The sequence below is a fragment of the Gracilibacillus lacisalsi DSM 19029 genome, assembly GCF_000377765.1.
In the GTDB taxonomy this organism is placed as follows: Bacteria; Bacillota; Bacilli; order Bacillales; family Amphibacillaceae; genus Gracilibacillus; species Gracilibacillus lacisalsi.
The window spans coordinates 1-57,671 of sequence record NZ_KB898676.1 but is presented as its reverse complement, the minus strand read 5'-3'; the positions used below and the strand labels follow the sequence as shown (position 1 = coordinate 57,671).

Below are 57,671 nucleotides of genomic sequence, written 5' to 3'. Positions count from 1 at the left end.
TATTCTTTGATTAGTGGTGTCGCCTGTTGTGCTACTTTTAAAACTTGTTGCACATTATTTAGCGTTCCCATTAAATTAGAACCGCTACCTGCTGCCATATTTGTTGCCTGAGTCATGTTAGAAGCTTGTGATGGTAAGAACCGTTGTAAGATTCCTTGCAGCCCAGTTGGATTTGTCATTTGATTTGGAACCGGACCACGAGGAAAGAGTCCCTGTGTTGGTATGTTTTGTTGTGGGAACATAGGTGGTTGGTTTGGTGGTCGAAACATATACATTCTCCTTCCGTATAGCATGTTGATATAGTATATGTTCATTTGTCCAGAATGGTATAGGCAAACAAAATATTTAAGAAAAACCGGGAAAGCCCACCCGGTCCTGTCCAAAGTAGTTATTTTGAGATGGATATTGGGCGTAACAACCGCTGCTTCGCTTTCCGTCTACATATCATTTCAAAATGACCACCTACGATACAAAACGATACAAAAACACTATCATTCCGCGGATTATATACTTTTCTATCTGATAAAAAAGGTATACAAGCGCTTTGTGAAGCACGTGTATACCACTGTTCTATAAATCTATTATTCTGATATAACATCTGCTGTAATAATTATTGCAAGGGAACCACTTATTACTAGACCAAAAAGTACTGCTGATAACATCAATATTCCTCCTCGGTGCCTTTATTGATAATTTTATCATATAGGATGAAAAGGATGATTTCTATAACGGGAAATGAACATTTGATGACAAATAATATTTCCTGGGTAAGCGCATGTTTTGACAGCATTTATATTGTTTTTGTTGAATTTTGTATCATTATGCGTGTTTTTAGCCTATTCTAAACTTCGCAGTAGAACCATTAGGAGATGACTCCACTACTAGTTTTGCTTTAATTTCCTCTTTTAATTGTGCAACATGGGAAATAACGCCGATGATTCGGTGATCTTGCTGCAAGTCTTTCAAACATTTAATAGCTTGTTCCAGTGATACTTCATCAAGCGTACCAAACCCTTCGTCAATAAATAGCGTATCTAATTGTACACCGCCTGCATGTGCTTGGACAATATCAGCCATTCCTAATGCCAAGCTAAGAGCCGCTTTGAAGCCTTCTCCACCAGAAAGGGTTTTTACTGATCTTTTCTTACCGGTATAGTGATCAAGCACCTCAAGATCAAGACCACTCTGTGCACCACGTTTTGCCAACTCTTCACTTCGAATTAATTGATAACGATGGTCTGTCATTTGATCCAAACGTATATTTGCCTGTAACAATATCTCATCCAGAAAAGTCGATAGTACAAATCGTTCAAATGAAAGTCTTGCCGTATTATCACCTCTCGCTAGATCAGCTAACTCTCCGATGTGATAATAATCATCGTTTATTTCCTTCATTTTTTCTTCTAACTCTTTTATATTGCGAACCGTATCAACTAACTGTTCGATTTCAAATACAATAGATTGGATCTGTTTATTCTTTTCATCTTTATCTTTTTCCACTTGTGCTATCTTTTCTTCTATTTTTGTTAAATCAGGTTTTTCTGTATCGTCTATCCATTCTTTTAGATTGCCTAATCGATTTATTACTAGATTTTTTTGCTCATTATGCTGTGATATCTCCTGTTCTATTTTTTGTTGCTTATCAAAAGGAAGCAGTGCATGTTGATAGTCCGTAATGGAGGCAAATTGATAATTGGCAAGAGCTTGATGAAATTTTTCTTCTTGTTGTACGTATTTTTCTTGTAACTGATTTGTAAACTGTTTTGCCTCCTGATATTGAGTGTCCACCTTGTTCTTATCTTCGATCGTTTTTTCATAATGAGCTTGGATGTTTTTCCACTGCTGTATTTTATCATTGAGTTTCTTTTCCAATTTCATAACTTGTTGCTTAAAAGCAGCAGGTGATTCCACATCTGCTGGCAGTTGTGCTTGAAGCTGTGTATATTTAGCATGTATTTGATGATATTGATTACTTAATTCCTGATACTTATCTTGGATTTGCGCTAATTCTTGTTTTAATCGATCATAATCCTTGATGGCCGTTTGTATTTGGTTGAACTGCTTTTTTAAATCTTGAAGGTTATTGTTATGCTTTTCTGATTCTTTATTCTTGTTTTGAATGCTTTCGCGTAGACATGTATCCATTTGTTGCAATTGTTCTTTTGTAACCTGTTCAGTATCGATATCTAATGCTTGCATTAACCGTGTAACAATTTGCCTTTTCCCTTCACCTTGCTCTTTAATTTGTAGAAGTGTCATTTGCATATTTTTAGTTTCTTCTTGTAACGTAGTAAGATATTGGGTCTCTTGTTCAATCATTTCATCCGAGATGGTGGAATCTTCTATATTGGCGAGCTCAGGATGATGAACAGATCCACAGACTGGACAAGCATCTCCATCTTCTATTGATGCTGCCAAATAACTTGCAAAATGTTTTTTTCTTTCCTGTTCAAGTTGTTCACATCTCTTTGCCTGTGCATCAGCTTTTGTTTGCAATTTATTAACTACGTTTTGGTATTGCTGATAATCTTTTCTTAATACGAGTAACTCTCGATATTCATTCTTTAAATCTCGCATATCCATCGCTTTTCGTTGTAGTTGTTCTTTGTCATGATGTAGTTGTTGCAAGATGCTTTTTAATTCATGGATCTTATCTCTGATCTCGTAACTCGTTTCTTTCATTTTTTCCAGTTCTTTCACTTTATTCTCTAATAAATTTTGTTTTTCTTTTATTCGCTTTCTTGTCTCGTCCAATTTATTTAATTCTATTCCGGCAGCTTCCAATTCGTCCATTTTCGCTAGTAATTGCTGTTGCTCTTTAAATTGAAATTGTAAAGCTTCACGTTCTTTCTCTTTCTTTTGCTCTCCTTCATATTTATCTTTAGTTTGTTCGAAATGAATGTGCATTTCCTGCTGTTGTTTGGTTAGAGCTTCAAGCTTCTGTTGTTGAGCTTGCCACTCTTGTTGCCTTGTCTGCATTAATTCTTCTAAAGGCTTTATTTTTTCAGCTGTTTTTGCCAGTTCAAGTTTTTCATGTAATAAATCTATTTCTTTTTGCTTTTGTTGTAACAATTTCTGCTTTTCTAGCAGTTGTTCATACTCATGAAAATGATCTACGAGTTTTTTTTGCTGGTAATATTGTTCATGTATATAAGTTAATTGGTTGTTTACTTGCTCTAGTTCCTTCGTTAGTGTTACTTTTCGTTCTTCTAGCCTGAGATAGTGACTTTCTAACTGTTCGTTTATCTTTTTATCGGAGTCAGGATCGATTATTTCATTATGGAGCTTATTTAACTCTTGCTGATATTGCCAATTTAGCCTTTCTAATTGTTCTTCCAAAGCTTTGGCTTGTTCCTTTAATTTATCAGTAATATTTTTATAGAAATAAGTCCGGAAGATTTTTTGTAGTACTTCTTCGCGTTCTTTACTATTTTCAGAGATTAATTTACGGAATTCGCCTTGGGGAATCATAATCATCTTCTTAAATTGCTCGTAATCAAGACCGATCATTTCTTCGATCGTTTCATTGACATCTTTTATTTTCGAAACGATTAGTTCCCATTGCTGCTCTTGATTATAAAGATAAAGACTTGCACTAGCCGCTTCTTCTGTATACCCTTCTCCTCTTGCTTTCGGTTTTTGTTGTTTGGGACTACGAATAACACGATACGTTTTATGATGTAATTCAAAGGTGAAACAAACGGATGTCAGTTCAGAAACATTGGCGAAGTGACTACGAAATCCATCCTGATCTCGGTCAGTTCCACTAGCTTTGCCATATAAACTATAGCAAATTGCATCAAAAATCGTTGTTTTCCCAGCACCAGTTGGACCGGTAATCAAAAATATCGGCTCTTCCCCTAAATCGGTAAAATCTATCTGTTGTTGTTTTCGATAGGGACCAAATGCGGTTAGTTCAAGATTTAAAGCGCGCATGTTATTTCTCCCTCTCTTCTACCATAACTTTTTGTATCACGTCTTGTACATATTTCGCCCGCTCTGCGGAAAGTTCCGATCCTTTGATCTCTTTGTAAAACGATGCAAATAGTTGTTCATGGGTCATTTTCTGTTTTTCCTTTATTGATTGAATTTCTTTAAGAGATTGATGAACTACATGTTGTTTTCGTTCTAACCGTAAAATATTAGGGAAAAGCTTACGAAGTTTTGTGACAGGATCTATGATTTGTCCATCATCTAGCAACCTTATTTGCAAGTAATCTTCGGTCGCTTTCGCTACTTTTTCCGCTAATAATTCTTCAAAGTAACCTTCGACAATTCGTAAGTCTTTGGGCGCGTTTAAAGGAATCGTGTATACTGTTTTCTCAGTACCATTTAATTCTAGGATGGCAACAGATTTTTTATGGTTTGCTTCTGAAAAGGAATATTTCATGATTGATCCACTATACCGGATAAAATCACTTTTTATTTTTTGAGGTTGATGAAGATGGCCTAAGGCAATGTAATCAAAAGATTTAAATATAGAAGCATCGATATAAGGAGTACCACCAATCATCGTGAGTCTTTCTTCAGACTCCGATTCCATTCCGCCTGCAACGAAGGCATGTCCAACTAAAATATGTTGAGCTTGATCCGTCATTTGTACTTCAATCTCTCTCACTATCCGCTCCATCGCTTCTTGATGTGTTGCGATGGAATCGTCTTGAAAATAGTGCTTCACTTGTTCTGGTTCGATATAAGGCACTAAATGAAAATAAACATCATGTTGGCCATCGTTAAAGTGTATGGGTTGAAACACATCCTCCATGGATGTTGCTAAATATAATTGTTTGGATCGAAACAAACTTGCTCCAAACCCGAGTCGATCAGGGCTGTCATGATTACCAGAAATAGCAACGATCGGGATCTCCATTTCAACGGATACTGTAGTAAAAAATGAGTTTAATAAATCAACAGCCTCTCTTGGTGGCACTGCTCGATCATAAAGGTCACCTGCAATGATGATTACATCCGGTTTTTCTGCTTCGATAATTTCAATCAAATGCTGGAGAACTTTACCTTGATCTTCTGTCATGTGTAATCCATGAACAATCTTTCCTAAATGCCAATCTGCAGTGTGTAAAATCTTCATAGTCGCCTTCACATCCCTTCCATATTTTCACTATTTATTATACACGAACAGGTGATCGAAGTCTATTGATCAAGAACGAATGTTCGTGTATAATCATACTGAGGTGATTTGTTTGGTACATGATCGAGGTAAAATAAAATGGGCTTCTTTAATGTTGCCTGAGCATGTTGAAATGCTTCAAGACTTCTTTGCTGACGAACCCCTTAAGGAAAAGCCTATTTTAGACGAAGATTACGTCAACGAAATGGAGTTAACGGTACAGCAAGCTATACATGCTCAACAAAAGATAACACTAAACTACTACCAAAATAGCTCTTTTAAGTCCGCTATTGGCCATATTATTAAAATAGACCCAATCGCAAGAAAGCTAACTATTCAAGAAGCAGCTTTACAACGAAAAGTCCCAATTGAAAATATTGTAGCAATAGAATTATTGCATGAGTAGGAAAAGCCATGAGTGATTAGCGACACTCATGGCTTTTCTTCATCTATATACGCCTCCCATAAATGATCATATGTTGCAATCGCTTCTGGAAAAGGAGTGTGCCATTCCAGATAACTGCTAATTTCATAATAATCGTGAGAATGCTTGGGAAAGTCATGATCATAAAACATCCAATCAGCTAACCTTCGAGCATCATCAAGTTGTTTATTTCCACGATAACGCATCATAAAGTGATAAAAAGACTTCATACGTTTCCTCAATCCCTCGTGTTAATTTTCCATAAATTCACGATGCTGTTCTTGCTTTTTGCGGTATACTATTCGTGATAACATGATACTGATTTCATACAGTATGATTAACGGAATCGCAACGACAATTTGCAAAATAAAATCTGGTGGTGAAATCATGGTTCCGATAATGACAAGGATAAAATAACCGTACTTTCTTGTTTTGCTTAAAAATTGTGGTGTAACAATCCCTAAACTCGTTAAAAACATCGTAATAACCGGAACTTCAAAGAATACAGCAAATGGCAATGTCACTTTAAATATAAAGCGGAAATAGTTTTCTACAGTAAACATCGTATCAAACATGCCATCATTTAAAGATAAAACAAATGGAAGAATGAGCTGTATAAAGATGAAATAACCAAAGGTAAGTCCAGATACGAATAAAATAAAAATAACTGGAATATAAACCAAGGAAATTCGTCGCTCTTTTTTTGTTAAACCGGGTTTAACGAATAACCATAATTGCATACATAGAAATGGTAATGTTGCAGCGAAGGCAACAATAAAAGCTATCATGAAAATGATCCATATAATTTCTTCAGGTGAAATGAGATTTAATGTGATGTCTATATCATTTAAAAAGAAATTTCTAATATCTTCGACAAAATAAAGTCCACCAATAAAAAACAATACAAATACTAGTGCGGTCCATAACAGCCGATTGCGTAATTCAGCGAAATGATCTAAATAACCCATTTCCTTCTCATTTGGTAATGATTTGTCTTGCTTCATTTTAAACGTCCCTTCATCATAAGCAAGTGATATATGTAACGAAAGTCGTGGCTTTTCACCAAGTACTGATAAAGCCATCGTTTTACTCGTAATTTATGCATTCAGATTTTTGCTGCGTTGTATTACTGTTTTTGCTACATTTTAAGCTTTACTAACGTGCAAGAAAAAGATGTAAAAGAATGTCTTTTACATCTTTTTATACCTTATTTGCCTGAATTATCTTTATCATCATTCATAATGTCATTAGTAGCTTTTTTAAACTCACGTAAAGAATGGCCAACAGCTTTACCGATCTCTGGTAATTTCGAAGGGCCAAAAATAATCAATGCAATAACTAATATTAAAAATAACCCCGGAAAGCCAATATTAGATAACATGACATCCACCTCATTTATTGGTCAAAAAATTACGAATTGTTTTCTTTTTTCTCTACTTCTTCATCTGTCAAATCACGTGCGGATTTTTTGAATTCACGCAATGTTTCCCCTGTAGCCTTACCGATTTCAGGCAATTTCTTCGGCCCAAAAACCACTAATGCTATAACTAATATTAAAATCAGCCCAGGAATACCAATAGAAGATAACATTTTTTATGCGCCCCTTTATGTATATCAAATTATTATCATCTTTTATCTTATCATGATTTATCGTGCTTGTCTTGGTTAACGATAAAAATAGGGTTACTTTTTCCGATCATATTGAATAAAGTAATAATCGTAGCGATTTTTCTCGTCTTTTTTACCTTTTTCTTTCTTTGTTAGATGCCACTCTTGTTCATCAAAGTCAGGGAAAAACGTGTCGCCTTCAAACTCTTCCTCAATATAGGTCATATAAATTCGATCTGCAAAATCAAGCACTTGCTTAAAAATCTCTTCGCCACCGATCACAAACCATTCTTTTTCTGGATTTGCCTTGTCCATTTCTTTAATTGTATCGACGGAATGAATGACTTGGCATTGTTCATGTTCAAACTCTTTATTAGTCGTTAATACAATATTATCACGATTTGGCAAAGGTCCATTCATCGACTCAAAGGTTTTTCTTCCCATAATAATCGCATTTGACGTTGTTAATTCTTTAAAAAACTTAAGATCGTTAGGTAAATGCCATGGTAATGTGTTATCTTTTCCGATCACGCGATTTTTGCCCATTGCAAATAATAGTGAGATCATTTTTGCTCCTCCTTTTATACTGCGACTGGTGCTTTTATAGCAGGATGTGGTTGATAATTTTCTAGCTTAATGTCTTCGAGTTCGATATCAAAGAGGGAAACACCTTCATTGATAGAAATCGTTGGTAATGCTCTTGGCTCGCGTTCTAATTGTGTTTTTACCTGTTCAAGATGATTGGCATAAATATGTGCATCACCGAATGTATGAATAAATTCCCCTGGCTCTAAGCCACATTCATTAGCAACTAATACGGTGAGCAACGCATAACTAGCAATATTAAACGGTACACCTAAAAAGATATCACCACTTCGTTGATACAACTGACAGCTTAATTTACCATCTGCTACATAAAATTGAAAAAGGGTGTGACATGGCGGTAGTGCCATACTTGGAACATCTTCTGGATTCCATGCCGAAACAATATGTCTCCTCGAGTATGGATTATGTTTAATGGCTTCGATCACATCTTTTAGTTGATCAATTGTTTCTGTTTGTGACGTTTTCCAAGCTCGCCATTGCTTTCCATATACCGAGCCTAAATCCCCAAATTTGCTTGCAAAAGTATCATCTTCTAAAATGTTAGCTTTAAATATGTCCATTTGCTGATCATATGTTTTTTTGAACTCGGAATCCTGTAGTGAACGATGACCAAAATCTGTCATATCAGGTCCATCGTACTCATCGCTTTCCACCCAATTTTTAAAAGCCCATTCGTTCCAAATATTGTTATTATGCTTTAAAAGGTAACGAATATTCGTATCCCCTTTAATAAACCACAATAACTCACTAACAATTAAACGAAAAGGCACTTTTTTAGTTGTTAGTAACGGAAATCCTTCTTGTAAGTCAAAGCGCATTTGATGCCCAAATATCGATAGCGTACCAGTGTTGGTGCGATCATCTTTCTTTGTCCCTTCCGCAAGTACTTTTCTGCATAAATCTAAATAGTTTTGCTCACTTATAGACATCTTTCATCTTCCTTCCTCGCCATCATTTACTACAGCGTTACCCATCATATTAGGGTCAATCCTACTGATGGAAGTCTCACTTTATTACAAATACGTAACAAAGTTAACTTAAGATCATATTTTCCCCATTTTAACATAAATTTTTCTGTAAGTAATTATTTCGTAAGGGGTGGTTTTATGTTGTTACAAGATCAAATATCACGAGTAGTAAAACACTCCGTCGCTTACAGCTTTGCATTTAGCCAGCCTTTTTCTTTTTATGTCGATGCCTATCCTATGATGCAGAACGAGATATTAGAGCAATCGAACGTGCTGAAATACGGGATGCAGCATGAATCGGTTCGGGTATTGCAACATAAATTACAAAGATTATCGTACTATGATTCTTCTATTGATGGAGAGTTTGGTGTTTTGACAGAATATGCATTAAAGAAATTCCAAGAAGATCATTTAATGGACCAGAGTGGTAAAGCGGATCAAGATACTATAAAAACCATCATAAACAAGGAAGAAGCTTATTATGAAGACATATTAGAAGAACATGAACTTATATTTTCTATTGGTGATCGTGGAGATGATGTTAAAGAGGTGCAGGAAGCTCTATTTTATTTTGGTTACTATCGCGAGGATATAGATGGTATATATGGTGAAAAATCAAACGAGGCAGTAAAAGCTTATAAACAGGATACAGGAATGGAAATCCACCATGTTGAAGCAGAGATACACGAAGAGAAAGCTGAAACGCCACAAATAGCATCAGTGGAAGTAGAACAAACCGAACAGGATTCCGCGGAATCAGCCAACACGACTAATCAAGGTTCGGAAGCAGCTGATCAAGAAGGTTCTGTACCGGAAGAAAATACGTCATCTTCTGCATCATCCGTAAGCGTCAGTCAAATCATTTCCAGTGCGAAAGATCATCTTGGCACACCATACCGGTGGGGCGGCACATCTACTTCAGGGTTTGACTGCAGTGGTTATTTACAGTACGTATTTAATCAACTAGGAGCAAGCCTCCCACGGACTGTGAGTGAAATATGGAATGCAACCAAGCAAGTTGAACAACCGTCCGTGGGAGATATTGTATTTTTTGAAACATATAAACCAGGTCCATCCCATGCTGGTATTTATTTGGGCGATGATAAATTTATTCATGCCAGTGAATCTAACGGTGTAGATATTAGTGAGTTAAGTATGAGTTATTGGTCAGAAAGATACTTAGGAGCGAAACGAGTCATACTAGATTAAATCAAAAAAGTCGATCTGTTTAGGATGTAATCCTTGATACGTTATATCGAGTAAATCCAATAATTGTTTAGCATTATCAGCGGCATCTCCACCTGAATTATTATTAAATAATATCGTTATTTCTTTTGCTTGTTTATTTAATTCATGTATGCGTTTCACCCACTCCTGTAATTCTGTTTGATTATAACGATATAAAAAGCGAACCTCCCTCCAATTTTCTTGACCGTGATTATTCCATCCATGAATATTTCTTCCATGGAATCGGATTAATACGCGGTCATTTGTTGTCTCTAAAACGGTCGGGACAGATCCTTCTCCTGCTTGAGGTTCATCACATATGACGTGTGTTACCCCTATGTCTTTTAAAAATGCCAATGTTTCTGGTTGATGATCATCAAACCAAGTTCGATTTCTGAATTCAATCGCTATTGGAATATCGCCCATCCATTGTTTAATCTTTCTAATTTTCTTTATGTTCCGTTGTTTTAGGTCAAACCATGGTGGAAATTGAAATAATACCGTATTTAATTTGTTAGCAGCTATTACTGGTTGAATAGAACTGATAAAAGCATCCACCAATTCCTTTGCTTCACGATTGGTTAAATGTTTGCGATCATGACCTGTTAAACCTTGATACGCTTTAATAACAAAAGAAAACGTTTCAGGTGTTTCACTCACCCATTTGTGATAATTTTCGGTAGATTGGATCGCATAAAAAGAGCTGTCAACTTCAACAACAGGAAAATGTGAACTGTAAGCAGTTAATTTATATTGCCTATCCTTTGCATGATCGTAAAGTGTGGGATGATCTCCCCATCCTGTTAAGCCAATTAGTATTGTCAATCGTAACACCTCTACACTAAAATTCTGTTATTACAATATCATGTTCATTTCAAAATGAAAAGGTTTTACTCCTTGTAAACAAAGGATTTATCTCATATGAATATCTTGACGTATTTGGTAAAATAAGCTATAGTAGTAACAAGCAAAGAAGATGTTTGGGTTCATTATTATCAGGTAGCTTCTATAGAAGTAAATGGAATGGTGATCCTATACTTCTATGGTTGCTACCTTTTTCATTATCCGCCATCTTGTTTGTATTAACACGTTTTTGCGTGAAAGGTTTTAGGAGGAAAGATAACATGGAAAACGGTGTAGTAAAATGGTTTAACGCAGAGAAAGGCTATGGATTTATTCAGTTGGAAGAAGGAAATGATGTATTTGTACATTACTCCGCTATTCAACAAGAAGGTTTCAAAACACTAGAAGAAGGTCAAGAAGTATCTTTTGAAATTGTTGAAGGTGAAAGAGGCCCACAAGCTGCTAATGTTGAAAAAAAATAAATGAAAATGAACAAGGCGATGATTGAATCATCGCCTTTTATATTTATTCGTAAATAAAGTAAACTCACCGTGATCCTATATCTCAGTTAATCCTTAAGTCCTACGTTTCTAAACGGTCGCTTTGCGCTTTTCTTACATAAATCCTGAAACTATGGTAATTTTATTTATTGACTGAAAAGAATTTAATGAAGAAAGGCAGGAATAAATATTGGCAAACGAATTATTATGGATTTTATTTGCTATTCTTAATTTTGCGTTATTATTATTGATGTATCGAATGTTTGGAAAAGCCGGTTTATTTGTGTGGATCGGAATGTCTACTGTAATCGCTAATATTCAAGTATTAAAAACAGTAGAGATGCTCGGTTTAGTAGCTACACTTGGTAATATCACGTATGGAACGGTATTTTTAGCTACAGATATATTAAATGAAAATCATGGTAAGAAAGAGGCGAAAAAAGCTGTATGGATGGGGTTCTCTTCCCTGCTGATTATGACAATTGTAATGCAATTTGTCTTGCGGTTTACCCCACATGCGGATGATTTTGCACAAGGTGCGCTGGAAACCATCTTTGAACTGATTCCGAACATTGCTATTGGAAGTATGCTGGCCTATGTTGTTAGTCAATATATTGATGTTTGGATTTATGGTAAGATTAAGCAATTATTACCGTCCAACAAGTATCTATGGATCCGCAATAACGGCAGCACGATGATCAGTCAGTTTATTGACACACTTATTTTCTGTTCGATCGCATTTTATGATGTCCATGAATGGAATACTTGGCTTAGTATTTTATTTACAACTTATATCATTAAATTTGTGGTATCTGCACTAGATACACCGTTCTTATATCTAGCCAAAAAAATAAAGCCTAAGATTGAACATAAATGAAATAAATGTTAGGGGTATGATAATGATCGAAGTCTATACAGATGCTGCCAGCCAAGGAAATCCAGGTCCAAGTGGTATTGGCATTTATATCAAAACTGGACAATTGCAATTGGAGGAATGTCTATTTATTGGAGAATTCTCCAACCATGAAGCAGAATTTATAGCAGTTATCAAAGCGTTGGAGTTATGTAAGGAGCGCTTTCCGGATGAGATCATTTCCTGTAGATCAGATGCAAAAGTAGTAGTTGATGCCATCGAAAGAAATTATGTAAAAAAAGATGTTTTTCAGTCATACTTAAATCAGATTAATCACTTATCAAGTTCTTTTCCCTATTTCTTTATGAAATGGATTCCTGAGAAACAGAATAAGCACGCAGATGAATTAGCCCGAAAAGCTCTAAAATTGAATAACTAACTATTTCATTAAGCCGTTTTGTGTTAAAAGCAAGATGGCTTCTTTTTTATTTTGAATGTTATGTCGGCTAAATAACTCAAGTAAACTGATATAAAAACTTCTGTCAAATGACATTTGTAGCTGTAATGTAAATGATAATGCTAGCTTGACATGCTCTACAGAAGTATTCGTGAATTTTTGCCCAAAATATATGAAGCTAACTTCTTCATCAGTTAACTTAAATCCTTTCGACCACAAATTTTCTAAGAAATATGCCAATATTTCACTGTCTTTCACTAGAAATCCCTCACTCATGTAAAAACTTTTTATCTTGAATACAAAATTGTTTATATCGCTAGTATAGATTTTTTTAGATGAGAAGTCTAGTGTTCTTTTCACTTCTAATAAGTAATGCATAGATAGATTGATATAAGTTAAAGAGTTTCGTTTACTAGTTCAGACACGCATTCACCCTTCCTTTATTTGGATAATCACCCTCTTCTCTATTCCTTTATTTTCTATTATCTTCACATAATCGACACATACTTTTTTAACATAAATGTTCATAAAACACAGCTGATTTGAGTTGCCACAACCCGTGACTATTTTGTGAAAACCTTGATACATCAACGTTTTTGCTGAATTTATTTAGTATTATAAATAGTATAGAAAGTCTCTTGGGAAGGAGGAACAAATATATGAAGCCAGAACAAGATAACACAGTAAGAGAAAAAATGGTGAATCCAAAACAAGATAACACGTTAAAAGGAGCATTGATTTCTGTTCTATTATTAGGGGCTTTTATTCTAATTAGCTGGTTTATTGTTTTTGGAATATTTATTAGTCGTTGAGGAGGTTTTGAAGATGCATATTCATAAGTATGAGAAAATATGGTTAATTTTTGGTGTTGGATCCCTGATTTTGTTTTTAGTCATTCTGGCAATAGGAGCTTTTTATAAAGGGGTACACCCGCCTAGTCATATGGATACAATTGATCCGAAAAATGTACAGGAAAATGAGAGCTTCAAAGAAGAAAATCTTGGATTACGTCAGGTTGGTGAAAATGAGTATATCGTAAATGTACTATCTTCTGGTTTTTACTATGATTTAGGGAAAGACGAAGACGGTAAAGCTGTTAACACGATTCGAATTCCAGTTGGTGCAAAAGTATTGTTTCAAACTACTTCAACTGATGTTGTTCATGGATTTCATATTGCTGGAACAAATGTCAACATGATGGTAGAACCGGGACATATAAGTACGCTGGAAACTATTATGCAAAAACCGGGAACTTATACATTGTTATGTAATGAATATTGCGGCAGTGGTCATCATTATATGGCTGCCACAGTGGAGGTGTACGAACCATGATGGAAAAACATTTACCAATTCCGCAAAAAGAAGCACGTTTAGTAATGGCCCATATGTATGTCGCTTTTATCTCTTTACTAGTAGGAGGATTAATGGGGCTGTTACAGACTTTTGTTAGGTCTGGATCGTTTGATTTACCTTTTGGTATTGGCTATTATCAGATTTTAACAGCACACGGTGTGATTCTTGCACTCGTTTTAACAACATTCTTTATCATTGGCTTTCAATTTGCTCTAATGAGTAAAACTGTCGGCCTATCGGATAAGCAACGATTAAGTGCATGGATTGGATTCTGGACCATGCTGATTGGTACACTGCTAACTGCTAGTACCATTCTTACTGGTAAAGCAAATGTACTTTATACCTTTTATGCACCACTAAAGGCATTTCCAACTTTTTATATCGGCTTGGCTTTAGTAGTAGTTGGGAGTTGGATTGCTTGTTTTACAAATTTCCGGCAATTAGCAGTCTGGAAAAAATCACATAAAGGTGAGAAATCACCACTCTTAGCCTTTATGGTTGTTATCAATATGTTGTTGTGGTTCATCGCAACATTGGGGGTTGCCGCAACAGTATTAATTCAGTTTATCCCATGGTCACTGGGAATGGTAGATACAATAAATGTTCTGGTCAGCCGTACCCTATTCTGGTATTTTGGACATCCATTAGTATATTTCTGGTTGTTACCAGCATATATGGCCTGGTATGCCATTATCCCAAAAATTATTGGTGGTAAAATTTTTAGTGATGCTTTAGCCAGACTTTCTTTCGTATTATTTTTAATGTTCTCCATTCCTGTTGGTTTTCACCATCAGTTAACAGAACCAGGAATTGATCCATTATGGAAATTCATTCAAGTCGTGTTAACGTTTATGGTTATTATACCATCTTTATTAACAGCATTTTCTATGTTCGCTACATTTGAAATGGCTGGGAGAAGTAAAGGTTATACAAGCTTATTTGGATGGATTAAAGCATTACCTTGGAAAGATGTTCGATTCTTTGCTCCAGTTGTTGGGATGCTTGCTTTTATTCCTGCAGGTACAGGTGGGATTATTAATGCTTCACACCAGATGAACCAAGTAATTCATAATACGATTTGGGTGACGGGCCATTTTCATCTTACTGTAGGAACAACAGTTATTCTCACCTTCTTCGGAATCTCTTACTGGTTAATTCCATCACTTACAGGACGAAAGTTAACGAAGAAAATCAATACACTGGGGATCATTCAAACGATTGTTTGGAGTGCGGGAATGTTTATCATGTCCGGATCTATGCATATTGCCGGTTTATTGGGGGCACCTAGGAGATCAGCATATTCAACCTATACAGGTGCTGAACAAGTAGATACATGGATCGGCTATCAACTAGCACAGGCGATTGGTGGAACAATACTATTTATCGGAATAGTATTAATGGTATATATTTTCTTCTATATGGTTTTCGGAGCACCTAAAGGAAAAGCAAGTTTTCCAATTGCGGAAGTTTCTGAAGATGCTGAGCCTACACCACAATACTTAGAAAATTGGAAATTGTGGATTGGTATCACTATTGCCTTAATTTTATTCGCTTATACTATACCATTTATCGATATCATCCAGCATTCCCCACCAGGTTCAGAAGGTTTTGAGAATTTGATAAGATAATGTGAGTTTATTTTCAGTAGGGCTTTTGCCCTCACTTAGCTGCCTTGTGCTATTTGAAACTTGAAGAGCACCGTGATAAATGAATGAATAACCAAAAACCCGTTTCAATTATTCCATGAAACGGGTTTAGTATTATTAGGTATATCAGCAGACTCTTCCGATTAAGAGAATAATGTTGACATTGATAGTATACTTTTTTATTTCTTTATTTTCTTTCCAAAATACTGAAAATAATCCGTTTTGATAAACGCATTAAACAGTTTTCGTTTCTTAGAAGCTTTTTGGCCGAATAGTGCTTCGAAATTTTCGTTTGCTGTGAGAATGTAAATACTCCATGTCGGATAATTTCTCAATACTTCACCAAGCTTCTGATACATTTCCTCTACTTCTTTTTTATCACCAATTCGCTCACCATATGGCGGGTTACTGACAATATACCCCCCGATTTCATTGGAGTGAAAATCCGTCGCCTGCATTTGCTTCCATTGCACTAAATCAGCAAGTCCAGCTTCCATTGCATTATCTCGTGCAATTTCAACCATTTTCGGATTAAGATCAGATCCATATATTGCGAGTGGTTGATCATAATTCGCTAAATCTTCCGCTTCTTCTAAAGCTCTGTCCCAAACAACTGAATGGATAAACTCCCATTCTTCCGCTGCGAAAGATCGGTTAAAACCAGGTGCAATATTTTGCCCGATTAATGCTGCTTCAATTGGAATAGTTCCCGAACCGCAAAACAAATCATAAAATGGTTCATCTACACGCCAGTTGGTTAGTTGTACTAATGCTGCAGCAAGCGTTTCCTTTAATGGTGCGTCTCCCTGTCCTATGCGGTAGCCTCTTTTATGTAAACCAGCACCTGAAGTATCTAATGTTACGGTTACTTTGTCTTTTAAGAGAGCCGCTTCAATTTTATATTCTGCACCAGATTCTTCTAACCAGTTTGCAACTCCATGTTTCTGTTTTAATTTTTCAACAATTGCTTTTTTAACAATCGCTTGACAATCTGGAACACTATACAATGTTGATTTATGTGATTTTCCTGTCACAGGGAACTTCCCATCTTCCGGAATATATTGTTCCCAGGGTAACGCTTTAATCCCTTCAAACAATTCATCATAGGTTTTTGCTTCAAATTCCCCTATCAGTAATTTCACACGATCTGCTGTTCTTAACCAAAGATTACAACGAGCGATCGCTTGGTGATCTGCATCAAAGATAACTTTACCATTCTCAACCGTCACGTCCTCATACCCTAATTGACGAACTTCATTTGCCACGACCGCCTCTAATCCCATCGCTGCTGTGGCAATTAAAGTAACTGTTTTTGTCATTTATTAAAACCCTTCCTTTTGATCATCTTGTGGACCGTTCTTTTATAATAGGACAAGAAAGTATAAAATTTAGGTACTTGTCTAGCTCCCGAGCGCCCAAAAACTAGGCGACTTCACGAATCGCCCTCCGATAAGTGATCATCGGTTCGCTTTTCTCAGTGATTCCTTTATCTCAGTGTTGACTAGCTCCAGCCGCTACGTTTCTATGCGGGCGCTCTGCACTTTTCTTATTATGTACAACAAAACCCCTTTTAATAAGAAAGGGGTTTGAAATCCTATTTAAGACCGGAATGAATGTACGTAAGCCATGTTCTGTCCTTGTCGTACTGCAAACGGTGGTCAGCCTCGTACCAAAGGAGTAATCATCTGTCTACAAGCTCTCGAAGCTTGTCCTTCGTTCGGTTGAGTTCCCTAATAGAAGATGCCCCTACCAATATTTGGGTTGCTCACTCGAGGGGTTTACCTCGTTCCACCTAAATAGTTTCCTATTTAGCTACGTCACTGTGGCACTTTCAAGGTATTCACACCATATCTAAAGACGTAGGTGTTTTCCCTGCCGTTAACCTCTAAAAGGTTACCTTGACTTATGATTTCGTCAAGCACGAACACTACAAGCATCTCAGCTTGTGTGAGCATGGACTTTCCTCTACACATGAAAATGTGCAGCGATTACTTCAACATTCATTCCTCTTTATTTAAGCCTCCATTATTGTAACACGAATGTAGGAATAGTCAATGGAAATCTGAAGATAGAATGGTAGTTTATTCCTCATATTTCTTTCCAAAGACTGCTTTCTCCAAATTGGATAGTCGTTTCAAAATGTCATAATTAACTTGATGATTAGACGTACTCGGACGAATCCGTGTGTGATCAGATTGTTTTCTTAATCGTTCATTTTCATGCTGTAATCGATTAATTTCCTCCTGGAAATATTCGTAATCTTGAATAATCACATCTAAATACTCGTCCACTTCTTCCTGATTATAGCCTCTCATTGCCGTTTTAAAATTCTTCTCTAAAATGTCTTTTCCATTTAGTTGATTTGCCATTATTTCCACCTCATTTAATCGTTAATTATCATTTTTTCAAAAAAGATATAAGTTGTCAATTTTTAATCTAAATGACTCGCATCATACTCCTGCTGGTCCCTGACAATGTCTTCTAAATCATTCGGTGTAATATACCAAATCGAATAGTTAGAAGTTTCTGCAGCCTTTTTCATTTTGTCCAAGATATACCCTGCACTACCTGGGTATTCTTCATCGACCAGTGCTAAACATCCATCTGTTTTTTCGATAAACCATACATCTTTGTTAATAAATTGATAGGGTGCTTTATATGGTTCATTATACAATGGTTGATAAAAATCAGCTTGCTCGATAATTTGCAGAAATGCTTCCTGATAAACATCCGGCCATCTTGATTCATATTCTAAAAATGGCGGGAATATGCCTAATTTTATCGGATATTCTTCTTTTAATTCTGCTATCACTTGTGCTGCCCATAGTTCAATTCCCATTTGGCCGGACATAATTACCCATTCTAATCCTTCGTCAATGAACGAAATCAATCTTTGCTTCAGCGCGATCTTTATAAAAGGGATTCGATGATCATTTTCATTTCGAATGTTTAATTCCATTGGTTTGTTTCCAACAACTGTGATAACTTTCAATTGAACACTACCTTTTCATATAGATACTGTAAGTCATAGTATAAAGGAAATGACCATTATATTCTAGTGAAGCTAATATTTCATTATGTATAAAAAAACTCCAGTATGTCGATTAAACATACTAGAGTATATCTGTTTCGAAACTATTTTCAGTGAAATTCACTCTGGAACATTATTATTTGCGATTGATAGTCGGTTCCAGCAGTTAATTGTTATAATAAGTGCTACTAAGTCGATATATTGCTTTTCATCGAAATACTTACGGACATCCTGATATATTTGATCAGGTACACCTTGCTCTGCAATGTTAGTAACTGCCTCAGTCAATTCCAGAGCTGCTTTTTCTTCTGCTGTATAGAATTCTGTCTCTCTCCATGCACTGAGGCAATAAATTCTTTGTTCTGTTTCTCCTAATGCTCTAGCGTCCATTGTGTGCATATTAATGCAATACGCACAATGATTAAGCTGAGATGCACGAATTTTAACTAATTCAATCAGTTTCTTATCAAATCCTGTTCGGTTTTTGTACAACTCCAATTGACTAATAAGCTTGATTAAATCAGGTGCAACCTCCACATAGTTAATTCTTTGTTCCATGTCTTCTCCTCCCTTTTTGCTTTCACTTATAAGACAAATTAAGAGGAGAAATTGTGACCTATTTTTTGTAATTTGTCCGGATTCATTACAATATAAATATGTTGAAGATCGGTTTCTGTATAATCGAAGGTAATCAATTTGACTGGCTCACCTTGATTTTGCTGCAGAATCCCAATACCGTCATTGACATTCACCACTCTATATTGCCCTTGAAAACTCCCTCTTTTATGAATTCCTTGTAAAAAGGCAACAACACGATCTTTATTATAAATTGGATACAAAGCAGACAGCACTTTGCCTCCTCCATCTGATATGAGTATGACATCTCTGGCAAGGTGGTTAATAAAAGGATCAAATTCACCACTTTCCACAGCACGTAAAAATAGTTTAGCTAGTTCGTCTGCTTCCTCTCTAACTGCTTTTTTTAATGGTTTTATTTTTTGTAATTTTTGCTTTGCTCTACTATATACTTTTCTACAGTTTTGTTCTGACCTATTTAATATCGCTGAAATAAATTTGTAATCGAATATAAGTACTTCTCTCAGTATATAAATGCACCTTTCAAGATCAGTTAGTTGATGAAGAAGTACTACAAATGCATATGAAATAGATTCTTCTTTTAGAAGATTGTCTAAAGGTGTATTTTCATCTAGGTTAACAATAGGTTCTGGTAGCCATGGACCTGGATATATCTCACGTTTCTTGATAGACGATTTCAAATAATTCAAGCTTTTATTGGTGGTCATTTTTGTTAAATATGCTTTCAAATTATCAATATTATCTAGATCAACATTCTCTAACAGCACGAAAACATCATGCACTATATCTTCTGCTTCTTTAATTGTACCTATCATTTGATAAGCTACTGTAAAAAGCAATGGTTTATACGTATCATATAAATTGCCATAGTCCATATTTATTACCAGCTTTCTTATTTAATCTATAATGAACAGAAATGGGCAATTCTTGTTGTTCACTACAAATTATAGCAAATGATGGAGAGATACTGGTAACAAAATTACAGAATTTGTTTAATAAGTTCGGGTATTCTTTTCTCTGCAAGTTGTTTGTGATAATCTTCCAAGTTTCTGTTTATTTTTTCAAGGTGTTCTTTACTTTCAAAAAAAGTGAATAATTGACTTTCGATATCGTCCCAATTGTTAAGGTAATAAACTACACCTAGTTGCTGTAATTGATCAAGGTTAATCACCTCTTGCCCTGGTAATGCGTGATAGATAAACATGGGTATTCTTTTAGTTAAACACTCACTGATCGTCACACCACCTGGCTTGGTTAAAATACCGTCTATTGAATCGTATAATTCATTCATTTCCTTTCTGGATGTAATATATGCTAAAGGGATAATGTTTTTATTATTTAATCTTTTCAGTTTTTGATACAGTACATTGTTTTTTCCACACAAGACATAAAACTTAATTTTACCACTCGTTTGTATATAGTGTAACAGATCTTCCATCGCACCCACTCCTAGGTTTCCTCCCGTTACCATGATTGACAATGTGGGAGTGTGATCTTTCCTAACTTGAAAGCTGTTAGGCTTAATCTCATGGTGGGTAGGAATACCTGTAAACCATATACGCTGTTCTGGAATTCCTTTTTTTATTAAAAGTTCTTGCATATTAGGAGAGGAGACAAAATGAAAATCAATCTGATCTGTTCCCCAAAAGCGATGTATAAAAAAATCAGTGTACACATTAATTACGGGTATGTTCAGTATCCCCTTTTCTTTCATCACGTTTAACATATAAGATGGCAGTGCATGTGTGCAAACCACACAATCTGGTTGTTTTTCTTTAATGAGTCGTTTCATTTGAGTTAAAAAAAGCAGTTCATATAACTTGAAGTTTTTCGGCTGTTCGATATTTTTATAAACACTTTGCTGATAAATCCAATTATATACATGGGGAAATATATGAATCCATTTTAGATAAATACCTGAGACTAAAGTTTCTATTTTTCCGTAGCTATAGGAAAGTATTTCTGCTTTTTCACACTTTATACTTGGTTCATTTAATTCCAATTCATGAATAAGGGAATCTGCAACTTGATGATGACCTGAAGGTATATTTAAAAAAGGGAGAAATAAGATCTTTTTGGAATCTAGTGTCATGATGTGCACCTCATACATGTCTGATTGGATTGGAAATCTATCCATGAATTACCGTAACAATTAAAGATAAAACCCTGTATAATTAGGACTAGAGGAGTGATGAATATGTTCTTGTTCTTATTAATTAGTTTTATAATCCTAGTTAGTCTAGTTATGTTTAAAGCATATAAAAACACCCAAAATATTATCGTAAGAAACGTTAAGATAGATCACAATGAAACAGAATCCGTTACGAGCTTGAATATTTTGCATCTTTCAGATTTACATTTGGAAAACATCTCAATTTCCGCTGAGTTGCTTTATGAAAAACTAAAGCATGAAGACATTGATTTAATTGCTCTCACTGGTGATTTTCTTGATCGTAAACGAACAATCCCAAAGCTTATTCCTTATTTAAAGGTATTTAATAAATTGAATCCTAAGCATGGCATTTACACGGTTTTAGGTAATCACGATTATGTTTTAAAAGGCGTTCATTTACAATCATTAATCGACACATTAAATGAATACAATTGTCAGGTCATGCAAAATAGTAGTGAAACCATATATATTGAAGATCAACCAGTAAATATTATAGGGATTGATGATTACAGCACGAATCGCAGTGATTTGCTCAGCTCTTATCAATCGATCCAAAAAGGGACGAATTTAGTACTGACACATGATCCTAATATTGTACTTGATATGAAAAAGTACCATTTTGATTATTTGTTAGCAGGTCATTTCCATGGTGGGCAAATCTGTTACCCTAAAGCGTACCATCTTGCTAAAATGGGGAAACTTGCCAAAATGAACGTAATCAAAGGACTTCATTCACATGATGGTCGTCCTTTTTATATTAGTGAAGGACTGGGCCAAACTGGTGTAAACATCAGAATTGGTAGTCTACCTGAAATAACACTTCACCAATTATCGATTGGTAAGGAAAATACTGATTTAAATCCAGCAATTTAATTGGTGTTGGTGTGTTATTATTATTTATTAGATAGACACAAGCTATGCATTCCTATATTTGGATTTATAAACTTTAAAAGATAGAATCGAGGATATTTAAGTCAAATAAAGACCCGAACTATTTGATAACACATCGAATAGTTCGGGTCTTTTTAAATCCAAGGTTATGATTTTTATAACGGCTTATCCATAAACTGCGCAGTAACGAGGATAAGGAATTGCTCTTGACTTAGAGAGTGCATGCAAACCGCTCCGGCAGAATACTGCGCTTTCCGTGGGCTCGGCTTCAGCTAACTTTGCAAAGAAACCCACTTTGCAAAGTTAGCTGAAGCTCTCGTTAGTCCCACAGGAGTCTCCGTATTCTGCCTCCGCTATTTTTGTTCTCTAGTTATAGGAAGGATAGAACTCATGGAACTAAACTCTTTGAATTTCTTGTCACTTGATCAGAATTGTATACTAAGCTGTAGAAAATGCGACTTCCGAAACTACATATGGTGAAGAAATCGACTGGCTGATTTCGGATTAGTGTTGTGGAGCATATTTAACGAAGGCCGCCCACTTTCACTCCTGAGGGAACTGTTTGACCTGAAGATCCACTTTTTCGAGCGGTTTTGGCTCGAAAAAGTTAGCTGAAGGGCAAACCCCACGGAAAGGGAAGTGGGCAGCCTTATCATCACGATATATGTCAAAATTATCGCTTAGGTGACCGCACATCTCATTACCACATTACTTCGCAGTTTGTATCTACTATGAACAAATAAGCAACATTTGAATAAGTTAGATCTCTTGTCAACGTTCGTCTTTAGCTAGGAATGGTTTAGTTATGTTCTAGCTTCTCTTTATTTTTATAAAGTGTTACATTTGCTGGAAGTATTTGTTGAGCAATTTTTCTTTCGACATGAATAAATAACATGGATGATGTTTTTTTAAACTGTTAGAGGAAAGTGAATTAACCGATAGCCAGTAAATCGGGAGTAAAGCAATACATTTGAAGTATTTATAAAAAGAATTACTAATCTCTACCGTTTCAAACCCTAATTTAGAACTGCCACGATTAAGCATTGTTATACCTATTATTCCTTTTATATCAGAGGCGTTAGAATGATTATTCACATACTCTGCCAGCTGTGGTAACGATTTCTGTACATTCTGGTGTATGACCATTGCTTTTCTGACATCGCTTTTTATATTTCTGACGCTTTTCATCAAATGTACATTATGCAGATGAATTTTTATTAATAGATCATTTTTTTGGATGACAGTACCATCAGATAAAATGGATTCTTTTCCTTTATAACGAGTTAAACGAACTCTAAAAATATTTCGATTGCTTCCCTTTAAGTCATCAATATAAGTAAGCCGAGTAAACATAAAGTAAATAGGGTCAATGATTTGCCATAATGTTAGTACATATAACTTGATATTCATGATCTCTTTTTCCTCTCGTAAAGTAATACCAATACTATTTTGGCATATGTGCCTACGATTATTCTGTTAGATGTTACCTTTATTAGGATTTGTAGAGAGGAAAGTGTGTTAAATGGATAAAGTAGATACAAAAGGCAAATGATCGGAAGCGATGGGGATCGAGTCGTTAACTTGTACATCCAAAATAGTAAAGTCCTTACTAACAAAAATATAATCCAGTCTTTTCCGCGGATTTTTCGATGGAAAAGTCAGTCCATCTTGATTAGCTATGGAATCCCACACATCTTTATACACCTTTACTACCCTTTTCCATCTCTTGGAATGTACTTTCATATTCCAATCTCCAATAATAACTGCTGGTCTCTTCGCTTTGGTTATGAGGAAATCACTTTGTTGCCTATGTAGAGAAGGATTTAAGCTTAAATGCGTAACATAAAAATGCACCCATTTATTATCTAATGAAATGGTTGCTTCAAGAATAGACCTGTCTTCCGTCATACAAAGGCGATTGTTAAACAGATAACTCTTAGGTGCATAAATGGGGAAACGAGACAGAATTCCATTACCATATTGTCGAGTTAAATATTTATTTCTTGGTTGTAAGGATAGCGCAGGACTGAAAGCACCATAGTATTTTAATTCCTTTGTTAGATACTCCATTTGGTCTTGAAAATGACTGCGTTCTGAAAAATATCTGTCTACTTCATTTAAACCGATAATATCTGCTTTACTGTCAGCTATAACTTTACAAATACGATCAAGATTTACTTTCTTATCTAAGCCTTTACCGTGATGGATATTATAAGTCATGACTTTAATGTGCATGCAATATTCCTCCGTCTACTTCCTTTCATTAATGGTCAGCTGGGGCAAAAACTCTGACAAGTGTTTTCCCTTTTATTGACGAGTTTCATTTAGTATTTTTAAAATCCATTCTTTTAGATCAACCATTCGCTTATGTTCTGGTTTGAGGTCTGTTCCCGTTACAATCATCGGGAAATAGCTATCATGCTTATAAAGTGATCCATGACTAGCACCATTTACATGTGTTGGTGAGCCTTCGCCAACAAACTCAAAACCAGGTTTTGCGTCTACAATCAAATACCTGCCTGAATGCGAATAAAAAGAACTATATAACCGTGCGAGTCCATCAGGGAAATCTTGATATGTTACCCTTTGATCCTTTGATAGAGAGAGATCTAGAATTTTTTCATTGCCTTCTATCTCCCATTTTTGTCCATATGAATCAGTGAATTTACCATCTGGTTTAAATGAAAGCAACCCTTGTTTGTCACCAGAAATAACGTTTACCATATCTTCTTGTTTCCATGCTATGAAATTAATCCTTTCATCGGTTTTTAATTGAGTGGCTATATCCTCTTGCTCTAGATTACTATCTAACAGGTAAACAAACGACATGCGTTCATTTAACCCAAGAACGATTTGATCTTGTTCTTGAATCGGACCACTTATTTGATGTATGTGATAATCTTTTAGAATTTCCCTTAAATCAATTAATACTTGTTCTTTATCTTTTCCAATGTCACTTTGACCGCTATCCCCCATTACAACCCATATATTATCCTGTATTGCCTCTTCCCATGATGGATAACTATTAAGGATTTCTTGCAATTGCTTATCAGCATCTTCTATCCCCTTCGTTTCTTTTACTCCATTTTTATGTACTTTCTTATCATTATCAGAGAAATAGACAAGAGAATAAGAAGGCAAATAATTTTTCTCAATCAAATATTTAAGTTCTTTAGTTGAAAACTCATCATTAAAGCCAAATCCCTGCCAAAAATGTGTCTGATGATTATTGGGGTTTAGCTTTGATAAAATTCCGTAAGAAAAATACTGAGGACCATTGATCGAATCCCCTTTTTCTAAAAAACCGGACAGCTTTAAAATTCTCGGTACATTTAACAGTTGTTTATGATTTGCCCGATACATAAGCGTATTTATCGATGCAGACTGTCCATTTAATTCTTCGTGAATAGTTTGTACTTCACTACTCAAGTGATGGTGATTTAGTTCAAATAAACTGTTATGGAAAACCTGTTTTACCCCAACTTTCATTATTTCTTTTCTAGCACTACCGTAACTAATAAACTTTTTATTTTGTGCATCATACCAGACTAGTGCAGGAACCTTATGTTCATTTGGATAGGTACCCGTTAACAAGGTGCTGTCAATGGTTACCGACATAGTTGGATAACTACTCACCATATCTGGATAATAGTTGCCATTATGAATTAAAAATTCTAATGCAGGCGCTTTTCCTTTCCTAATAGCATCTTGTAAAGGTTCATCCATAATGGAATCTATAATAATCATGACAACACGTTTAGATGCATAATCGGAAACTTGATCTGCTTTATTTATTTTCACGATTGGTTGGATTAAATATAAATAAATAAGAACAAGTGTCATCAAAATAATGAGAATAACTAAAGATAGTTTTAACACGTTTAATCTCCTTTCCTTCATAAAAGAATCCCTCTTCCATCAGTAATAAATCATCTTCAAAAATTAGCATTAACTAGTCCTCCACCAACGATAAAAAGGTATTATCAGAATTAAGAAGACTAAATAGATACCGACTCCTATTAGCAAATGTTGAATCGATTCGAATAATTGATTCCCTATGAAGGCATAAACAATCATGCCAGGAATTTGGCCAATAGCGGTTGCTAGAATGTATGTATGAAATGACATAGCGCTTAAACCGGAATAAATATTAATGACAGGTGGTGGGATAATTGGAACCATGCGACTAACTAATACGGCGATAAACGCATTACGCCTTATCAAATCATCAAACTTTTTAATCTTATTAAACTTTGCAATCAGCTTTTGGAACTCTTTTACAAAAACAAAACGAGCAAAAAGGAACAAGAGAGCAGATGCTCCGACTGAACCTATCCAATTAATCATTGCACCCATTATAATTCCATATTTAGCTCCCATTAACGCACCGAAAACCGAAAAAGGAACCACTGGAATAATTCCGAATAGAACGGCAAGAAAACACATCAATGGCAGCTGAGACCGGTCACTTTGGTTTAACCAATTTAACAGCGGTTCATGAAATAAGTATGCTATCGACAAAATAATTCCATATGAAATGACTACAATTATCCCTTTCTTCATGCGCGAACTCCTTAAAGCTTGCTATCTAGAACTACAACCATCAGAATTTACTAATACCTGAACTGAAAACGCATGAAACAAGTAAAAACAGCATTGATTACGGCACTAACCACCGTACTACAATTGATCATGTCAAAGAACGCATAGTGGATCAGCTTAGCTAATTTCCTGATAGGTATCGTTGAATTTAGCAAAGGAAAATTCTCACTGATGAGTCTCCCTTTATTGATCACTAAACCATTTCGTAATCTTTGTCCCTACTCCTACAAAGGTTTCAATGATCGCTTGTGCACCAGCTATCGATAAAATAAAAATAATGGGCCATGCAATAGAGGGAATAAACATATAAGAGATTGCAATAATAATCGCACTCCACACTCCTGCACACCAATAACAGTTCAGGAGATAACCAAATTTCGAAGTAGGAACGTTTTTAATATGCTCGTTTCCTTTGTCATCAACTACTTTTTCCTTTTTTAAAAATGGTTTTCTAATAAACTCTGTAATTTTATCAAATACAATTAAATGAGTTAAGCGGTAGCTTGCCAAAATAATAATGAAATACGTTAGCCAATTTAAATTATTCACGCTTTCCTCCCTGTTGATCATAATATGTTTATTTAGTCAACATAATATTATTATTGTAACTTAAACATTTTTCAACCAAAAAATTCACGAAATGATTGAAAAGTTGCTTCTCGATTAATTTTTGCAATGGACGTAGTTAATGGGACCCCTTTCGGACAGACTTGTACACAATTTTGAGAATTACCACAAGATTCCAGTCCACCATCCCCCATGAATGCTTCAAGCCTATCTTGTTTATGCATAGATCCTGTTGGGTGTATATTTTTTAAATCAATTTGAGCAAAAACAAAAGGCCCTAAAAAATCGGCACTACTGTTTACATTAGGACAAGCTTCCAAGCAAACCCCACAAGTAAAACACTTCGACAACTCATATCCCCATTGACGTGTTGATTCATCCATCCGTGGCCCTGAGCCGATATCATAGGTACCATCTATTGGAATCCATGCTTGTACCCTTTTTAATGCTTGAAACATTCTTTCCCTCTCAATGACCAAATCCCGTACAACTGGAAAGGTCTCCATCGGCTTTAATCTAATTGGTTGTTCTAGCCGATCTACCAAGGTTGAACAAGCCTGTCGTGGTGTACCATTGATTATCATAGAGCAAGCTCCGCAAACTTCTTCTAAACAGTTCATATCCCATTGTACAGGTGAGGTATGCTTGCCTTGTTTATTAACCGGATTACTTCTAATCGACATTAAAACAGAGATGATATTCATATTGGCACGATAGGGAATTAGAAATTCTTCTTCATATGGCTTGGAGTCCGGTTCGTCTTGTCTTTGAACAATTACTTGAATATTTTCCATCGTATCTCTCCCCTATTAATTGGGTACATATAGTAATCTTACCGAATAATTTAATCCTATTTGTCAGGAGTAAAATCTACGTGCATTTATGATTATTCTTTTCGAAGATGAAGTGTAGTTCTATTGCTATATGCATTTCGCCATTCTTTTTGATAGTATGGAACAATCAAATAAGGAATATGCATTCATTTGTTATGTAGCTTGCCTATTTCCCTTTCCATGGGGGTTTTCAACAAAAAAACTGCCATGAATTAAATCATGACAGTTCATTCGGAAAAAACGTTGGATTAAATAATAGTTCGTTCCATTATCGCGGTACGAATCGATCGTAAAACTTATCTAGGCATCATATTTGGTTGATTACCTTGGCCAGGTCCAAGTTGGTTTCCTGGTGTATTCCATGGTCCTTGCATAGGTCCAGGTCCGCCATATACATTGACTTGATCAACTGTGTTTTGATAAGAGGTTGTGTGTGGATAGTAATGCGTGTTTTTCACTAAATGATGATTAACACAAGTAGTATGGGACGGATGGATATGCTTTACTTCACTTTCACTACAAGTGTGCACTTCGTTAGTCTTAGTCGGATATACAACCGTCGGTGCTGGTGGCATTCCACATCCAAAAGGTCTTCGATGTCTCATTTCTAGTCACCTCACTATTTATTATTCTATACTAGCGTATGTCACGATTGGGAGGATTGTCTAAGACACCAACCTATACTATTGATCTTTTTTTAATGATTATCGATATCGTTTTTTAATAAATCGAAAACATATATGACAGACTGATGTAATTCCATATATCTTTTTCTTTTTACATCTACATAATAACTGTGAAGTAACAATAATTTTATATTTTCTTCTGTCGACTCAATCTGTTGAGGATGGACATGAACATCCCTATCTTTCACAAAGTTTAAAGCTTCACCGTACCATTGATCTACTGTTTCAAAAACTGGTTCTGTATTTTCCTTTACAAAAGCAAAAAAATCCGGATCCCTTTTATTTTCTGGGCGTTCATGTGTAAGATAATATTCTTTTAACCTGACTAACTCTTTTTCTAATTCTTCTATATATGTTAACAGTAACAAACTATTGAACCGCCTTTCTGTACCTTTAATAGCCACCATTACTGTAACATGATTCGTAAAATAATTCTATTATGCCCCCTCTTTCTTGTAGATTTCATTAACTGGCCAATACTGACTTTGTGTCTCCTTATTCGTTTTAAATTCCCATTGTTGCTCGATTTGTTCAACAAGTGCCATTAATTCAGTTAACTTCTTTTCGCACGCTTCTTTTGAAAAAATAGTTTGATTATTATGCATACATATCCCTCCTCATTATATTATTAACTGTATTCGATTAGAAGGTCTGAAATTCCTTTTCCTTGACAAAACTAGAAATAAGCTGACATTAACTTTCCAATATACGTATGATTTATACAAAAAGAGTCAAACTATAACCAAAGGAGGGATTGTGATGCGTGTGAACAAAAAACGAAAGATGAATAATGTGCGGGAAAAGCAGCAAAACAAAGATATACCGACGCAAAATGACAAAAAATTAAATGGACCAAATCGTCCATCAACTTAGAACAAAAGTCGACATTGCTTCTCGTAATGTCGACTTTTTACGAGCTAATCATATAATTTATACATTTAGCCCCCACATAAATGTTACGATTTTCGAAACTTTAAGTTAGGGATTTGCTGTTCCAGCAAGCTTTTCATGTACATTTTGATTGAAGATTTTAGTTGCTTAGCGTATGATGTATCTATCCATGATATGATGGATGTGCCTGATGATATAGGAGGGAGTCTATGCAGTATCCAAATGGAAAAAAGTCATCAGCTTATACTAAACTTAAATCTAATCAAACTGTATACAGTAACCGTGGCATGTCATTGGAAGATGATATAAATGATACGAATCAATATTATTTAGCTCACGATATTGCGATTATTCATAAGAAACCAACACCAGTTCAAATTGTACATGTGGATTATCCAAAGAGAAGTGCAGCAGTTATTAAAGAAGCTTACTTTAAACAGGCGTCGACAACGGATTATAATGGTATATATAAAGGAAAGCATATAGACTTTGAAGCAAAGGAAACAAAGAATAAACATTCCTTACCACTTCATAACATTCATCAGCATCAGATAGATCATATGAAACAAATAGTGGATCATGGAGGAATCTGCTTTCTATTAATTCGTTTTAGTTTAAGTCAAGAAACATTCCTATTCCCTGCTGAGCAGTTATTTCCCTATTGGGATCAGCAGTTCAAAGGTGGTAGGAAATCTATTCGTTATGAAACTGTGAAAAAGCTAGGTTATATAATACCAATTCGATTTCAAGCAAAAGTAGATTACTTGGCTGTGATTGACAAGTATTATATGGAGAACGGAGGAACTACAAATGGCAGATAAAAGCCAATCAAGAGTTGAAAGAAGAAAACAATTAAAACAAAAAAATACAAAAAGCAAACCAATGTGGAAAAAAATAATGAAATATGCACTAATCGCCGTTCTAGTTATCGGTTTAGGTATTGGCGCATTATTTACGTATTATATTGCTACGGCGCCAGACTTAGACGCTGATTTATTGGCGGATCCTGCATCTACTAACCTTTATGACATTAATGGTGAGGTGTTTGCAAAACTAGGAGCAGAGAAAAGAACAAAAATAGAATATGATGACATGCCTCCTGTACTATTGAACGCGATTTTAGCTACAGAAGATGTTCGATTCCATGATCATATCGGGATTGACTTCAGGAGAATCGGCGGAGCTGTTATTGCAAACTTCCGAGAGGGATTTGGGGCTCAAGGTGCAAGTACCATTACCCAGCAGGTTGTGAAGGGCTCATTCCTAACAAATGATAAAAAATTGAAACGGAAAGTACAAGAACAGTGGCTTGCATTACAATTAGATCGAGTGTATTCCAAAGAAGAGATTATGGAAATGTATGTGAACAAGATCTATTATGGTTCTGGTGCTTATGGTGTAGCTATGGCAGCAGAAATATACTTTGGTAAAACAGACCTTAATGATTTAACGCTTGCAGAAGCGGCAATCTTAGCTGGTTTACCACAACGACCAACAGCCTATGATCCATTTGTTAACCCTGATTTAACGAAAGAAAGAATGAATACTGTACTTAACTATATGGTGCAGCATAATAAAATTAGTGAAGAAGAAGCAGATGAAGCAAGGGAAGTCAATATTGAAGAATTGCTAACATCGAAGAAGCCTGATTTTGTCAAATATGAAGGATTTATTCAACAAGTACGCAAAGAAGTCAACGAAAAGACAGGTGCGGATATTTATAAAGATAGTTTAGATGTCTACACCACACTAGACCCAGATGCACAAGAACATGTCGAATTTTTATTAAGTGATGCAGACGATAACCCGATAGACTATAGTGATGATGAAGATATGCAAGTTGGTTTAACAGTTCTTGATACAAAAACAGGGGCTATCAGAGCAATTGGCCCAGGTAGAAACCGTGAAAATGATGGTTGGAACTACGCTATAGATGGTGATGGACGACAAGGCGGATCAACCATGAAACCAATTGTTGCCTATGGCCCAGCTATCGAGGAATTAAAATGGTCTACTTATCACCAAATAAATGATGATAAACCATATCCAATTGCAGGTACAGATTCTTCTGTTCGAAATTGGACTCGTAATTATCAAGGGTGGATGTCCATACGCTATGCTCTAGAACAGTCCTTAAATGTTCCTGCTGTTAAGACATTAGACGAAGTCGGTTATGACAATGCTAAGAAATTTGCAGAAGGTATTGGCATGGACTTTGAATCAGATTTTACACTGACTGATGCAATCGGAGGGTCTGGTTCAAGTGTTACACCAATAGAAATGGCTGGTGCATATACAGCTTTCGGAAATGAAGGTGTGTATCATGAACCTTTCTCCGTTATCAAAGTAGATTATTCAGACAGAAGATCAGATGAATTAGAATCCAAATCAACTGTCGCGATGTCCGATTATACTGCTTATATGATAACCGATATGTTAAAATCTGTTGTCAGAGAAGGTACTGGTACAAGAGCTAATGTTTCAGGCTTACCTATGGCTGGTAAAACTGGGACTACTAACCTTCCTGATGAGGAAGGTGGCGGAAGCCCTGATTCATGGTTTGCAGGATATACAACCAATTACACAGTTGCTGTATGGACCGGCTATGATGAGCGGAAAGCACTTAATAATACGAAGATTGCACATGACTTGTTTAGAGAGACGATGAGTTTTATTTCTCAGGATGTGGAGACAGAAGACTTTGTGAAACCAGATTCTGTAGTGGAAGTACAAGTTGAAAAAGGATCAAACCCAGCTAAACGACCAAGTGAATATACACCAGATTCTGAAATTGTGACAGAGTTATTCGTAAAAGGAACAGAACCTGATGCCGTCTCTGAAAAATTTGATGAACTAGAACCAGTAACTAATCTAAGTGCTTCCTATGATGAGGAAAGTGAAAGCATTACAGCAAAATGGGATCATGAAGAAGACGATGTAGAATTCAAAGTTTCAGCTGGAACAGATGGATCCTTAAATGATTTAACAACAACTGGCAACAAAGAAGTAGAAATTTCTAATGTGGATAAAGGAAAAACATACACCATTGAAGTTATTGCAGTAAATGATGATATGGAAAGTGATCCTAAAACAGTTACCGTTGAGGTTCCTGAAGATGAAGCGGATGAGCTTCCACAAGTCAGCCAGCTAAATCAAACTTTTGATCCTGCAAACCGATCAGCATTAATAAGCTGGGAATACGATCAGAATGGTCCGATTGAATTTGAAATTGTCGTACAAGATGGTGGTCAGACGATTGATGAATTTAACACGAATAAAAAATCTGTCAATATAACTCAGCTTGAACCTAATAAGAACTATACCATTCATGTTACTCCATTCCTAAAGAATAACGGTGTACGAGGACCTTCTGCAAGTGTTCAAGTTTCTACACAGGGAATGGGTAATGAGGAAGAACCCGAGAATGGCCAAGAAAACGAAGGGCAAGAGGAACAACCAAATGAAGGTGATGAACAATCTGATGATGATGAGCAAAATCAAGATGAGCAGTCAGATCAAAATGAGCAACAACAAGATGAGCCCGAAGAAGATTAAAAAAAGCAAGCAGCAAGGTTTTCTTAAACCTTGCTGCTTTTTCTCATTCTCTTTTGCCCTTCTCGACAAAGGTCAAGAAGCGGGCAAATTTCACACTGAGGACTTTTCGCCTTACAATGGTAACGACCAAAGAAGATTAATCGGTGATGTGTGTTACTCCACTCTTCTTTAGGAATTTTCCTCATTAGTGTTTTCTCTACTTCTAAAACACTATCTTTCCACCGGCAAATACCCAGTCGTTTTGCAACTCTTTCAACATGTGTATCAACAGCAATGGCTGGCTCTCCAAATGCAACAGAAGCGACCACATTTGCCGTTTTACGACCGACACCAGCAAGTTTTTCTAATTCTTGCTTCGTATTTGGAACAACTCCACCATATTCTTCGATTAAAGTTGTACACAGTTTTCGGATATTTTTTGACTTATTACGATATAGTCCTATAGAGCGAATATCGCGTTGCAGTTCTTCTAAAGGAACATTTACATAATCTTCAGGTGTCTTATATTTTTTGAAAAGGTCTTCTGTCACCTTATTAACTAAAGCATCTGTACATTGTGCAGATAAAACAACAGCTATTAATAACTCAAAAGGATTATCATGAACTAATTCACATTCTGCATCGGGAAACATGTCCTCGATTTTTTCCAGAACGATATTTATGTCTTTTTTCGTTAACATTACTCTCCCCTATTCTTCTAACCAATTGTAATATAAAGATTTATCATAAGGATGTTCTTTCTTGACGGAAGTGTTTTGCTGATGACTGTGAAACGATTTACTTGATTGCTGCGCTTGTTGGGAAGATTTAATTCCTTTCTTTTGCCACTCAATTAAAATACGGTCAATATATTTAAAATTAATTTTTCCCATCAATACCGCTTCTCTTAAGGCAGTGTATATAAGTGAAATATCATGATTATCTTCATCTAACCAATTGTTGATCATTTCGATTTCAAAAGGTGATAATGGTCTGCCAAATTCACGTTCGAATTTTTGAAATACTTCTCCAACCTTATTATCTACTTTTTCTACTTTTTGATCAACCGTATATAGCTTTTGCCATAATGGGTCTAATGAGTAAGATTCTTTGATGATGTTGTAATCAGCTTGATCCTCTTCAATGGCCAGTAAATCTTTTTGTATTAATTGTCGTAGTAAATTAGTGCAGACTTCATTTGAAATTGTTAGATGTTCGGCGATTTCTTCTGGCGTTGGAAAATTATTGCCCTTCCTTTGTGCCGTATAAATTTGCAAAATAATAGCTAATTGCGTCTCATCCAAACCCAAAGAAGCGAATTTTTCAATTAATAAAGCCGGAACATTTATTTGATCATGTAAAATGTATTGCATGTTTTGTTTCATCGTTTATAACCACCTTCAACCAATATGATAACACTATCTTTAAAAAAATACCCGTTCCTGCATCGACCAATTACTTTATAGTAGATACACTTCGAAGTAATGAAAATTCCCAAATTGGGGCTCTCTCCCATTCTGATTATTAAGTGCTCACATACGCTCCAGCAGAATACTGCGCTTTCCGCGGGCACGTCTTCAGCTAACTTGGTGAAGAAAGGCACTTCACCAAGTGGATCTTCAGCTCTCGCTGTCCCACAGGAGTCTCCGTATTCTGCCTACGCTAAGCATGGTGTTCTGATTATCGAAATAAGAGAACTTTTGGTGTATATTTTCCTTAAATTTCTTCTTGCTTGATAAGAAATTCACACGAAGCTGCGGAAAAATGCGACACTCCTGAGGAGAACAGCACGAGCCGAAGATCCACTTTGCAAAGTGTTTTTCTTTGCGAAGTTAGCTCAAGATCTCCCCCTGAAAGGGAGTATTTTTCCGCAACGCCGGGAATTCACTTTCAAAATACAGAATAGAAGAAAACAAATTCTCTTGAGAGTTACTTCGTAGTTTATCTATTTTGTGGAGTTTTTTTAGTTTTCTTTATAAAATAGATAATCCTTTGCACGTTTAGCAAAGGATTATCTATACTTATGGGTATAAACGGTTTAATAGTCTTGGGAACGGTATTGTTTCTCTAACGTGTTCAACACCACTGATCCATGCAACAGTTCGTTCTAATCCTAATCCGAAGCCAGCATGTGGTACACTACCGTATTTTCGTAAATCTAGGTACCATTGATAAGCATCTCCTGAAAGGCTATGCTCTTCATAGCGTTGTTTCATTAACGACAGGTCATCAATTCTCGCAGATCCACCAATGATTTCACCATAACCCTCTGGTGCAATTAAGTCAGCACATAACACAACATCTTCACGGTCAGGATCAGGTTTCATATAAAAAGCTTTAATATCTTTCGGATAGTGGGTAATAAACACTGGTTGATCAAAGCTTTCAGCAATAGCAGTTTCATGTGGAGCACCAAAGTCTTCTCCCCATTCGATATCAGTAAATCCTTTTTCCTTTAACATTTCGATTGCTTTATCATAGGTGATTCGTGGAAATGGTGCTTTGACTTTTTGTAGAGCGTCCAGATTTCTCTCCAATGTTTTAAGCTCCAATGTACAATTTTTCAACACGGATTCAATAATGAATTGAACATAATTTTCCTGTATTTCTAAGCTTTCTTCATGTGTTACAAAAGCCATTTCTGGTTCAATCATCCAAAATTCAATTAAGTGTCTTCTTGTTTTTGATTTCTCTGCTCTGAATGTTGGACCAAATGAGAATACTCGTCCTAGTGCCATAGCTGCTGCTTCCATATATAATTGACCACTTTGAGACAAATAAGCCTCTTCATCAAAATATTGAGTATGGAATAACTCAGTCGTTCCTTCAGCAGCTGAACCAGTTAAAATTGGTGGATCAACTTTAACAAATCCTTCCTTTTGGAAAAATTGATAAGTTGCCTGGATAATTTGGTCCCTAATTTTCATAATGGCATGCTGCTTTTTAGAACGCAACCATAAATGACGGTGATCCATTAAGAATTCTGTACCGTGTTCTTTCGGTGTAATTGGATAATCTGTTGCTTCTTGGATAATCTCTATTTCTTTTACTTGCATTTCATAACCAAATGGTGATCGAGTATCCTCTACAATCGTTCCCGTTACATACAATGATGATTCCTGGGTGATCGACTTTGCCAATTGAAAAGTTTCTTCTGATACTTCTGCTTTTACGACAACTCCTTGAATGAAGCCAGTACCATCACGCAATTGTAGAAAAGCGATTTTACCACTGGAACGTTTATTGGCAAGCCAAACACCGATCGTCACCTCTTGATTAAGATAATTTGCTACCTGATTAATTGTTGTTTTCATAAAATTCCTCCACTATCGTTCGTACTTATTGGTGATTTTCAACAAATCGTTTAATCCGATTTGCTGCTTCTTCTAGTTGTTCTAATGAAATAGCATAGGAAAGACGAACATTATTTGGTGCACCGAATCCAGAGCCTGGAACTAATGCTACTTTTTCTTCTTCTAATAAAGCTGTAACCCATTCGTCCACCGTATCGAAGCCGTTCATTTCCACTGCTTTCTTCACATTTGGGAACAGATAGAAAGCGCCTTTAGGTTTGACACATTCGATTCCTGGTATAGCCACTAACCATTCATATAATTTTTCTAGTCGTTCACTAAATGCTTCACGCATATCGGTTACCGGTGTTTGTGAGCCACTGTAAGCTGCTTCTGCTGCTACTTGTGCAATCGACGTCGGATTTGATGTAGAATGTGATGCTAAATTGGACATTGCTTTAATAAGTTGTTTGTTCCCTACAGCATAACCAATTCTCCATCCTGTCATTGAATGTGATTTGGAAACGCCGTTAATGATAACAGTCTGTTCTTTTAATTTTGGTGAAAGCTCTGCCACAGATACATGTTTTGTTGCTGTATAGGTTAATTTTTCATAAATTTCATCTGAAACGATTAAAATATTATGCTTGAGGCATACTTCACCTAATGCTTCTAATTCTTCTTTCTCATACATAACACCTGTTGGGTTACTAGGAGAATTGATGATAACTGCTTTTGTTTTTTCTGTTATAGCATTTTCTAATTGTTCCGGTGTTAATTTAAATTCATTTTCTTCTTGTGCATCTACAAATACCGGCTTTCCTTCTGCTAATTTAATTTGTTCAGGATAACTTACCCAGTATGGTGCGGGAACAATCACTTCATCTTCTTTATTGAGCAACACTTGAAATAAAGTGTAAAGTGCATGTTTTGCACCAATTGTTACAATAATTTGGTCAAGATCATAGTCTAAGCCTTGATCTTGCTGCATTTTTTTCTGAATAGCTTGCTTTAATTCAATCGTTCCTCCAGCTGGAGTATATTTAGTAAAACCTTCATACATGGCTTTAGATGCTGCCTCTAAAATATGTTCTGGAGTATTAAAATCTGGTTCTCCAGCACCTAAACCAATCACATCATGTCCTGCTTGTCTTAACTCTTTAGCTTTTGCTGTAATAGCAAGCGTTGATGATGGGGTTAATGTTTGTACTCTGTTTGCTAATTCCATACTCTTTAATCACCTTTCTATTATTGAAATGATGGCTTTAAAGTTAATCGATAGTGCGTTTTGTCCTCTAGTAATACATGTTCATACACCAGTCTATCTGATGTATCAAGGTATTTAATCTCGAGAACGGGGTAGCCACTATCTAATCCAATTGTTGAACCTAACAACTCACAAGATGTACATCGATCACGCCATTCGGATAAGAGGATATCTTCACCATAAAGGGATTCTTTATTATAAGTATCATATTCCCATTCCTCTTCCGACAGATACATATATACTAACGAGGCTTGATTATCATTTGTTTCACCATCTACCACATAGTATAATTGATCGCCATGAAATCGTTCAATGCTATGTATCACATCTAGTGAAGTATTATCCAAGGCTAAAGTTCTCACCTCATCAAAATGTTCTGTTTTACTATTTATTACGTCTTGGTACAGCGAAATAAAATAGTACGAGACGATCAATAAAAAGATAAAAATTAATGATACGATAATCCATAATTTACTGCGTTCGATAAATGGTAAAGATTGCTTTTTCATCATTATCCTCACTTAGTGTTAATCCAAACATAAGATTTTCTTCTTTCAACGTTCGATTTAAACTATCGACAATTTTATACAAATCGTCTGCATATGTCAGCTGAACAGTAGACAGTGTTGTAATTTTTGAATGGCTTATTTAAGACACCTCCAACAGATATAAGATAGGGAAAGCGATGACCTCTTTCCCTATTGTGTAAAAAGATATTCCTCTATTTATTTTGATAGACTTTGATCAATTTTTCAACTGAAAACATGGTAGATTTTTAAATATCTATGGTTATTTAAGAAGGTAACAGACTGACTGAACTATTTTCCGTAAGAATTTCGTAGTCATCCTTATTTAAACGGACAAATACGGTACCAGACTGTTTTAAAAAGTAAACATCAATCCAAGTTGCGTTTAACCGCTCAATTAATGATTCATTAATCTTATGTGTTTGACTTGGAAAAATGATACTCATATATGGATCAATATGTTCCAGAAAATTTTGCGATGGTGAATGTCCACTACCGAAAGCAGCTACCTTTAATATATCTACATCAACAGTCTGCTCAATTAATTTTTGTTCAATGGTCGTTTCTTTGTCATTCAAAAACAAAATGGACTCTTTACCATATCGCATTAAAAAAGAAATATCTCCATCCTTGGTTTCATCCAACGGTCGGATATTTACATCTTCCCAGAGAGAAAACTCTTCATTCAGCTTCCAAGTTTCCACCTCGACTGCTTCTAAAAATTCCACATTCATGTTCGAAGGAATGATTAGTTTTTCGACTTGATAATGTTCCAAAAAATATAATAAGTTTCCTGTATATTCTTCTGATTGATTCGTTACAACAATCGTGTCAATTTTGTCGACATGTAGTTTACTTAATTGCTGATATAATGTTTTTTGACTGCGTTTTGAAGCAGTATTCACTAAAATGTGCTCACCCTTATGATTCGTTAATAAACTTGCTTCTCCGTGTGGTACATTAAAAAATATAATGTCTAATTCATCGGTATTTAATTTTGGTATATCAGGTATCGCTAGCAACGGCGGACTAATCAGCAACGATAATAATAGACAGCAGAACAAACGTTTTATCATTAGGAAACCTACCTCTTTGATTTTTGATTATATATGTAGGTTTTCACAAATACGGAAGTTTATCATAGCCATTTTTTACTTACACGATTTAGTAAGTCTTGCATGGTTTCATAATGAATAGGAATGTCAGGTATTGATTGAATAAATGTCTTACCATACCGTTTGGTCATGATTCTTTCATCAAAGACAAAAATCATACCCTGATCTGTATCTTTCCGTATTAATCTGCCAAATCCTTGTTTGAATTGCAATACCGCTTGTGGTAAAGCTAATTCCATAAACGGATTCATTCCTTTTGATTTAAAATAATCAGCTTTTTTTATATATACAGGATCTTGTGGTGACTGAAAAGGTAGCTTCACAATGATTAAGCACGACAAATCATTACCTGGAATGTCAATGCCCTGCCAATAAGCATTTGTACCTAAAAGAATCGATTTTTCAAATGCTTGAAATTGTTTAATTAATCGATTCCTGCTGCCTGTCGAAACACCTTGTCCAATAATCATATAGTCCATTAACAGATCTGTTTCTTTTAAAATAAAGTAGCTTTTTCGCAACATGTCATACGAAGTAAACAGTACTAACATTCTCCCCTTCGTCTTCTCGGCAATCGAAATAATCGCTTCATTAATCGCAAAGATAAAGTCGTCATTATTAGGATATTGTATAGCCGGAAGATCGTTAGGTATCATAAGCTCAACATGGTTCTGATAGTCAAAATGATGTTCAACCATATACTCTTTCGTATGCTCCGTATTAAGCCCTAGTCTTTCTTTTATATATCGGAATGATTGGTTCATGGTTAGAGTAGCACTAATTAATATAATCGATTGCTTTTCCCGAAATAAATAAGACTGTAATGTATTCTTAACTGAAAATGGTTCGTGCTGAATAAATACAGCATTCTCTGCACCTTGTTGATCAATTTCCAGCCATGTAACAGCTTCCTGTTTTTCTTCAATCAATAGCTGACGAAGCAGTTCTTCTACATGTAAGATTTGTTCCTTCTCATCCGTTATATCTTCTGGGAACAATTGTGCTAAATCTTTGATTACCATGATTGTTCGATAAACGCTGTCAACAAGTTCTATTGGTTTATCATGGTTCCAAACAGTTTTTAAACGCCCTACATCTGTAACATTTTTCTGTTTTTTATTCTGTTCTTTGACATATTGATATAACTGACGGAATAATATATCTGTTTCATATTTAACCGTATCTATAGATTGTTGAAGACTTGTACTTTTAACATCACTTTTTTCCAACTGTTGATAAAAGTGAGTTAATTCAAAATAGCTTAAAGAATCTCCAAGATAATTGGTTGCCATTTGTTCCAGTTGATGTGCTTCATCAATAATTAATCTTTGATACGCAGGCAGAATCGGCTTATCTGCTAACATGTCAATTGCTAACAGAGAATGGTTGGTGACTATGATCGAAGCTTCTGTTGCTGTTTTTATCATTCTTTGATAGAAACAATAATCCTTCCACATCTCATTCGCTTTTTCGTTATTGACAACAATTTGATTAAAAACAGGGTGTTTTTCAACCGGAAATTGTATTTCATCTAAATCACCTGTCGTTGTTTCCGTAAGCCAGACGATAATCATCGCTTTTAGCAATATATCCTGATAAGATCGATAATTAGAATCATGAAAGAATTGTTCGAAATTTTGTAAGCTTAAATAATGGCTTTTTCCTTTCATAATAGCTGTTCGAATGGGTAAATCTAATTTTGCTAAATCTTGATCGATTAATTGAGACTGTAAGTTTGTATTAGTTGTACTAATCACTACTTTATTATGGTGATTTAGTGCTTCATAAACAGCCGGAATTAAATATCCAATAGTTTTGCCAACACCTGTTTCCGCTTCAATAAGTGCATGTTCATTCATCCGAAAATGATCATATATCTTCTCACTAATGAAGACTTGTGCGTTTCGTTTCTCATATCGGGCATAGACTTGTGCAAGTTTGCCATGATCACCATATATTTCATCTAAATATGTAGAAAAGTCTTGCGAAATATACGCTTCTTCTTCCTTTATTTCTTCTTGTTTCTTTAAAGAAAAACCTCTAATTTCTTCTAAATCTGTGCGAATCGCTTGTTGATCTAATGACTCACACAATTTAGCAAAATCTGTACGCAAAGGATGAGATATTGATAACATTTGCTGGATGACATTCTCCGGTAAGCTTTGCAATTTGTTTATTAGTAAAATTAGCAAATCAGCTGTTACCAGTGCATCTGATATCGCCCGATGTGGATTAGCATGACTGATCATTAAATATTCAGCTAATTCATTTAGTTTATAGCTAGGTGCTTTTGGTAATAAAATTCTCGCTAATTCGACCGTATCGACAACATAAGGGTGAATTTTGAATTCACCTACTCGTTCAAGCTCTTCATTTAAAAAAGTTAAGTCAAACGGTACATTGTGTGCCACTAAAATAGCATTATCCAGTAAACCTTTAAACTCGGGAACAATTTCAGCGAATACAGGTTGTGTTTCCACATCTTCATCCGTTATAGAAGTTAATTGTGAAATAAAGGTTGGAATAGGTTGTTCTGGATTAACTAGTTGATTATACTGTTGTGTAATTTGGTTGTTTTCGATTACTACTAAAGCTATTTCAATTATTCGGTCACCTTTTGATGCGGATTGTCCAGTAGTTTCGACATCTATTACAACAAATTTTTGCAAAGGATCATCCCCGATACTTGATATTACATTTCCATTTATTATTAGCAACTTCTGACAAATAAATATATAAACATTCGCTTGACCATAGTTCACACTAGATAAAAACTGCGAAGTAATGTGGTAATTAGATGTGCGGTCACCTAAGCGATAATTTTGAAATATATTGTGATGATAACTACCACTTCGGCTGCCCACTTCCCTTTCCGTGGGGTTTGCCCTTCAGCTAAATTTTCAAGCAAAAACCGCTCGAAAAAGTGGATCTTCAGGCCAAACAGGTCCCACAGGAGTGGAAGTGGGCGGCCTTCGTTAAGCTATTCTCCACAACACTAATCCGAAATCAACCAATCGATTTCTCCACCATATGTAGTTCCGGAAGTGTCGCATTTTCCACATCTTAGTATACAATTCTGATCAAGTGACAAGAAATTCAAAGGATTTAGTTCCATGTGTTCTATCCTTTCTATAATCAGAGCACAACAATAGCGGAGTATTCTGCCGGAGCGGTTTGCATGCACTCTCTAATTGAAGAATACCAGAGAGCAATTCCTTTTCCTCGTTACTGCGCAGTATATGGATACTGTTCATCGTTAGTTGCTATTTTCAAAAAACAAACTCTTATCTTGGTGGATAAGAGTTTGTTGTCATGAAAGGCTTGATAATGGTGGTTCTTGCTCTAAGATTTCTTTTATATTGTTGTGCTCATCCATTACAGCCACTTTTGGTTTGAATTCTTTTAGCTCTTCGTCTGATATGATGCCGTATGAAACGACTATTATAATATCATCAGGCTGAACAAGACGAGCAGCTGCACCATTTAAACAAAATACCTTACTGCCTCTTTCTCCAGCAATCACATATGTTTCCAAGCGTGCTCCATTATTGTTGTTTACAATTTGTACTTTTTCATGCGGTAAAATACCCACATTATCTAAAATTTCTTCATCAATCGTAATACTACCTACATAATTTAAGTTTGCCTCTGTTACACGTGCGCGATGAATTTTCGATTTCATCATAGTACGTAACATAATCGTTCCCCCTAAACAATTGCTTTAGGTACAGTTCCATTCTCACTTATGATAAGATTATCAATTAATCGTGCTTTCGTAAATTGAACAGCTACAGCAATGATGACTTGTTGATCAATACTACTTATTGGCTTTAAGGATGGAAATGTTAACAAATCTACATACTCAATTTCACCGTTTGTTTCTCTATCTAAATATTTTTTTACTTCCTCTATAATCATAACAGGATTTTTTTCACCGTCAATAATTAATTGCTGTCCTGTACGTAATGCTTTATATAAGTGAGCGGCTTCTTTCCTTTCCTCTTCAGACAGGTAAACATTCCGACTGCTCTTTGCCAAACCATCTGACTCTCTTACTGTTGGTACTGCAATTAGTTTGGTAGGGAAATTGAAATCATCTATAAGTCCTTTTACAACAGCAACTTGTTGAGCATCTTTGAGGCCAAAAAAAGTAAAATCTGCTTTTGTTAAATGAAAAAGCTTAGTCAATACGGTGGCAACACCATCGAAATGGCCTGATCGACTTTTACCACATAAAACATCCGTTCGTTTCTGTACATGAAGTTTTATCGTTGCTTCTTGAGGATACATTTCGTCCACCGTAGGCAAAAATAAAATATCGACGTTATGTTGTTCAGCAATCTTTTGATCCCGTTCTTCATCTCTTGGATAACGTGCAAAATCTTCATTTGGTCCGAACTGCAGGGGATTTACAAATATACTTGCAATTAACACATCTGCATATTTTTTGCTCTCATCCATCAGTGTTGTATGTCCTTCATGTAAATAACCCATGGTAGGGACGAAACCGATCGTTTTATTATCCTGTTTCAATCTGGCTGTAATAGCTATCAATTCGTTAACAGTACGTACAATTTCCACTTCTATTCCTCCAAATTCAAATCAGTAGCTAGCTGTTCACTCATAACGAATGTATGTTCCTCATCTGGGAATTCACCGGATTTCACTTGCTTATGATACTGTTGAATCGCTAATTTAATATCTAAACCAACTTCATGATATACTTTTACGAATGAAGGCTGAAAATCTACTCCGTAATGTAAAATATCATGATAAACAAGCACTTGACCATCACAATCCTTGCCTGCTCCAATACCGATAGTTGGAATCGATAATTGTTGACTTATATGTTTGGCTAATCGATCTGGTACACATTCTAATACTACACTGAATGCTCCACTATTCTCTAACTTTTTCGCATCTGCTATTAACTGTTTAGCTGTTTCTTTATCTTTTCCTTGGATTCGATAACCACCTAACACATGTACTGATTGTGGCGTTAAACCTAAATGGCCAACTACTGGTACACCTGCTTCTGTTAGTTTCTCGATCAGCTTTAAAGTATCTGTAGAGGCTCCTTCGACTTTTAACGCATGTGCATTTGTCTGCTGCATCATTTGCTGTGCATTCTCCATTGCTTTTTCTATTGATAAGTGATAAGACATAAAAGGCATATCAATAACAGTAAAGGTATTCGGGGCACCTCGTGTAACAGCTTTTCCATGATGGATCATATCTTCTACCGTAACCTCGATGGTTGATTGATAGCCCAATACGACCATTCCGAGAGAATCACCAACTAATAGCATATCAACTTCCGCTTCTTCTGCTAATTTTGCAGATGGATAATCATATGCTGTAATCATAGTGATTTTTTCACCGTTCTTTTTCATCTTTTGAAATTGGATTGTATTTTTCACCTTCATCACCCCTTACCATGTAATTTCTGCACTATAAATAACCCTTTCATCCTGATTGTCCTTTAATACAACTAATGCCCCATCATCCGTTATCCCATTGACAGTAGCATTATACTCTTCTTGGTTTGTTTTTACATGGATTTTTTCCTTTAATTTATAAGCGTGCTTTAACCATTTTGCTTTGATTGGTTCAAAACCGGTTTGCAAATAGGACTGATAAGCTAATTCGAAATCCTGTAAAATATCCTGAATCATTTCTCGCAGATTCCATTCCTGTCCAGAAGCAATCCGAAGAGAAGTAGATTTTTCTTTTAGTTCTTCGGGAAAATCTGTAGACAACTGATTGACATTAATTCCGAAACCGATGATTAAATACTGAATGGCTTCCAATTCTGCCTGCATTTCGGTTAAGATTCCAGAGATTTTTCTTCCATCGATAAAAAGGTCATTCGGCCATTTTATTTGGATCTTTTGTCCTGTGATTCGTTCAAGTGTTTCTACTAGGGTAACAGCTACAAATAACGTCATTTGGGATGCCTGATGTGGAGGAATGCTAGGTCTTAGAATGATACTCATCCATATTCCGCCATCATGATCTGAAACCCAGCGCCGATCCATTCGTCCACGGCCAGATAATTGTTTGCTTGTCGTAACAACCGTACCATGTTCTGCACCTTTTCTTGCTAAAGCATGCGCTAAATCCTGTGTAGACGCTAATTCTTGTCTGAAATCAATACGTTTACCCAACCAGTCTGTTTCTAACCCCCATTTAATTGTACTTTCATTGAGTTGTTCTGGCTTAGATACAAGACGATAGCCTTTTTTAGGCACTGAATCAAATTGATAGCCATCTTTTTTCAATTCATTTATATGTTTCCAAATAGCAGTACGGGATACGTCTAATTTCTCAGACAAAGCCTGCCCAGATATATATCGATCTTCTTGTTCCGCCAATATGGAAATTAATTCGTGGCGTTTATTGTTTGTCATATTGTAACCACTCTCTTATACCATTTTTATCATTTTTTATTAATTCTGAAACAACTGCCTTCTCCGTTTCAAGAAGCATGTTCTGAATCCAAGAGCCTTTAGCTCGATTAGGGAAAAAGGAAATAATATCTTGTCCATTAATCGCTAACTCACTTCTATCTTTGATTACTAAGTTCTTTTGTAACATTTTAATTTCTTCTTGCGTAAATGTATCCTTGTAAAACAACTCACACAATATGGTGAATTCTTCAATTAAATCTTCGGGTAATCGATACAGCACCCAATTGAATGGCTCTTTTGGGTAATCTTGAACAAGTTGAACTAATAAACGACTAGATTTTTTGATTTGATTGGATAGTTTCCACTTATTTGTCCAATCAGAAATAGCTATGTCTGATACGTTTAAATTCATATAAGCGATAAATGACGCAAAGCTTGGCAGTGGACCATGCAACGTTTGAAATGACTCTTGTATGTCACTATTTTCAGATAGAATGGGTATGTGGTTGACTAAACCTGTCCGTAATAGTGATTGTATTGCATCATGGAAATAGGTGCCTTTTAACGTTTTTTCCCATTCGACTGCAATTCTTTCCAACGCAATTTTTTCTAGCCATTTTCTATTATCATCAATAGCTTGTAAAACTTCAGTGGCCAATTCAAATCCTAATTGACTCTGAAAACGGATTGCTCGCATCATTCTTAAAGGATCTTCTAGAAAACGCTCCTGCGCTCTTCCGACAGTACGAATCAATTTCTTGTTGATGTCGTTTTGGCCATGATATGGATCAATCAGCTGTAATGATTGATCCATCGCTATGGCGTTCATAGTAAAATCTCTTCTTGCAAGGTCTTCCTTTAAATCCGTAACAAAACTTACTGCATCTGGTCTTCGAAAATCACTATAACTTGTTTCGGTTCGAAATGTCGTCACTTCAAACGATGTGCTTTGATAACGTACTAGTACAGTACCGTGCTCAATCCCAGTAGGTATTACCTTTGGGAATATTTTCTGTATTTGATCGGGATAAGCTGATGTTGCGATATCAATATCATCAACAGTTCTATCAAGTAGCAAATCTCTAACAGCACCACCAACTATATATGCTTGAAAACCGTAGTTTCGAATTTCTTGTACTACTTGTTGGGCTAATTTAAATAGTTCAGCTTTCATTGTTTTCACCTAACACCTCAGCATACAACGCTTCATATTGCTGTTTAATCTTATCCGATGAAAAATGTTGTACAACTCTTTCTTTTGCCTTGGCTGAAAATGAATGCCATTTATCCATATCACTAACTAACTCTAGCGTTCTTGCAGCAAAAGCATCAATATCTCCCAGTTCTTCTATATAACCTGTCACCCCGTCTTCAATAACTTCAGGAATTCCTCCAATATTTGAACCAATACAGGGAACACCGCAAGCCATTGCTTCTAATAAGACAAGTCCAAAGCTCTCTTTCTCAGATAATAGTAACTTAATATCTGCAATGGAAAGCAAACAAGGAATATTTTTCTGTTTACCAAGGAAATGGACTACATGATCCAATTGTAATTCTCGAACTAGATCATATATTCTACCGTATTCAGGACCATCGCCAATTAACAGAAGCCGAGAAGGAGTCTCTTTATACACGGTTTCAAAGGTGTGAATAACATCTTCTAACCTTTTTACTTTTCGAAAATTAGAAATATGAATCAATACTTTCTCATTTTTTTGAATCCCAAATTCTTGTTTCAATTCTTCCTTGCTCTGTGCTTGATATTCCTGTTCATTCACAAAGTTATAGATGACATGAATGGGACGCTTAATCCCTAACATCTCTTTCGTTTGGTTCACTAGGCTATGAGATACAGCGGTAACCGCATCTGACTGTTCGATACCAAATTGAATCATCTTTTTCAAACTTAGATCAATTCCCAGTACGGTAATATCTGTACCATGCAATGTCGTAACAATTTTTACTGGGTGCTTCGCCATTTGCTTTGCTAAAATAGCACAAATTGCATGTGGCACTGCATAGTGAGCATGAATAATATCTAATTTTTCCGTATCTATGACTTCTGCTACTTTCGTTGCCAAAGCTAAATCGTAAGGTGGATATTGAAAAACAGGATAATGATTTAACTCTACTTCGTGAAAATATATATTAGGATTAAATGAATTCAAACGAAATGGAACACTAGATGTAATAAAATGAATTTCATGACCTTGTTTTGCTAGCATCTTACCTAACTCGGTCGCAATAATTCCAGATCCACCTACAGATGGATAACAGATAATTCCTATTTTTAGCATGTGGCAACCCACCTATTATTTTGTATTTAGGACTTTATATTACGCCATTCAAAAAAGCCTGCATCAAGCGCTCTTATCATGACTTCTGCTCCTCCTAAATTAGTTACAAGAGGAATTTGATAAACATCGCATAAACGCATCAATGCACTTATATCTGGCTCATGAGGTTGAGCTGTTAATGGATCACGGAAAAATATAACAAGATCCATTTCGTTCGTGGCAATTTTTGCTCCAATTTGTTGATCGCCACCTAATGGTCCAGACTCAAAGCGTTGAATGGCTAGACCTGTTGCCTCGTTAATTCTTTTACCCGTTGTACCTGTTGCATATAATGTATGATTTTTCAAAATGGCTGAATAAGCTACCGTAAAATTAACCATATCCGTTTTCTTCTTATCATGTGCAATTAAAGCTATATTCATTTGGCTCTCTCCCTATTCAAGTATATTCTCTAATCCATAAACTAAAATATCGAGTTTCATAACATTATCAATCGCCAGCTTGACTCCTGTCATAAAGGAGCTGCGGTGAAACGAATCATGTTTGATTGTTAGGTTTTCTCCTGTAGAACCGAATACCACTTCTTGATGTGCAACTAAACCTGGTAAACGCATACTATGAATCCTCATACCATCGACATCAGCACCTCTTGCACCTGCGATCGTTTCTTTTTCATCAGGATGACCTTGATTTTTCGTTTCTCGTACTTCTTTAATTAATGAAGCTGTTTTAACAGCAGTTCCGGATGGGGCATCCAGTTTATTATCATGATGTTTTTCAATGATTTCAACATCTGGAAAATATTTAGCTGCCCATTTCGCAAATTGCATCATCAGTACCGCACCTAAAGCAAAGTTCGGTGCAATGATAACCCCAACTTCTCTCTCTTCCGCCAAATCAGTCAGCTCTTGTAATTGATCATCTGTAAAGCCAGTAGTACCGACTACTGGTCTAATGCCATAGTTTATAGCGGTCTTTGTATGTATATATCCAAATTCAGGTGTAGTTAGATCGACTAATACATCTGCCTCCACGGATTGAAAACACGTTTCAATATCGGTATAGATTGCAGCATCTAATTTTGGTAACTCTTCAAACTCTTTTATTTGTTTACCTTCAAATTTATGATCTAAACAAGCGACTAATTCCAAGTCTTCTTGTTTTTCAATCATTCTTAAAGCTTCGCTACCCATCTTTCCTCTAGGTCCTGCAACAATTACTTTTACTTTATTCATTGTTATCCTCCTGATTCGCTATTCTTGTCCAACGATCTTTGTCTCTTGTTTCGATTTTATTCATTGTTTCTGCAAATGCGTCACTTAAGCTAATATGTTGCGAATTAGCAAAACAAATCATCACAAAGAGAAGATCTCCCAATTCTGCTTCAATTGTATTATTGTCTTCAGAATTTTTCTTTGGCTTTTCACCATAATGATGATTTACTTCTCGTGCTAGCTCACCAATTTCCTCTGTGAAACGTGCAAGCATACTTAATGGCGAAAAATAACCTTCTTCAAATTGCGAAATATACTGATCTACTCTCTTTTGCATATCTTGCATACTTTCTTTATTATACATTTAACACCCTCCAGAGATAAAGTAAAAAGACAGATGTATACACATCTGTCTTTCATCATATTTAATATTAATCTTCATTTGCAAGTAAAAACATTGAAGCAAAACGAATTAACTCTGCTACCGCTACGAGTGCTGCTGCAACATAAGTTAATGCTGCTGCATTCAATACTTTTTTCGTTTGTCGTTCTTCGTTATTACGGATGATCCCGGAAGAAACGAGTTGCCCCATCGCACGGTTAGAGGCATCAAATTCTACAGGTAATGTCACCAGCTGGAATAATACAGCAAATGCCATAAAGATAACCCCAATAAGCACCAGGTTCATTGCGCTAAACATAATACCGGCAATAATGAAAATGATTGACATTTTATCACCCAGCCCCGCTATAGGTACCAATGTATGGCGAAAACGTAAGAATGCATACGATTCTGCATCTTGTATGGCATGCCCTACTTCATGAGCAGCAATGGCTGCCGCAGCTGCAGAATAGCCATGATAGTTATCACTGGATAAACGAACTACCTTTTTGCGAGGATCATAATGATCAGACAACATACCTTTTGTTTCTTCTATATTTACATCGTATAAACCATTATCATCTAAGATCTTTCTAGCGACTTGTGCACCTGTTACCATTTTAGAATTCATGACTTGTGAATACTTTTTATAGGTGTTTTTCACTTTCGATTGTGCCCACAGTGGCACAAGAATTAATATAGCAAGATAGACAAAGTATCCTAGCATTTTCATTCCTCCATCATAAAACATCTTTTTAAGGTCAATTTTAGTCAAACAGTGACATTATGTCAATTAAAATGTTTATACTGATTCGCCTCTGTATTTTGCCCAGGCAACATAAGATAAACTCAGGAAAATAAAACCGAACACGATAAATATTAGCCACTTTGTATAATGAGCATTTGCATTATGAAGCGTGTCAATATTAAGCTTAGAGATTTGTGAAAATGATTCTTCTAATTCCATTTCGTCATATGATTGATGGCTATTCGTTATGACACTTAATGACTCTTGATAATCTTGATATTGTTCATCATTTAAATGCAATTTCACCACTGGGGATATTGCCTCCACATAATAGACAACCTCCTCCATTTCAGCTTGACTTACTTGCTCCTGATCTAATAATTTATTCATTTTGTTATCTAACTCATACTTCCAAGATGTCCATAATGGAGCACTATCTGAAATCATAGCGTCCCATAAAATAATGGTTTGTTGCGCTGCTAACAACTTCTCCGAATCCGTTGTTTGCTCATCTTGAAGTACATGTAGACATTTATCAAGATATTCTTTCATTACTGGTTCATATGTTCTCTTTTCTTCTGCAACTCTTTGTAAAATGGTCTTTTGATTATTTTCGATAATTCGAACCGCAACATCATAACGTTGCTCTTGTACAAGCCGTTCAAAAGTGTACATATAATGATCATTATCTTGAGCAGAAAGATCGAATGGATGAAAAGCTTGTATTACTATTGAAATGAAAAAAAATGAAAACACATAAATAATTCGCACAACTACCCCTTCTTCCATCTTTCTTTTTAAAAATGTATGAAAGATCTGTAGCAGTTATGCCTTCGAATCATATCGAATCAAAAACCTTGCAAATAAGCTAGACATAGATGCCCTTCAAGTTCAGGCTGTGTGCGGACATTTGTTCCGTTATTTCTGACAAAAGTACCGTTTTGAAAGTGGTCGCGGACATCTATTCCGCTATTCATCGAAAATAGTGATAGTTGAAGCCAAAATCAACCAAATAAGGGATTCGATGTCCGTTAACATCGAAAAATGGGTGTTTTTCAATCAAATAACGTACTCAATGTCCGCTAAATAAATTCCATTAATTCGCAGTAGTGATCCACAATAAATCAAAGCGGATGATGACGAGTGGCTTTTAATCGTGTTATAATTGCCTAATATTTTTCTTTACTGATACTTGATAAACGGTGAAAATAGTGATAATCGATAACCAAAAAGTAAAGTAACCGATATGTTGTTGGTAATCAGTTAAGCTACCGTAAACAGGCATCATACCATATACATAATCAATTAACTCATTATGTAATAACCAGATGGCAGCAATCGCTAAATGGCCTAATTTAATCTTATAAAGTGGTGCGTACAAAAATGCTTGTATAGCCATCGCTCCATGAGAAGCGATTAACATATATCCTTGCCAACTTAAATCTCCACTAACGTAAAGTGTTAATAAGTTCATCACAACAGCCCAGGTCCCATATTTCACAAGTGAAGTAAATGCTAATGCTTCAATAATTGGTACATGCTTGCCTATTAATAAAAAAAGTAAAAATAAAGTAAAAAACAAACTAGCTGTTGGACTGTCAGGTACAAAGGCAAGAAATTGAGCAGGTGTATCACTTAGTTGGTTTCCATACCAGAAGTATCCATAAATAGTACCTAGTAGATTCACAATAAATAAAAGAGCAATAAAATATGGGTGGAACAATATTTTTTGCAGTATCATATATTTCTCCTCTGTTTTTTGAATAAATTTCAATCATGATCAAAGTTGGACTTATCAACTTAACAGATATAATTGAATCTTATTAAAAACCCTCGCTCATGTGTGCTACGAGCGAGGGTTATGATTTATTCTTCTTCTGAAGCTTCTTCGTTCACAGATACGATAAACTCTGCCAACTCTTGTAATTCTTCATCTGTCCCTTGAAATTGATCAGCAGGCATTGAACCAACACCATTAACTGCAATATCCTTAATTTCTTCAACATCTAAGTCAATACCAATCAATCCTGGTGCTGCTCCTCCACCGGTAAGATCTCCACCATGGCAATTAATACAGCTGTTCTCTTCATACAGTGCATAACCTGGAGCAGACTCATCTATTTCGACCGATGGTTGATCTTCAGGCAACTCTGGTTTATTGTTTTCTGCTTTTTCTTCCCAGTCAACGTGTGCTGCTGCTTCATACGTTAACCAGAAGACTGCAGCAAAACTAAGAAGCATTAATCCTGTTGCAATTGGTCGTTTATGTGGACGACGCTCTTTTCCTTTGTCTAGGAATGGTGCTAAGAACAGCGCACCAAATGCAAGTCCAGGAATAACTATTGCACCCAATACAAAGAATTGAGCACTTGCAAATTTATATTTCAATAATTGATATAAAAATAAGAAATACCAGTCTGGTAATGGTAAATAACTAGTATCAGTAGGATCAGCCATTTTCTCTAATGGTGCAGGGTGTGCAATGGTTAGACATAAGAAACCTACTAAAAATACCGCTCCTACTAACCACTCTTTTAATAAGTAATTTGGCCAAAACGCTTCTGTTCTACCAGGATATTCCGAATAATCTTTCGGAATAAACTTCTGTTTGTCAGCTGTAACACGTGAATCGCCAACAAACTTCATCCCTTTTCCTCGTTTCACTGCTATCCCTCCTTCTTTAGCTCTAGTTTATAGCGGACCAGAAATCCCTTGTTTACGGATCATGATAAAGTGAATAGCCATCAACACGAATAGTGCTGCTGGTAAGAAGAACACGTGAATCGCAAAGAATCTAGCTAAAGTTTGGGCCCCAACAATAGATGGATCTCCATTAAGTAATGTTTTAGCCATTTCTCCTATGAACGGAACACCTTCCGCAATTTCAAGTGTTACTACGGTTGCAAAATATGCTTTATTGTCCCATGGTAATAGATACCCTGTTAATCCTAGTGCAAGCATAACAAAGAAAAGAAGGACACCTACCATCCAGTTAAGCTCACGTGGTTTCTTGTAAGCACCTTGAAAGAAAACACGCAACGTATGTAAAAATAGCATTACAATAACTACACTCGCACCCCAGTGGTGCATACCTCTTACAATTTGTCCATGTGCTACTTCTGTTTGTAGATAATAAACAGAGCGCCATGCATTTTCAATATCTGGTACGTAATACATCGTTAAAAACATACCTGATAAAATTTGGATGACTGTTACAAAGAAAGTTAAGCCCCCAAAGCAATATACAAACGCTGAAAAATGATGTGCAGGGTTAACATGCTCTGGTACTTCGTGATCTGCAATATCTCGCCACAGCGGCGTTATGTCCACACGATCATCAATCCAGTCATAAATCTTCTGTAGCATTTATTAAGCCCCTCCTTCCTGAACCGGATTCTCTTTAACATTTCCTAGATATAATGTTCCGTCTTTTACTTCGTATTCAAATAAATCTAATGCCGCATTTGGCGGTGTATCCGGGACATTCAAACCATTTTTGTAATAGCGACCATCATGACATGGGCAGAAAAATTGATCAGGATAATCTGGATTACCAGCCCAATTCACTGCACAACCTAAGTGTTTACATGTTGGCGATAGCGCTACGATTTCATCATGTTCATCTTTGTAAACCCACGCACTGTGAGTTACGTCTGATGTATACCAAGCGTCGACTTGCTCAACGGTCCAATCAAAACGTTGAGGCTCTTCCGTAATTTCTGATACGTCAACTACAGCATGCATATCTTCTCCACCAGTAGCTTGTAAAACTGGATCAATTGCAAAGCGAACCATTGGTGCTAACATACTAGCAGCCATAAAACCGCCGACACCTGTTAATGAATAATTTAGAAATTGACGACGGGACACTTGTTGTTTTTTCTCTGACATCATTTACCCCCCTCTACACATATTCCGACTTCATGGATTATAAACTCTTATATATTACTAGGACATTACTATGATAGCGTAAACTTTTGAACTGGTCAATAAAATCTAATTTATATTTATTTATTTTCTATTAACAAACAACTGTTACCAATAGCTTCTGATCAACTCACTGATCTGGGTTACTTGTTCGTTTATCCATTTTTTCGTCTGGTCCGATTGATAATCATCCATAGTACTAGCCGTTAGCCATATCAAATTACTATCTAGCATTCGTTCATGCTTTTTCCAGTTCACATCATAAGTAAGGAGAAATATATGGTTAAAATGATCATTGGAAAGCATGCTTGTCCACTGATTAAGAATAGTACTCTCGCTCTCATAGTTTGTGCTTCGTATATATGTATAAGCTGGACTTAGCATTATTCTACCCGTATAATTTCTTTCTAATTCATCTGATATAATCTGTAATGACGTATATTGATCAGCTAATTTGGTTGCCTCTGACTCTGTTTGTAAATCTAGAGGTATCAATGGTACACAGAGCGTATCAATATATTCTTTTGATTGAAAAAACATGTTCAGATCTTTCTTTTTCCACCGCATCTATTATCCTCCTCAGTAGCGTTACTAGAACATGAAAAACTTGGCGCAATGCCAAGTTGACAAAAATTCACAAAAAGAAACGGAATATCCCGTTCGGAATGGGGCTCCCGTTCAAGCAATCTGTTCACTTCTTAATAATATAGGATGCTTCCAGTTTCTTCAATTGATCAGAGTAATGTTCAAACAATTGTTGATTTTTCTGATCTAATGCCTCATTTATGTTTTGGAGTAACATTTCTCTTTTATATTCATATAACGAATATGCTAACCATTCTTCTGCCATCTTTTTATCGCTTTTAGTCAAGAAGTAGTCATCAGGAATAAACGGATTATCCTCCAATACTCTCATATAAGGAATGCATTGCTTGGAATCTTTAAAATTAAGCTGGATATATATAGGTTCTTTGGCATGCAATCGAATATCATGAAACGATTTATCCGCATCAGTTGTTACAATATGCTTTTTATAAAAACGAAAAGCTATTTCTTTTGAACAATGCGTTGAAATAATCATAGCTCTTGGACAGAATCGTGCTTCTAACACAAAATGAACATGCTCTAATAATTGTTCATGGTTTAATAAATAATTAAGAATCCAGACGCTTTCTCGTTTTTTTAGTTGATAATTCCCTAAAAACCACTGAATAAATGATTTCTTATCCTCCACACGAATTGAAGTTTCCAATTTTCACTTCCCCTCCATTTAAAAGAGAGTATCATTATTTTGATCTTTCAGCCTTTCGGCATATTGTTGAATATCGAAATCTGATGGCTCTAAAACCAGATACTCTTCAAATATTTCTAGAGCTAAACTGGTCCTCCCTTCTTCTACTAGAAAATATCCATAATCTTTTAAGAAGTCGGTATCTTGCTTTATTTTATTGTATGCATTTTGGTATGCATTTAATGCCTGTTTAAACTCTTCTTCCTCATTATAAGCTTTCGCAAGCTCCCAATAAAAAATACCATCTAACGGTTCAACCTCAACCTGTTCAGTTAATAAGTGAATAATTTCACCATATTCTTCCCGTTTTTTATAGGCTTCAACGAGGAACAACAGTGCTTCCTGGTATTCATTATCTAACGATATCGCTTTTTTCACTAAATCAAATGCCTGATCGGTGTTGCCAGTTTTTAAAGTGATTCTGCCTGCTGTAAACCACATTTCTTTATTAAACGGGTCCATTTCTACCCCTTGATTACCCGCTTGATATGCCTCATCAAGCATACCTTCTTCTTCATATGCCTTCGCTAAATACAAATAGACAGAAGGATATTCTAATTCTTCTTCCAATAATTTTTCCCAAGCCTGAATTGCTATTTCATATCGCTCAGATTTATAAGCTAAAAAACCATAACGAAAAAGAGTTTCAGGATCTTCAGTATCTAATGATTGATAGTAATGAAGAGAAGATTCAAATTCACCATTTAACGCATATGCTTCTGCTAAGCGACTGGAAATGTTAACACCAGCAAATTCTTCGGTTTTACTTTTTAGTTTTTCATAATAAACAATTGATTTATGATATTCTCCTGAAGAAAATAATAATTCACCTAATGCAAAGTCAATGATTGGTTCGTCTGGTGCAATATTTTTAGCTATCAACAGCTTTTGTTCAGCTACTTCAAATAGCCCTTGTGCCTGATATAAATCTGCAAGCTGCACTAGTGCCTGCAGGAAATTATCATCACCATCTTGTATTTCATTCAGAAGTTCAATCGCTTGTTCATCTTTATTATCATCAGTCATAATATCTGCTAATAATAATTTTGCCTCACTATTACCTGGCTCCGTGTTTAAGATATCTTCTAAAACTTCTTGTGCTAAATCATGATTTCCTAATTCTACAAAGATCTGAGAAATCTCAAGCTTCGTATCTATATCAGCTGAAATTGCCGTTTCATTAAGTAATGATAAAGCTTCTTCTATTTCCCCTGCATGGATCATTTCAATTGCTTGTTCAATCGTATTCAATGATTTCAACCTTTCTTTATAACGTATACTTCTAACTATTCATCTTATCGGATAACATCCAATCGAGCAACTAAGACAATTTGTAAGATCAAAAAATTATATACATAGTCCTTCCCTGGACGATATCGATCAGATACACATTAGATACATACTGCGAAGTAGCGAAAACTGATTGTTCGAAACTAAACGCACAGTCACCTATGAAGTAATTTTGACATATATCGTGATCATAACCGCCACTTCGGCTGCCCACTTCCCTCGTATGATATAGGCAACCTTAATTTTAAGGTATCCCCATGAAATTGTATAATGGGGGTAATCAGATGGAGGTATCGTTACTTCCCTTGAAGCTTAGTCTTCGTCGGAAAGTCTGATGCCTCCTTCTTTATAGAATGATTCGTATCAGCTGGATGACACAGACGTTGTCGAATATCGAACGAGGATGGATAGCTATAAAGATGCGGAGGATTCCTCTTTTCTGATTAATCTATCACACGGGTGGTGTTTACATGTACTACTTAGGGATTG

Annotated in this window: 63 protein-coding genes and 1 other RNA gene (1 of these 64 running past the window's edge); 11 read left to right on the top strand and 53 right to left on the bottom strand. The window is 35.8% G+C overall.

Annotation, left to right across the window (positions count from 1 at the left end):
* From vrrA to D569_RS0117745, 3 genes are all read right to left on the bottom strand, one after another.
* Window positions 1-269, bottom strand: partial view of a VrrA/YqfQ family protein gene (gene vrrA, locus D569_RS0117760; protein ID WP_018933783.1) — the 5' portion only. The gene continues 226 nt to the left of window position 1, outside the view; the window shows 269 of its 495 coding nt (coding positions 1-269); its start codon is at window positions 267-269; its stop codon lies beyond the left edge, outside the window.
* A 562-nt stretch (window positions 270-831) separates the two neighbouring features.
* Complete coding sequence (locus tag D569_RS0117750; RefSeq protein WP_018933782.1) at window positions 832-3,936, bottom strand: AAA family ATPase; 3,105 nt, start codon at window positions 3,934-3,936, stop codon at window positions 832-834.
* Window position 3,937: 1 nt separating this feature from the next.
* Entirely contained in the window at window positions 3,938-5,089 is a 1,152-nt protein-coding gene (locus D569_RS0117745) for an exonuclease SbcCD subunit D (protein ID WP_018933781.1), read from the bottom strand.
* A 112-nt stretch (window positions 5,090-5,201) separates the two neighbouring features.
* Between D569_RS0117745 and D569_RS0117740 the strand changes: the two genes are divergently transcribed.
* Entirely contained in the window at window positions 5,202-5,534 is a 333-nt protein-coding gene (locus D569_RS0117740) for a YolD-like family protein (RefSeq protein WP_018933780.1), read from the top strand.
* A gap of 26 nt (window positions 5,535-5,560) precedes the next feature.
* Here the strand turns inward: D569_RS0117740 and D569_RS0117735 are convergent, their stop codons facing one another.
* From D569_RS0117735 to D569_RS0117710, 6 genes are all read right to left on the bottom strand, one after another.
* Window positions 5,561-5,782, bottom strand: coding sequence for a YozE family protein (locus D569_RS0117735; RefSeq protein WP_018933779.1), 222 nt, complete (start codon window positions 5,780-5,782; stop codon window positions 5,561-5,563).
* 21 nt (window positions 5,783-5,803) lie between these two features.
* The gene (gene tatC / locus D569_RS0117730; protein WP_018933778.1) at window positions 5,804-6,634 is read right to left on the bottom strand and encodes a twin-arginine translocase subunit TatC; all 831 of its coding nucleotides are present in this window, start codon (window positions 6,632-6,634) and stop codon (window positions 5,804-5,806) included.
* 125 nt (window positions 6,635-6,759) lie between these two features.
* On the bottom strand, window positions 6,760-6,933 hold the full coding sequence (locus D569_RS0117725; RefSeq protein ID WP_018933777.1) for a twin-arginine translocase TatA/TatE family subunit: 174 nt from the start codon (window positions 6,931-6,933) through the stop codon (window positions 6,760-6,762).
* Window positions 6,934-6,962: 29 nt separating this feature from the next.
* A complete protein-coding gene (locus D569_RS0117720; protein WP_018933776.1) occupies window positions 6,963-7,142 on the bottom strand; it encodes a twin-arginine translocase TatA/TatE family subunit in 180 nt (59 codons plus the stop codon).
* A gap of 93 nt (window positions 7,143-7,235) precedes the next feature.
* The gene (locus D569_RS0117715; protein WP_018933775.1) at window positions 7,236-7,727 is read right to left on the bottom strand and encodes a dihydrofolate reductase; all 492 of its coding nucleotides are present in this window, start codon (window positions 7,725-7,727) and stop codon (window positions 7,236-7,238) included.
* Between the two features lie 14 nt (window positions 7,728-7,741).
* Window positions 7,742-8,695, bottom strand: a complete 954-nt coding sequence (locus tag D569_RS0117710) for a thymidylate synthase (RefSeq protein WP_018933774.1) — start codon at window positions 8,693-8,695, stop codon at window positions 7,742-7,744.
* A 177-nt stretch (window positions 8,696-8,872) separates the two neighbouring features.
* Between D569_RS0117710 and D569_RS0117705 the strand changes: the two genes are divergently transcribed.
* Entirely contained in the window at window positions 8,873-9,943 is a 1,071-nt protein-coding gene (locus D569_RS0117705) for a C40 family peptidase (protein ID WP_018933773.1), read from the top strand.
* On the opposite strand, the gene D569_RS0117700 is transcribed toward D569_RS0117705, so the two are convergent.
* Complete coding sequence (locus D569_RS0117700; RefSeq protein WP_018933772.1) at window positions 9,935-10,786, bottom strand: DUF72 domain-containing protein; 852 nt, start codon at window positions 10,784-10,786, stop codon at window positions 9,935-9,937. The genes D569_RS0117705 and D569_RS0117700 overlap by 9 nt on opposite strands.
* Window positions 10,787-11,085: 299 nt before the next feature.
* On the opposite strand from D569_RS0117700, the gene D569_RS0117695 reads away from it, so the two are divergent.
* The 3 genes from D569_RS0117695 to D569_RS0117685 all read left to right on the top strand — a co-directional run bounded on the left by D569_RS0117695 (window position 11,086) and on the right by D569_RS0117685 (window position 12,596).
* The gene (locus tag D569_RS0117695) at window positions 11,086-11,286 is read left to right on the top strand and encodes a cold-shock protein (RefSeq protein ID WP_018933771.1); all 201 of its coding nucleotides are present in this window, start codon (window positions 11,086-11,088) and stop codon (window positions 11,284-11,286) included.
* 208 nt (window positions 11,287-11,494) lie between these two features.
* A complete protein-coding gene (locus D569_RS0117690; protein ID WP_018933770.1) occupies window positions 11,495-12,181 on the top strand; it encodes a queuosine precursor transporter in 687 nt (228 codons plus the stop codon).
* 22 nt (window positions 12,182-12,203) lie between these two features.
* Window positions 12,204-12,596: a ribonuclease HI family protein gene (locus tag D569_RS0117685; protein WP_018933769.1), complete on the top strand. Its 393-nt coding sequence runs from the start codon at window positions 12,204-12,206 to the stop codon at window positions 12,594-12,596.
* On the opposite strand, the gene D569_RS0117680 is transcribed toward D569_RS0117685, so the two are convergent.
* Window positions 12,597-12,872, bottom strand: coding sequence for a DUF6123 family protein (locus D569_RS0117680; protein WP_018933768.1), 276 nt, complete (start codon window positions 12,870-12,872; stop codon window positions 12,597-12,599).
* Between the two features lie 401 nt (window positions 12,873-13,273).
* Between D569_RS0117680 and D569_RS24125 the strand changes: the two genes are divergently transcribed.
* Genes D569_RS24125 through D569_RS0117665 form a run of 3 tightly spaced genes read left to right on the top strand, consistent with a single transcriptional unit; the run spans window position 13,274 to window position 15,595 of the window.
* Entirely contained in the window at window positions 13,274-13,426 is a 153-nt protein-coding gene (locus tag D569_RS24125) for a cytochrome c oxidase subunit 2A (RefSeq protein WP_018933767.1), read from the top strand.
* 13 nt (window positions 13,427-13,439) lie between these two features.
* Window positions 13,440-13,946 carry a cytochrome c oxidase subunit II gene (locus D569_RS0117670; protein WP_018933766.1) on the top strand — a complete coding sequence of 169 codons (507 nt, stop codon included), beginning with the start codon at window positions 13,440-13,442 and terminating at the stop codon, window positions 13,944-13,946.
* Window positions 13,943-15,595, top strand: a complete 1,653-nt coding sequence (locus tag D569_RS0117665; RefSeq protein WP_018933765.1) for a b(o/a)3-type cytochrome-c oxidase subunit 1 — start codon at window positions 13,943-13,945, stop codon at window positions 15,593-15,595. Before D569_RS0117670 ends, D569_RS0117665 begins: the two co-directional genes overlap by 4 nt.
* Window positions 15,596-15,792: 197 nt before the next feature.
* Here D569_RS0117665 and D569_RS0117660 read toward each other — a convergent pair whose 3' ends face one another.
* The 7 genes from D569_RS0117660 to D569_RS0117630 form a co-directional block, all read right to left on the bottom strand.
* Window positions 15,793-16,932, bottom strand: coding sequence for a THUMP domain-containing class I SAM-dependent RNA methyltransferase (locus D569_RS0117660; protein WP_018933764.1), 1,140 nt, complete (start codon window positions 16,930-16,932; stop codon window positions 15,793-15,795).
* A 296-nt stretch (window positions 16,933-17,228) separates the two neighbouring features.
* Window positions 17,229-17,614: RNase P RNA component class B (rnpB, locus tag D569_RS24120), an RNA gene on the bottom strand.
* An 80-nt stretch (window positions 17,615-17,694) separates the two neighbouring features.
* Window positions 17,695-17,982 carry a cell division regulator GpsB gene (gpsB, locus tag D569_RS0117650; protein WP_018933762.1) on the bottom strand — a complete coding sequence of 96 codons (288 nt, stop codon included), beginning with the start codon at window positions 17,980-17,982 and terminating at the stop codon, window positions 17,695-17,697.
* Window positions 17,983-18,044: 62 nt separating this feature from the next.
* Window positions 18,045-18,605: an SLOG family protein gene (locus tag D569_RS0117645; protein WP_018933761.1), complete on the bottom strand. Its 561-nt coding sequence runs from the start codon at window positions 18,603-18,605 to the stop codon at window positions 18,045-18,047.
* A gap of 159 nt (window positions 18,606-18,764) precedes the next feature.
* Entirely contained in the window at window positions 18,765-19,202 is a 438-nt protein-coding gene (locus D569_RS0117640; RefSeq protein ID WP_018933760.1) for a carboxymuconolactone decarboxylase family protein, read from the bottom strand.
* A gap of 38 nt (window positions 19,203-19,240) precedes the next feature.
* A complete protein-coding gene (locus D569_RS0117635; RefSeq protein ID WP_018933759.1) occupies window positions 19,241-20,116 on the bottom strand; it encodes a sigma-70 family RNA polymerase sigma factor in 876 nt (291 codons plus the stop codon).
* A gap of 104 nt (window positions 20,117-20,220) precedes the next feature.
* Window positions 20,221-21,333 (bottom strand): MGDG synthase family glycosyltransferase, encoded by a 1,113-nt coding sequence (locus tag D569_RS0117630; RefSeq protein ID WP_018933758.1) that lies wholly within the window; start codon window positions 21,331-21,333, stop codon window positions 20,221-20,223.
* A 105-nt stretch (window positions 21,334-21,438) separates the two neighbouring features.
* Here D569_RS0117630 and D569_RS0117625 point away from each other — a divergent pair, with 105 nt between their 5' ends.
* A complete protein-coding gene (locus D569_RS0117625; RefSeq protein ID WP_018933757.1) occupies window positions 21,439-22,287 on the top strand; it encodes a metallophosphoesterase in 849 nt (282 codons plus the stop codon).
* 855 nt (window positions 22,288-23,142) lie between these two features.
* Here D569_RS0117625 and D569_RS0117615 read toward each other — a convergent pair.
* The 9 genes from D569_RS0117615 to D569_RS24480 form a co-directional block, all read right to left on the bottom strand.
* Window positions 23,143-23,715, bottom strand: coding sequence for a YkoP family protein (locus D569_RS0117615; RefSeq protein WP_018933755.1), 573 nt, complete (start codon window positions 23,713-23,715; stop codon window positions 23,143-23,145).
* Window positions 23,716-23,823: 108 nt separating this feature from the next.
* Window positions 23,824-24,540 carry an endonuclease/exonuclease/phosphatase family protein gene (locus D569_RS0117610; protein WP_018933754.1) on the bottom strand — a complete coding sequence of 239 codons (717 nt, stop codon included), beginning with the start codon at window positions 24,538-24,540 and terminating at the stop codon, window positions 23,824-23,826.
* A 72-nt stretch (window positions 24,541-24,612) separates the two neighbouring features.
* The gene (locus D569_RS0117605) at window positions 24,613-26,205 is read right to left on the bottom strand and encodes an alkaline phosphatase family protein (RefSeq protein WP_083939072.1); all 1,593 of its coding nucleotides are present in this window, start codon (window positions 26,203-26,205) and stop codon (window positions 24,613-24,615) included.
* A gap of 48 nt (window positions 26,206-26,253) precedes the next feature.
* Window positions 26,254-26,868 carry a TVP38/TMEM64 family protein gene (locus tag D569_RS0117600; protein ID WP_018933752.1) on the bottom strand — a complete coding sequence of 205 codons (615 nt, stop codon included), beginning with the start codon at window positions 26,866-26,868 and terminating at the stop codon, window positions 26,254-26,256.
* 222 nt (window positions 26,869-27,090) lie between these two features.
* Window positions 27,091-27,456 (bottom strand): DUF1360 domain-containing protein, encoded by a 366-nt coding sequence (locus tag D569_RS0117595; RefSeq protein ID WP_018933751.1) that lies wholly within the window; start codon window positions 27,454-27,456, stop codon window positions 27,091-27,093.
* Between the two features lie 71 nt (window positions 27,457-27,527).
* On the bottom strand, window positions 27,528-28,268 hold the full coding sequence (gene sdhB / locus D569_RS0117590; RefSeq protein ID WP_018933750.1) for a succinate dehydrogenase iron-sulfur subunit: 741 nt from the start codon (window positions 28,266-28,268) through the stop codon (window positions 27,528-27,530).
* 335 nt (window positions 28,269-28,603) lie between these two features.
* Entirely contained in the window at window positions 28,604-28,912 is a 309-nt protein-coding gene (locus D569_RS23120) for a CotD family spore coat protein (RefSeq protein ID WP_018933749.1), read from the bottom strand.
* Between the two features lie 92 nt (window positions 28,913-29,004).
* A complete protein-coding gene (locus tag D569_RS0117580; RefSeq protein WP_018933748.1) occupies window positions 29,005-29,361 on the bottom strand; it encodes a DUF1798 family protein in 357 nt (118 codons plus the stop codon).
* A 69-nt stretch (window positions 29,362-29,430) separates the two neighbouring features.
* Entirely contained in the window at window positions 29,431-29,598 is a 168-nt protein-coding gene (locus D569_RS24480) for a hypothetical protein (RefSeq protein WP_018933747.1), read from the bottom strand.
* Window positions 29,599-30,093: 495 nt separating this feature from the next.
* Here D569_RS24480 and recU point away from each other — a divergent pair, with 495 nt between their 5' ends.
* Together recU and D569_RS0117560 are read left to right on the top strand one after the other, a co-directional pair.
* Window positions 30,094-30,705, top strand: a complete 612-nt coding sequence (gene recU / locus D569_RS0117565) for a Holliday junction resolvase RecU (protein WP_018933745.1) — start codon at window positions 30,094-30,096, stop codon at window positions 30,703-30,705.
* Window positions 30,695-33,439, top strand: coding sequence for a penicillin-binding protein 1A (locus tag D569_RS0117560; RefSeq protein WP_018933744.1), 2,745 nt, complete (start codon window positions 30,695-30,697; stop codon window positions 33,437-33,439). The genes recU and D569_RS0117560 overlap by 11 nt, the downstream gene beginning before the upstream one ends.
* 23 nt (window positions 33,440-33,462) lie before the next feature.
* On the opposite strand, the gene nth is transcribed toward D569_RS0117560, so the two are convergent.
* The 26 genes from nth to D569_RS0117435 all read right to left on the bottom strand — a co-directional run bounded on the left by nth (window position 33,463) and on the right by D569_RS0117435 (window position 57,143).
* A complete protein-coding gene (gene nth, locus D569_RS0117555) occupies window positions 33,463-34,119 on the bottom strand; it encodes an endonuclease III (RefSeq protein ID WP_018933743.1) in 657 nt (218 codons plus the stop codon).
* A 9-nt stretch (window positions 34,120-34,128) separates the two neighbouring features.
* On the bottom strand, window positions 34,129-34,803 hold the full coding sequence (locus D569_RS0117550; protein ID WP_018933742.1) for a DnaD domain-containing protein: 675 nt from the start codon (window positions 34,801-34,803) through the stop codon (window positions 34,129-34,131).
* 636 nt (window positions 34,804-35,439) lie between these two features.
* Complete coding sequence (asnS, locus tag D569_RS0117545) at window positions 35,440-36,732, bottom strand: asparagine--tRNA ligase (protein ID WP_018933741.1); 1,293 nt, start codon at window positions 36,730-36,732, stop codon at window positions 35,440-35,442.
* Window positions 36,733-36,757: 25 nt separating this feature from the next.
* On the bottom strand, window positions 36,758-37,939 hold the full coding sequence (locus D569_RS0117540) for a pyridoxal phosphate-dependent aminotransferase (RefSeq protein ID WP_018933740.1): 1,182 nt from the start codon (window positions 37,937-37,939) through the stop codon (window positions 36,758-36,760).
* Window positions 37,940-37,959: 20 nt separating this feature from the next.
* Window positions 37,960-38,487: a cell wall elongation regulator TseB-like domain-containing protein gene (locus D569_RS0117535; protein WP_018933739.1), complete on the bottom strand. Its 528-nt coding sequence runs from the start codon at window positions 38,485-38,487 to the stop codon at window positions 37,960-37,962.
* Window positions 38,450-38,626 carry a YpmA family protein gene (locus D569_RS24115; RefSeq protein WP_083939071.1) on the bottom strand — a complete coding sequence of 59 codons (177 nt, stop codon included), beginning with the start codon at window positions 38,624-38,626 and terminating at the stop codon, window positions 38,450-38,452. Before D569_RS24115 ends, D569_RS0117535 begins: the two co-directional genes overlap by 38 nt.
* A gap of 145 nt (window positions 38,627-38,771) precedes the next feature.
* Window positions 38,772-39,581, bottom strand: coding sequence for a ComEC/Rec2 family competence protein (locus D569_RS0117530; RefSeq protein ID WP_018933738.1), 810 nt, complete (start codon window positions 39,579-39,581; stop codon window positions 38,772-38,774).
* Between the two features lie 62 nt (window positions 39,582-39,643).
* Window positions 39,644-42,289, bottom strand: a complete 2,646-nt coding sequence (dinG, locus tag D569_RS0117525; protein ID WP_018933737.1) for an ATP-dependent DNA helicase DinG — start codon at window positions 42,287-42,289, stop codon at window positions 39,644-39,646.
* A gap of 641 nt (window positions 42,290-42,930) precedes the next feature.
* Complete coding sequence (panD, locus tag D569_RS0117520; RefSeq protein ID WP_018933736.1) at window positions 42,931-43,317, bottom strand: aspartate 1-decarboxylase; 387 nt, start codon at window positions 43,315-43,317, stop codon at window positions 42,931-42,933.
* Window positions 43,318-43,328: 11 nt separating this feature from the next.
* Window positions 43,329-44,201 (bottom strand): pantoate--beta-alanine ligase, encoded by an 873-nt coding sequence (gene panC, locus D569_RS0117515; protein WP_018933735.1) that lies wholly within the window; start codon window positions 44,199-44,201, stop codon window positions 43,329-43,331.
* Between the two features lie 2 nt (window positions 44,202-44,203).
* On the bottom strand, window positions 44,204-45,040 hold the full coding sequence (gene panB / locus D569_RS0117510) for a 3-methyl-2-oxobutanoate hydroxymethyltransferase (RefSeq protein ID WP_018933734.1): 837 nt from the start codon (window positions 45,038-45,040) through the stop codon (window positions 44,204-44,206).
* Window positions 45,041-45,052: 12 nt separating this feature from the next.
* Window positions 45,053-46,030 carry a biotin--[acetyl-CoA-carboxylase] ligase gene (locus tag D569_RS0117505; RefSeq protein WP_018933733.1) on the bottom strand — a complete coding sequence of 326 codons (978 nt, stop codon included), beginning with the start codon at window positions 46,028-46,030 and terminating at the stop codon, window positions 45,053-45,055.
* Window positions 46,017-47,204, bottom strand: coding sequence for a CCA tRNA nucleotidyltransferase (locus tag D569_RS0117500; RefSeq protein WP_018933732.1), 1,188 nt, complete (start codon window positions 47,202-47,204; stop codon window positions 46,017-46,019). Before D569_RS0117500 ends, D569_RS0117505 begins: the two co-directional genes overlap by 14 nt.
* Window positions 47,194-48,330, bottom strand: a complete 1,137-nt coding sequence (gene bshA, locus D569_RS0117495; RefSeq protein WP_018933731.1) for an N-acetyl-alpha-D-glucosaminyl L-malate synthase BshA — start codon at window positions 48,328-48,330, stop codon at window positions 47,194-47,196. The genes D569_RS0117500 and bshA overlap by 11 nt, the downstream gene beginning before the upstream one ends.
* A gap of 26 nt (window positions 48,331-48,356) precedes the next feature.
* Complete coding sequence (mgsA, locus tag D569_RS0117490) at window positions 48,357-48,752, bottom strand: methylglyoxal synthase (protein ID WP_018933730.1); 396 nt, start codon at window positions 48,750-48,752, stop codon at window positions 48,357-48,359.
* 12 nt (window positions 48,753-48,764) lie between these two features.
* Entirely contained in the window at window positions 48,765-49,565 is an 801-nt protein-coding gene (gene dapB / locus D569_RS0117485) for a 4-hydroxy-tetrahydrodipicolinate reductase (protein ID WP_018933729.1), read from the bottom strand.
* Window positions 49,558-49,908, bottom strand: coding sequence for a nucleotide pyrophosphohydrolase (locus D569_RS0117480; RefSeq protein WP_018933728.1), 351 nt, complete (start codon window positions 49,906-49,908; stop codon window positions 49,558-49,560). The genes dapB and D569_RS0117480 overlap by 8 nt, the downstream gene beginning before the upstream one ends.
* Window positions 49,909-49,975: 67 nt before the next feature.
* Complete coding sequence (locus D569_RS0117475) at window positions 49,976-50,653, bottom strand: zinc metallopeptidase (protein ID WP_018933727.1); 678 nt, start codon at window positions 50,651-50,653, stop codon at window positions 49,976-49,978.
* Window positions 50,654-50,728: 75 nt separating this feature from the next.
* Window positions 50,729-51,445 (bottom strand): sporulation protein YpjB, encoded by a 717-nt coding sequence (locus D569_RS0117470; protein ID WP_018933726.1) that lies wholly within the window; start codon window positions 51,443-51,445, stop codon window positions 50,729-50,731.
* Window positions 51,446-51,833: 388 nt separating this feature from the next.
* Window positions 51,834-52,415, bottom strand: a complete 582-nt coding sequence (lhaT, locus tag D569_RS0117465) for a lipoprotein heptaprenylglyceryl N-acetyltransferase LhaT (RefSeq protein ID WP_018933725.1) — start codon at window positions 52,413-52,415, stop codon at window positions 51,834-51,836.
* Window positions 52,416-52,540: 125 nt separating this feature from the next.
* Window positions 52,541-53,338: a menaquinol-cytochrome c reductase cytochrome b/c subunit gene (locus tag D569_RS0117460; RefSeq protein WP_018933724.1), complete on the bottom strand. Its 798-nt coding sequence runs from the start codon at window positions 53,336-53,338 to the stop codon at window positions 52,541-52,543.
* A gap of 27 nt (window positions 53,339-53,365) precedes the next feature.
* Complete coding sequence (gene qcrB, locus D569_RS0117455; protein ID WP_018933723.1) at window positions 53,366-54,040, bottom strand: menaquinol-cytochrome c reductase cytochrome b subunit; 675 nt, start codon at window positions 54,038-54,040, stop codon at window positions 53,366-53,368.
* 3 nt (window positions 54,041-54,043) lie between these two features.
* Window positions 54,044-54,565 (bottom strand): QcrA and Rieske domain-containing protein, encoded by a 522-nt coding sequence (locus D569_RS0117450; protein WP_018933722.1) that lies wholly within the window; start codon window positions 54,563-54,565, stop codon window positions 54,044-54,046.
* Window positions 54,566-54,709: 144 nt separating this feature from the next.
* Complete coding sequence (locus D569_RS0117445) at window positions 54,710-55,168, bottom strand: DUF2487 family protein (protein ID WP_018933721.1); 459 nt, start codon at window positions 55,166-55,168, stop codon at window positions 54,710-54,712.
* A gap of 124 nt (window positions 55,169-55,292) precedes the next feature.
* Complete coding sequence (locus tag D569_RS0117440) at window positions 55,293-55,853, bottom strand: ReoY family proteolytic degradation factor (RefSeq protein ID WP_018933720.1); 561 nt, start codon at window positions 55,851-55,853, stop codon at window positions 55,293-55,295.
* 18 nt (window positions 55,854-55,871) lie between these two features.
* Complete coding sequence (locus D569_RS0117435) at window positions 55,872-57,143, bottom strand: tetratricopeptide repeat protein (RefSeq protein WP_018933719.1); 1,272 nt, start codon at window positions 57,141-57,143, stop codon at window positions 55,872-55,874.
* Window positions 57,144-57,671 lie beyond the last annotated feature (528 nt).

Coding starts and splice junctions, on each gene's coding strand:
- D569_RS0117750 (WP_018933782.1), bottom strand. CDS start 3,936: ATGCGCGCTTTAAATCTTGAACTAACCGCATTTGGTCCCTATCGAAAA.
- D569_RS0117745 (WP_018933781.1), bottom strand. CDS start 5,089: ATGAAGATTTTACACACTGCAGATTGGCATTTAGGAAAGATTGTTCAT.
- D569_RS0117735 (WP_018933779.1), bottom strand. CDS start 5,782: ATGAAGTCTTTTTATCACTTTATGATGCGTTATCGTGGAAATAAACAA.
- tatC (WP_018933778.1), bottom strand. CDS start 6,634: ATGGCTTTATCAGTACTTGGTGAAAAGCCACGACTTTCGTTACATATA.
- D569_RS0117725 (WP_018933777.1), bottom strand. CDS start 6,933: ATGTTATCTAATATTGGCTTTCCGGGGTTATTTTTAATATTAGTTATT.
- D569_RS0117720 (WP_018933776.1), bottom strand. CDS start 7,142: ATGTTATCTTCTATTGGTATTCCTGGGCTGATTTTAATATTAGTTATA.
- D569_RS0117715 (WP_018933775.1), bottom strand. CDS start 7,727: ATGATCTCACTATTATTTGCAATGGGCAAAAATCGCGTGATCGGAAAA.
- D569_RS0117710 (WP_018933774.1), bottom strand. CDS start 8,695: ATGTCTATAAGTGAGCAAAACTATTTAGATTTATGCAGAAAAGTACTT.
- D569_RS0117705 (WP_018933773.1), top strand. CDS start 8,873: ATGTTGTTACAAGATCAAATATCACGAGTAGTAAAACACTCCGTCGCT.
- D569_RS0117695 (WP_018933771.1), top strand. CDS start 11,086: ATGGAAAACGGTGTAGTAAAATGGTTTAACGCAGAGAAAGGCTATGGA.
- D569_RS0117685 (WP_018933769.1), top strand. CDS start 12,204: ATGATCGAAGTCTATACAGATGCTGCCAGCCAAGGAAATCCAGGTCCA.
- D569_RS24125 (WP_018933767.1), top strand. CDS start 13,274: ATGAAGCCAGAACAAGATAACACAGTAAGAGAAAAAATGGTGAATCCA.
- D569_RS0117670 (WP_018933766.1), top strand. CDS start 13,440: ATGCATATTCATAAGTATGAGAAAATATGGTTAATTTTTGGTGTTGGA.
- D569_RS0117665 (WP_018933765.1), top strand. CDS start 13,943: ATGATGGAAAAACATTTACCAATTCCGCAAAAAGAAGCACGTTTAGTA.
- D569_RS0117660 (WP_018933764.1), bottom strand. CDS start 16,932: ATGACAAAAACAGTTACTTTAATTGCCACAGCAGCGATGGGATTAGAG.
- gpsB (WP_018933762.1), bottom strand. CDS start 17,982: ATGGCAAATCAACTAAATGGAAAAGACATTTTAGAGAAGAATTTTAAA.
- D569_RS0117640 (WP_018933760.1), bottom strand. CDS start 19,202: ATGGAACAAAGAATTAACTATGTGGAGGTTGCACCTGATTTAATCAAG.
- D569_RS0117635 (WP_018933759.1), bottom strand. CDS start 20,116: ATGGACTATGGCAATTTATATGATACGTATAAACCATTGCTTTTTACA.
- D569_RS0117630 (WP_018933758.1), bottom strand. CDS start 21,333: ATGACACTAGATTCCAAAAAGATCTTATTTCTCCCTTTTTTAAATATA.
- D569_RS0117625 (WP_018933757.1), top strand. CDS start 21,439: ATGTTCTTGTTCTTATTAATTAGTTTTATAATCCTAGTTAGTCTAGTT.
- D569_RS0117615 (WP_018933755.1), bottom strand. CDS start 23,715: ATGAATATCAAGTTATATGTACTAACATTATGGCAAATCATTGACCCT.
- D569_RS0117610 (WP_018933754.1), bottom strand. CDS start 24,540: ATGCACATTAAAGTCATGACTTATAATATCCATCACGGTAAAGGCTTA.
- D569_RS0117605 (WP_083939072.1), bottom strand. CDS start 26,205: ATGAAGGAAAGGAGATTAAACGTGTTAAAACTATCTTTAGTTATTCTC.
- D569_RS0117600 (WP_018933752.1), bottom strand. CDS start 26,868: ATGAAGAAAGGGATAATTGTAGTCATTTCATATGGAATTATTTTGTCG.
- sdhB (WP_018933750.1), bottom strand. CDS start 28,268: ATGGAAAATATTCAAGTAATTGTTCAAAGACAAGACGAACCGGACTCC.
- D569_RS23120 (WP_018933749.1), bottom strand. CDS start 28,912: ATGAGACATCGAAGACCTTTTGGATGTGGAATGCCACCAGCACCGACG.
- D569_RS24480 (WP_018933747.1), bottom strand. CDS start 29,598: ATGCATAATAATCAAACTATTTTTTCAAAAGAAGCGTGCGAAAAGAAG.
- recU (WP_018933745.1), top strand. CDS start 30,094: ATGCAGTATCCAAATGGAAAAAAGTCATCAGCTTATACTAAACTTAAA.
- D569_RS0117560 (WP_018933744.1), top strand. CDS start 30,695: ATGGCAGATAAAAGCCAATCAAGAGTTGAAAGAAGAAAACAATTAAAA.
- nth (WP_018933743.1), bottom strand. CDS start 34,119: ATGTTAACGAAAAAAGACATAAATATCGTTCTGGAAAAAATCGAGGAC.
- D569_RS0117550 (WP_018933742.1), bottom strand. CDS start 34,803: ATGAAACAAAACATGCAATACATTTTACATGATCAAATAAATGTTCCG.
- asnS (WP_018933741.1), bottom strand. CDS start 36,732: ATGAAAACAACAATTAATCAGGTAGCAAATTATCTTAATCAAGAGGTG.
- D569_RS0117540 (WP_018933740.1), bottom strand. CDS start 37,939: ATGGAATTAGCAAACAGAGTACAAACATTAACCCCATCATCAACGCTT.
- D569_RS0117535 (WP_018933739.1), bottom strand. CDS start 38,487: ATGAAAAAGCAATCTTTACCATTTATCGAACGCAGTAAATTATGGATT.
- D569_RS0117530 (WP_018933738.1), bottom strand. CDS start 39,581: ATGATAAAACGTTTGTTCTGCTGTCTATTATTATCGTTGCTGATTAGT.
- panD (WP_018933736.1), bottom strand. CDS start 43,317: ATGTTACGTACTATGATGAAATCGAAAATTCATCGCGCACGTGTAACA.
- D569_RS0117505 (WP_018933733.1), bottom strand. CDS start 46,030: ATGACAAACAATAAACGCCACGAATTAATTTCCATATTGGCGGAACAA.
- D569_RS0117500 (WP_018933732.1), bottom strand. CDS start 47,204: ATGAAAGCTGAACTATTTAAATTAGCCCAACAAGTAGTACAAGAAATT.
- bshA (WP_018933731.1), bottom strand. CDS start 48,330: ATGCTAAAAATAGGAATTATCTGTTATCCATCTGTAGGTGGATCTGGA.
- mgsA (WP_018933730.1), bottom strand. CDS start 48,752: ATGAATATAGCTTTAATTGCACATGATAAGAAGAAAACGGATATGGTT.
- dapB (WP_018933729.1), bottom strand. CDS start 49,565: ATGAATAAAGTAAAAGTAATTGTTGCAGGACCTAGAGGAAAGATGGGT.
- D569_RS0117480 (WP_018933728.1), bottom strand. CDS start 49,908: ATGTATAATAAAGAAAGTATGCAAGATATGCAAAAGAGAGTAGATCAG.
- D569_RS0117475 (WP_018933727.1), bottom strand. CDS start 50,653: ATGCTAGGATACTTTGTCTATCTTGCTATATTAATTCTTGTGCCACTG.
- lhaT (WP_018933725.1), bottom strand. CDS start 52,415: ATGATACTGCAAAAAATATTGTTCCACCCATATTTTATTGCTCTTTTA.
- qcrB (WP_018933723.1), bottom strand. CDS start 54,040: ATGCTACAGAAGATTTATGACTGGATTGATGATCGTGTGGACATAACG.
- D569_RS0117450 (WP_018933722.1), bottom strand. CDS start 54,565: ATGTCAGAGAAAAAACAACAAGTGTCCCGTCGTCAATTTCTAAATTAT.
- D569_RS0117445 (WP_018933721.1), bottom strand. CDS start 55,168: ATGCGGTGGAAAAAGAAAGATCTGAACATGTTTTTTCAATCAAAAGAA.